The sequence below is a fragment of the Streptomyces sp. SA15 genome (assembly GCF_002291145.1).
GTDB lineage: Bacteria > Actinomycetota > Actinomycetes > Streptomycetales > Streptomycetaceae > Streptomyces.
Genome location: NZ_NTGE01000211.1, coordinates 1 through 56,877, shown reverse-complemented (window position 1 = coordinate 56,877; position 56,877 = coordinate 1). Strand labels below are relative to the sequence as shown.

The 56,877-nt window shown below is 70.4% G+C and carries 49 protein-coding genes, 3 tRNA genes and 2 pseudogenes (1 of these 54 only partly in view); 34 read left to right on the top strand and 20 right to left on the bottom strand.

Annotated elements, in window-relative coordinates; all coding sequences use genetic code 11:
* On the bottom strand, positions 1-268 hold the start of the coding sequence (locus CLM62_RS45045; RefSeq protein WP_095755695.1) for a M4 family metallopeptidase. It extends 1,382 nt beyond the left edge of the window; only the first 268 of its 1,650 coding nucleotides appear in the window; it begins with the start codon at positions 266-268; the stop codon falls past the left edge of the window.
* A 106-nt stretch (positions 269-374) separates the two neighbouring features.
* Between CLM62_RS45045 and CLM62_RS45040 the strand changes: the two genes are divergently transcribed.
* The gene (locus CLM62_RS45040) at positions 375-794 is read left to right on the top strand and encodes a gamma-glutamylcyclotransferase family protein (RefSeq protein ID WP_095755694.1); all 420 of its coding nucleotides are present in this window, start codon (positions 375-377) and stop codon (positions 792-794) included.
* Between the two features lie 80 nt (positions 795-874).
* Here CLM62_RS45040 and CLM62_RS45035 read toward each other — a convergent pair whose 3' ends face one another.
* Positions 875-3,046 (bottom strand): molybdopterin oxidoreductase family protein, encoded by a 2,172-nt coding sequence (locus tag CLM62_RS45035; RefSeq protein WP_095755693.1) that lies wholly within the window; start codon positions 3,044-3,046, stop codon positions 875-877.
* A gap of 372 nt (positions 3,047-3,418) precedes the next feature.
* On the opposite strand from CLM62_RS45035, the gene CLM62_RS45030 reads away from it, so the two are divergent.
* Genes CLM62_RS45030 through CLM62_RS45020 form a run of 3 tightly spaced genes read left to right on the top strand, consistent with a single transcriptional unit; the run spans position 3,419 to position 7,029 of the window.
* The gene (locus CLM62_RS45030; protein WP_095755692.1) at positions 3,419-4,948 is read left to right on the top strand and encodes an amino acid adenylation domain-containing protein; all 1,530 of its coding nucleotides are present in this window, start codon (positions 3,419-3,421) and stop codon (positions 4,946-4,948) included.
* The gene (locus CLM62_RS45025; protein WP_095755691.1) at positions 4,945-6,222 is read left to right on the top strand and encodes a hypothetical protein; all 1,278 of its coding nucleotides are present in this window, start codon (positions 4,945-4,947) and stop codon (positions 6,220-6,222) included. The genes CLM62_RS45030 and CLM62_RS45025 overlap by 4 nt, the downstream gene beginning before the upstream one ends.
* Positions 6,223-6,261: 39 nt before the next feature.
* Complete coding sequence (locus tag CLM62_RS45020; protein WP_095755690.1) at positions 6,262-7,029, top strand: enoyl-CoA hydratase-related protein; 768 nt, start codon at positions 6,262-6,264, stop codon at positions 7,027-7,029.
* A 107-nt stretch (positions 7,030-7,136) separates the two neighbouring features.
* On the opposite strand, the gene CLM62_RS45015 is transcribed toward CLM62_RS45020, so the two are convergent.
* Positions 7,137-7,427 carry a hypothetical protein gene (locus CLM62_RS45015; RefSeq protein ID WP_143659269.1) on the bottom strand — a complete coding sequence of 97 codons (291 nt, stop codon included), beginning with the start codon at positions 7,425-7,427 and terminating at the stop codon, positions 7,137-7,139.
* A gap of 160 nt (positions 7,428-7,587) precedes the next feature.
* Positions 7,588-8,289, bottom strand: a complete 702-nt coding sequence (locus tag CLM62_RS45010; protein WP_179382493.1) for a vancomycin high temperature exclusion protein — start codon at positions 8,287-8,289, stop codon at positions 7,588-7,590.
* 211 nt (positions 8,290-8,500) lie between these two features.
* Here CLM62_RS45010 and CLM62_RS45005 point away from each other — a divergent pair, with 211 nt between their 5' ends.
* The 5 genes and pseudogenes from CLM62_RS45005 to CLM62_RS44985 all read left to right on the top strand — a co-directional run bounded on the left by CLM62_RS45005 (position 8,501) and on the right by CLM62_RS44985 (position 15,578).
* A complete protein-coding gene (locus tag CLM62_RS45005) occupies positions 8,501-9,376 on the top strand; it encodes a sirohydrochlorin chelatase (protein WP_095755688.1) in 876 nt (291 codons plus the stop codon).
* Between the two features lie 164 nt (positions 9,377-9,540).
* Complete coding sequence (locus CLM62_RS45000) at positions 9,541-10,818, top strand: deoxyguanosinetriphosphate triphosphohydrolase (protein ID WP_095755687.1); 1,278 nt, start codon at positions 9,541-9,543, stop codon at positions 10,816-10,818.
* Positions 10,819-10,953: 135 nt separating this feature from the next.
* Positions 10,954-12,228, top strand: a complete 1,275-nt coding sequence (locus CLM62_RS44995; RefSeq protein WP_095755686.1) for an NAD(P)/FAD-dependent oxidoreductase — start codon at positions 10,954-10,956, stop codon at positions 12,226-12,228.
* Between the two features lie 38 nt (positions 12,229-12,266).
* Complete coding sequence (gene dnaG / locus CLM62_RS44990) at positions 12,267-14,168, top strand: DNA primase (protein WP_095755685.1); 1,902 nt, start codon at positions 12,267-12,269, stop codon at positions 14,166-14,168.
* A gap of 104 nt (positions 14,169-14,272) precedes the next feature.
* Positions 14,273-15,578, top strand: a pseudogene (locus CLM62_RS44985) (RNA polymerase sigma factor).
* Between the two features lie 222 nt (positions 15,579-15,800).
* On the opposite strand, the gene CLM62_RS44980 reads toward CLM62_RS44985, so the two are convergent.
* The 4 genes from CLM62_RS44980 to CLM62_RS44965 form a co-directional block, all read right to left on the bottom strand.
* Positions 15,801-17,729: an ABC transporter ATP-binding protein gene (locus CLM62_RS44980; protein WP_095755684.1), complete on the bottom strand. Its 1,929-nt coding sequence runs from the start codon at positions 17,727-17,729 to the stop codon at positions 15,801-15,803.
* Positions 17,729-19,462 (bottom strand): ABC transporter ATP-binding protein, encoded by a 1,734-nt coding sequence (locus tag CLM62_RS44975; protein ID WP_095755683.1) that lies wholly within the window; start codon positions 19,460-19,462, stop codon positions 17,729-17,731. Before CLM62_RS44975 ends, CLM62_RS44980 begins: the two co-directional genes overlap by 1 nt.
* Before the next feature lie 185 nt (positions 19,463-19,647).
* Entirely contained in the window at positions 19,648-21,102 is a 1,455-nt protein-coding gene (locus tag CLM62_RS44970; protein WP_095755682.1) for an FGGY-family carbohydrate kinase, read from the bottom strand.
* A 175-nt stretch (positions 21,103-21,277) separates the two neighbouring features.
* The gene (locus CLM62_RS44965) at positions 21,278-21,583 is read right to left on the bottom strand and encodes a hypothetical protein (RefSeq protein WP_095755681.1); all 306 of its coding nucleotides are present in this window, start codon (positions 21,581-21,583) and stop codon (positions 21,278-21,280) included.
* Positions 21,584-21,742: 159 nt separating this feature from the next.
* Here CLM62_RS44965 and CLM62_RS44960 point away from each other — a divergent pair.
* The 3 genes from CLM62_RS44960 to CLM62_RS44950 all read left to right on the top strand — a co-directional run bounded on the left by CLM62_RS44960 (position 21,743) and on the right by CLM62_RS44950 (position 22,148).
* Positions 21,743-21,815: transfer RNA gene (locus CLM62_RS44960), tRNA-Asn, on the top strand.
* Between the two features lie 5 nt (positions 21,816-21,820).
* Positions 21,821-21,893 (top strand) — tRNA-Asn (locus CLM62_RS44955).
* Between the two features lie 178 nt (positions 21,894-22,071).
* A tRNA-Ile gene (locus tag CLM62_RS44950) sits at positions 22,072-22,148 on the top strand.
* A gap of 193 nt (positions 22,149-22,341) precedes the next feature.
* On the opposite strand, the pseudogene CLM62_RS53355 reads toward CLM62_RS44950, so the two are convergent.
* From CLM62_RS53355 to CLM62_RS44925, 5 genes and pseudogenes are all read right to left on the bottom strand, one after another.
* Positions 22,342-22,619: pseudogene (locus CLM62_RS53355) on the bottom strand (hopanoid C-3 methylase HpnR); the annotation flags it as partial.
* 134 nt (positions 22,620-22,753) lie between these two features.
* The gene (locus CLM62_RS44940) at positions 22,754-23,950 is read right to left on the bottom strand and encodes an aromatic ring-hydroxylating dioxygenase subunit alpha (protein ID WP_095755680.1); all 1,197 of its coding nucleotides are present in this window, start codon (positions 23,948-23,950) and stop codon (positions 22,754-22,756) included.
* Positions 23,951-24,165: 215 nt separating this feature from the next.
* Positions 24,166-25,233 (bottom strand): CdaR family transcriptional regulator, encoded by a 1,068-nt coding sequence (locus tag CLM62_RS44935; protein ID WP_095755679.1) that lies wholly within the window; start codon positions 25,231-25,233, stop codon positions 24,166-24,168.
* A gap of 306 nt (positions 25,234-25,539) precedes the next feature.
* Positions 25,540-26,706, bottom strand: a complete 1,167-nt coding sequence (locus tag CLM62_RS44930; RefSeq protein ID WP_095755678.1) for an alkaline phosphatase PhoX — start codon at positions 26,704-26,706, stop codon at positions 25,540-25,542.
* A 232-nt stretch (positions 26,707-26,938) separates the two neighbouring features.
* The gene (locus tag CLM62_RS44925) at positions 26,939-28,288 is read right to left on the bottom strand and encodes an acyltransferase (protein WP_095755677.1); all 1,350 of its coding nucleotides are present in this window, start codon (positions 28,286-28,288) and stop codon (positions 26,939-26,941) included.
* A gap of 1,405 nt (positions 28,289-29,693) precedes the next feature.
* Here CLM62_RS44925 and CLM62_RS44910 point away from each other — a divergent pair.
* Entirely contained in the window at positions 29,694-30,845 is a 1,152-nt protein-coding gene (locus CLM62_RS44910; protein ID WP_095755675.1) for a PLP-dependent cysteine synthase family protein, read from the top strand.
* Entirely contained in the window at positions 30,842-32,143 is a 1,302-nt protein-coding gene (locus CLM62_RS44905) for an MFS transporter (protein ID WP_095755674.1), read from the top strand. The genes CLM62_RS44910 and CLM62_RS44905 overlap by 4 nt, the downstream gene beginning before the upstream one ends.
* 161 nt (positions 32,144-32,304) lie before the next feature.
* Here the strand turns inward: CLM62_RS44905 and CLM62_RS44900 are convergent, their stop codons facing one another.
* A complete protein-coding gene (locus tag CLM62_RS44900) occupies positions 32,305-32,952 on the bottom strand; it encodes a TetR/AcrR family transcriptional regulator (RefSeq protein WP_095755673.1) in 648 nt (215 codons plus the stop codon).
* Positions 32,953-33,145: 193 nt separating this feature from the next.
* On the opposite strand from CLM62_RS44900, the gene CLM62_RS44895 reads away from it, so the two are divergent.
* The 3 genes from CLM62_RS44895 (at position 33,146) to CLM62_RS44885 (ending at position 37,158) form a co-directional block, all read left to right on the top strand.
* A complete protein-coding gene (locus tag CLM62_RS44895) occupies positions 33,146-34,645 on the top strand; it encodes a DHA2 family efflux MFS transporter permease subunit (RefSeq protein WP_179382492.1) in 1,500 nt (499 codons plus the stop codon).
* Complete coding sequence (locus CLM62_RS44890) at positions 34,642-36,078, top strand: MFS transporter (RefSeq protein WP_095755671.1); 1,437 nt, start codon at positions 34,642-34,644, stop codon at positions 36,076-36,078. The genes CLM62_RS44895 and CLM62_RS44890 overlap by 4 nt, the downstream gene beginning before the upstream one ends.
* A 261-nt stretch (positions 36,079-36,339) precedes the next feature.
* Positions 36,340-37,158: an NADP-dependent oxidoreductase gene (locus tag CLM62_RS44885; protein ID WP_257004464.1), complete on the top strand. Its 819-nt coding sequence runs from the start codon at positions 36,340-36,342 to the stop codon at positions 37,156-37,158.
* A gap of 102 nt (positions 37,159-37,260) precedes the next feature.
* On the opposite strand, the gene CLM62_RS44880 is transcribed toward CLM62_RS44885, so the two are convergent.
* Positions 37,261-37,479, bottom strand: a complete 219-nt coding sequence (locus tag CLM62_RS44880) for a heavy-metal-associated domain-containing protein (RefSeq protein WP_095755669.1) — start codon at positions 37,477-37,479, stop codon at positions 37,261-37,263.
* A gap of 155 nt (positions 37,480-37,634) precedes the next feature.
* Here CLM62_RS44880 and CLM62_RS44875 point away from each other — a divergent pair, with 155 nt between their 5' ends.
* The 10 genes from CLM62_RS44875 (at position 37,635) to CLM62_RS44830 (ending at position 47,164) form a co-directional block, all read left to right on the top strand.
* Positions 37,635-37,985 carry an NADH-quinone oxidoreductase subunit A gene (locus CLM62_RS44875; RefSeq protein ID WP_095755790.1) on the top strand — a complete coding sequence of 117 codons (351 nt, stop codon included), beginning with the start codon at positions 37,635-37,637 and terminating at the stop codon, positions 37,983-37,985.
* Positions 37,976-39,208: a hypothetical protein gene (locus tag CLM62_RS44870; RefSeq protein WP_095755668.1), complete on the top strand. Its 1,233-nt coding sequence runs from the start codon at positions 37,976-37,978 to the stop codon at positions 39,206-39,208. Before CLM62_RS44875 ends, CLM62_RS44870 begins: the two co-directional genes overlap by 10 nt.
* Positions 39,201-40,145 (top strand): NADH-quinone oxidoreductase subunit H, encoded by a 945-nt coding sequence (locus tag CLM62_RS44865; RefSeq protein ID WP_095755667.1) that lies wholly within the window; start codon positions 39,201-39,203, stop codon positions 40,143-40,145. The genes CLM62_RS44870 and CLM62_RS44865 overlap by 8 nt, the downstream gene beginning before the upstream one ends.
* 77 nt (positions 40,146-40,222) lie before the next feature.
* Positions 40,223-40,729: an NADH-quinone oxidoreductase subunit J gene (locus tag CLM62_RS44860; RefSeq protein ID WP_373559249.1), complete on the top strand. Its 507-nt coding sequence runs from the start codon at positions 40,223-40,225 to the stop codon at positions 40,727-40,729.
* Positions 40,726-41,031, top strand: coding sequence for an NADH-quinone oxidoreductase subunit NuoK (nuoK, locus tag CLM62_RS44855; protein WP_095755665.1), 306 nt, complete (start codon positions 40,726-40,728; stop codon positions 41,029-41,031). Before CLM62_RS44860 ends, nuoK begins: the two co-directional genes overlap by 4 nt.
* A complete protein-coding gene (locus tag CLM62_RS44850) occupies positions 41,028-42,881 on the top strand; it encodes an NADH-quinone oxidoreductase subunit L (protein WP_095755664.1) in 1,854 nt (617 codons plus the stop codon). The genes nuoK and CLM62_RS44850 overlap by 4 nt, the downstream gene beginning before the upstream one ends.
* A 5-nt stretch (positions 42,882-42,886) precedes the next feature.
* Positions 42,887-44,395 (top strand): NADH-quinone oxidoreductase subunit M, encoded by a 1,509-nt coding sequence (locus tag CLM62_RS44845; protein WP_179382491.1) that lies wholly within the window; start codon positions 42,887-42,889, stop codon positions 44,393-44,395.
* 5 nt (positions 44,396-44,400) lie between these two features.
* Positions 44,401-45,822, top strand: a complete 1,422-nt coding sequence (locus tag CLM62_RS44840) for an NADH-quinone oxidoreductase subunit N (RefSeq protein WP_095755789.1) — start codon at positions 44,401-44,403, stop codon at positions 45,820-45,822.
* 111 nt (positions 45,823-45,933) lie between these two features.
* Positions 45,934-46,395: a hypothetical protein gene (locus CLM62_RS44835; RefSeq protein ID WP_095755662.1), complete on the top strand. Its 462-nt coding sequence runs from the start codon at positions 45,934-45,936 to the stop codon at positions 46,393-46,395.
* 91 nt (positions 46,396-46,486) lie between these two features.
* Complete coding sequence (locus CLM62_RS44830) at positions 46,487-47,164, top strand: DUF305 domain-containing protein (RefSeq protein ID WP_095755661.1); 678 nt, start codon at positions 46,487-46,489, stop codon at positions 47,162-47,164.
* Positions 47,165-47,564: 400 nt separating this feature from the next.
* Here the strand turns inward: CLM62_RS44830 and CLM62_RS44825 are convergent, their stop codons facing one another.
* On the bottom strand, positions 47,565-48,122 hold the full coding sequence (locus CLM62_RS44825; RefSeq protein ID WP_095755660.1) for a histidine phosphatase family protein: 558 nt from the start codon (positions 48,120-48,122) through the stop codon (positions 47,565-47,567).
* A 246-nt stretch (positions 48,123-48,368) separates the two neighbouring features.
* On the opposite strand from CLM62_RS44825, the gene CLM62_RS44820 reads away from it, so the two are divergent.
* The 7 genes from CLM62_RS44820 (at position 48,369) to CLM62_RS44790 (ending at position 54,216) form a co-directional block, all read left to right on the top strand.
* Positions 48,369-48,587 carry a CbtB-domain containing protein gene (locus CLM62_RS44820; protein WP_046916555.1) on the top strand — a complete coding sequence of 73 codons (219 nt, stop codon included), beginning with the start codon at positions 48,369-48,371 and terminating at the stop codon, positions 48,585-48,587.
* Between the two features lie 14 nt (positions 48,588-48,601).
* Complete coding sequence (locus CLM62_RS44815; RefSeq protein ID WP_095755659.1) at positions 48,602-49,348, top strand: CbtA family protein; 747 nt, start codon at positions 48,602-48,604, stop codon at positions 49,346-49,348.
* A 379-nt stretch (positions 49,349-49,727) separates the two neighbouring features.
* Positions 49,728-50,096: a BlaI/MecI/CopY family transcriptional regulator gene (locus tag CLM62_RS44810; RefSeq protein WP_095755658.1), complete on the top strand. Its 369-nt coding sequence runs from the start codon at positions 49,728-49,730 to the stop codon at positions 50,094-50,096.
* Positions 50,093-51,004 carry a M56 family metallopeptidase gene (locus CLM62_RS44805; RefSeq protein WP_095755657.1) on the top strand — a complete coding sequence of 304 codons (912 nt, stop codon included), beginning with the start codon at positions 50,093-50,095 and terminating at the stop codon, positions 51,002-51,004. The genes CLM62_RS44810 and CLM62_RS44805 overlap by 4 nt, the downstream gene beginning before the upstream one ends.
* A gap of 203 nt (positions 51,005-51,207) precedes the next feature.
* Positions 51,208-52,233, top strand: a complete 1,026-nt coding sequence (locus CLM62_RS44800) for a C40 family peptidase (protein WP_095755656.1) — start codon at positions 51,208-51,210, stop codon at positions 52,231-52,233.
* A gap of 29 nt (positions 52,234-52,262) precedes the next feature.
* The gene (locus CLM62_RS44795; protein WP_095755655.1) at positions 52,263-52,481 is read left to right on the top strand and encodes a hypothetical protein; all 219 of its coding nucleotides are present in this window, start codon (positions 52,263-52,265) and stop codon (positions 52,479-52,481) included.
* Between the two features lie 499 nt (positions 52,482-52,980).
* Complete coding sequence (locus CLM62_RS44790; RefSeq protein ID WP_095755654.1) at positions 52,981-54,216, top strand: acyl-CoA dehydrogenase family protein; 1,236 nt, start codon at positions 52,981-52,983, stop codon at positions 54,214-54,216.
* 93 nt (positions 54,217-54,309) lie between these two features.
* On the opposite strand, the gene CLM62_RS44785 is transcribed toward CLM62_RS44790, so the two are convergent.
* Genes CLM62_RS44785 through CLM62_RS44770 form a run of 4 tightly spaced genes read right to left on the bottom strand, consistent with a single transcriptional unit; the run spans position 54,310 to position 56,332 of the window.
* The gene (locus CLM62_RS44785; protein ID WP_095755653.1) at positions 54,310-54,912 is read right to left on the bottom strand and encodes a GAF domain-containing protein; all 603 of its coding nucleotides are present in this window, start codon (positions 54,910-54,912) and stop codon (positions 54,310-54,312) included.
* A 31-nt stretch (positions 54,913-54,943) separates the two neighbouring features.
* The gene (locus CLM62_RS44780; protein WP_095755652.1) at positions 54,944-55,546 is read right to left on the bottom strand and encodes an ATP/GTP-binding protein; all 603 of its coding nucleotides are present in this window, start codon (positions 55,544-55,546) and stop codon (positions 54,944-54,946) included.
* Positions 55,524-55,901: a DUF742 domain-containing protein gene (locus tag CLM62_RS44775; protein ID WP_095755651.1), complete on the bottom strand. Its 378-nt coding sequence runs from the start codon at positions 55,899-55,901 to the stop codon at positions 55,524-55,526. Before CLM62_RS44775 ends, CLM62_RS44780 begins: the two co-directional genes overlap by 23 nt.
* 2 nt (positions 55,902-55,903) lie before the next feature.
* Positions 55,904-56,332, bottom strand: coding sequence for a roadblock/LC7 domain-containing protein (locus tag CLM62_RS44770; RefSeq protein WP_095755788.1), 429 nt, complete (start codon positions 56,330-56,332; stop codon positions 55,904-55,906).
* Positions 56,333-56,877 lie beyond the last annotated feature (545 nt).

Below are 56,877 nucleotides of genomic sequence, written 5' to 3'. Positions count from 1 at the left end.
ATATGCGGTCGTAGCGGACGTGCTGGGTGCCGTCCGCGTCCACGACCACGTCCCGGACGCTCGTGTCCTGCCCGGCGGTGAGGCCCAGGGCCGAGGCCCGGTCCGCGAGTACCGACGCCGCGTTCTCGATCGCGGTGGCCCGGGTCGGCCGGTCGGCCGCGTCGGCGGCGGGGGAGAGTGCGACGGCCAGCAGGGTGGCGGTGGTGGCGGCCGCTCCGGCGGCGGCGGGACGGCGGGAACCTCGGGCATGCGGCCGTATCCGGCTCATCGGTCTCCTCGGGAAGGGCCTGATCTTGACCAAGAGTTAAGGGGCCCTTGACCTGCCATGTCCATGGCGGGATTGCGAAGGAGTGTGAGGGGTGAGAATCGCTTTTGTGAGAGCGACGCGACTCCCCTTCTTCGTCTACGGCACCCTCCGCACCGGCGAGGTCAACCACGACCTCTTCCTGCGCGGCCGCACGCAGGCCGAGGAACCGGCGCGACTCACCGACGCGGTGCTGTACGACGGGCCCGGCTATCCGTACGTCGTGGAGGAACGGGGCGGGACGGTGCGCGGGGAACTCGTCACCGCGCGACCGGAGGCGTACGAGGACCTCCTCGCCGGCCTCGACCGCCTGGAGGAGTACGCGCCGGGAAACCCGCGCAATCTGTACGAACGCGTCGAGCGCGAGGTGATCCGGGACGCCGACGGCACGGCCGTACGCGCCTGGGTGTACGTCGCCGCGCCCTCCGTCGCCGCCCGGCTGCGCGATCGGGGCAAGCTGATCGAGAGCGGGGACTGGTCGGCGGGGTGAGCCGCACCGGCACCCTCAACGCGCGCACACCCGCAGTGGTGAACCCTACGACTTCACCGTCTCCACCCGCGGCCGTAGACCTACGACTTCACCGTCTCCAGCCGCACCGCGCACGCCTTGAACTCCGGCATCCGTGACGTCGGGTCAAGTGCCGGGTTTGTCAGGGAGTTGGCACGGCCCTCGCCCGGCCAGTGGAAGGGCATGAAGACGGTGTCCGGACGGATCGCGGTGGTGATGCGGGCCGGTGCCACGGCCCGGCCGCGCCGGGAGACGACGGCCACCGGGTCGCCCTCGGCCGCGCCCAGCCGCTCCGCCAGCCGGGGGTGCAGTTCCACGAACGGGCCGGGCGCGGCGGCGTTCAGCTCGTCGACGCGCCGGGTCTGGGCGCCGGACTGGTACTGCGCCACCACCCGGCCGGTCGTCAGCAGCACCGGGTACTCGGCGTCGGGCTCCTCGGCGATCGCCCGGTGCGAGACGGGGACGAACCGGGCCCGGCCGTCCGCCGTGGCGAAACGGTCCAGGAAGAGGCGGGGGGTGCCGGGGTGGACGCCTTCGGCGGTGTCGTCCCGCGCCGGGTCGTCCGGCTGGAGATCGAGGGCCGCGTCCTCACCGTCTGCCGCGTCCTCACCGTCTGCCACGTCCGCGGTGGCGGTCGGGCACGGCCAGAACACCCCGTTCTCCTCCACCAGCCTGCGATAGGTGATCCCGGAGTAGTCCGCCGGCCCGCCCGCGCTCGCCCGGCGCAGCTCCTCGAAGACCTCCTCGGCGTCGGTCGGGAAGCCCTTTTCCACGCCCAGCCGGGCGGCCAGCTCGTGCATGACCTCCAGGTCGCTGCGCACGCCCTCCGGAGGGGTGATCGCCTGCCGCCGCAGCAGCACCCGGCCCTCCAGGTTGGTCGTGGTGCCCGTCTCCTCCGCCCATTGAGTGACGGGCAGGACGACGTCCGCGAGCGCCGCGGTCTCCGACAGCACGACGTCGCACACGGCCAGGAAGTCCAGCGACCGCAGCCGTTCCTCGATGTGCGCGGCGCGCGGCGCCGACACCACCGGGTTCGACGCCATCAGCAGCAGCGACTTGATGTCCCCGCCCAACGCGTCCAGCAGTTCGTACGCACTGCGACCCGGCCCCGGCAGCGAGTCGGGGTCCACGCCCCACACCTCGGCCACATGCCGCCGCGCAGCCGGATCGTCCAGCTTGCGGTAGCCGGGCAACTGGTCGGCCTTCTGGCCGTGTTCGCGCCCGCCCTGCCCGTTGCCCTGCCCGGTCAGACAGCCGTACCCGGACAGCGGGCGCCCCGCCCGGCCGGTCGCCAGGCACAGGTTGATCCACGCGCCCACCGTGTCGGTGCCCTTGGACTGCTGCTCGGGTCCGCGCGCGGTGAGCACCATCGCGGACTCCGGCTCGCAGAACATCCGTACCGTCTCGCGGAGTTGGGGGACGGAGACGCCCGTGATCCGCTCCACGTACTCGGGCCAGTGGGCCATCGCCGCGGCGCGCGCGTCCTCCCAGCCGACCGTGCGCTCACGGACGTACTCCTCGTCCACCCGGCCCTCGGCGACGACCAGGTGCAGCAGACCGAGCGCGAGCGCCAGGTCGGTGCCGGGCCGGGGTGCCAGGTGGAGGTCGGCCTGCTCGGCGGTCTTGGTGCGGCGCGGGTCGATGACGATCAGGGTGCCGCCGTTCTCCCGCAGTTCGTTGAAGAAGCGCAGCGATGGCGGCATGGTCTCCGCGAGATTGGAGCCGACCAGGATCACGCAGCCCGTCTTCGGGATGTCCTCCAGCGGGAAGGGCAGGCCGCGGTCGAGCCCGAAGGCCTTGATGCCGGCGGCCGCCGCGGACGACATGCAGAAGCGGCCGTTGTAGTCGATCTGCGAGGTGCCGAGCACGACCCGGGCGAACTTGCCGAGCGTGTACGCCTTCTCGTTGGTCAGGCCGCCCCCGCCGAAGACCCCGCACGCGTCCGGGCCATGTTCCGTGCGCGTGCGGGACAGCCCCTCGGCGATCCGGTCCAGTGCCTCGTCCCAGGATGCGGGCACGAGCGTGCCCTCGGAGCGCACCAACGGGGAGGTCAGCCGCACCCGGGACGAGAGCACCGCGGGCGCCGTGCGGCCCTTGCCGCACAGTGCCCCCCGGTTCACCGGGAAGTCCGCGCGCTCGCTCACTTCGACGGTCCCGTCCGGTACGGGCGTCAGATTCATCCCGCACTGCAGGGCGCAGTACGGGCAGTGCGTGGGCGTCGCGGAGTTCTGCATGCTTCTCAGCGTGCTTCGGCCGTGTTACGCGCCGGGCGGTTCCCTGTTACACGGGCGGGACGGCGACCTCCCCGCCGCCGCCCGTCCGCCGTGAGGGCCGTGAAGGCCCACCCCTGAGTCGCCGCTGGTGGGGCAAAAGTTGCCCATGTGGCGAATGCGAGCTCATGTGGCTCATTTCGTTCCATACTTGGCCGATCTCACCTAGTTGAGGCTTGAAGAACCGGCACTACAGTCGGGCCTCACCCAAGGATCCGAAGGCGCTGCACGACTCCGCACGGCATTCGACACACCGGGCATGCCCACCGCTCATTCCGGCGATTCCGGACAAGGCAAACCGTCACTCGAAACAGCCAGCCAGGAGGTCCCCCCAACATGCCCCTGCGCCACTTAGCAACCAACGACCAGCACCTTTTCCGGCAGTACGGCCACGGCCCGACCGTCCCCGTCCCGGACCCCCTCGTCCACCACGCCGTCGAACGGCAGGCCGCGACCGCCCCGCACACGGTCGCCGCCGAACATCTCGGCACGACGATCACCTACGGCGAGCTCGACCGCCGCGCCGACGCTCTCGCCGCCCGCCTGGCCCGGGAGGGCGTACGGCCCGGCGATCACGTCGGCCTCTTCGTCCGCCGCTCGATCCCGATGCTCGTCGGACTGCTCGGCATCCTGAAGGCGGGCGCCGCCTACGTTCCCCAGGACATCGGCCTCGCGCCCCCGGCCCAGCTCACCCACGTCGTCCGCACCGCCCGCACCCGCGTGGTCCTCACCGTCGCCGAACACGCCCACCGCGTGCCGCTGCCGGACGGCCACCGCCTGATCACACTCGACGAGCCGCTGCCGTACGAACCCGGTCCGCGCCCGGCGATCAGTGCGGACGACGGCTGCTACGTCCTGTTCACCTCCGGCACCACCGGTCGGCCCAACGGCGTGAAGGTCACCCACCGCAACGTCGCCAACATCCTCCTCACCGCCCCCGGTGACCTCGGCATCGGCCCCGGCGACCGCGTGGCCCAGCTCCTCAACATCGCGTTCGACATGGCCGCCTGGGAGATCCTCGGCTGTCTCGCCCACGGCGGCACCCTGATCATCCGCGGCAAGGACATCGCGGCGGCGGCCCGTACGGCCACCGTGCTGATCGCCACCCCGACCGTGCTGACCGGCATCAACCCCGCGGCCTGCCCGCGGGTACGCGCGGTCGCCGTCGCCGGAGAGCCCTGCCCACGCCCGCTCGCCGACCGCTGGGCCCGCCAGGCGGCCTTCTTCAACTGCTGCGGCCCGACCGAGACGACGATCGTCAACACGATGCGTCGCCACGACCCGTCCGACCCCCTGCTCACCATCGGCCGCCCCACCCCCAACAACACGGTCTACGTCCTCGACGCCGACCGTCGGCCCTTACCCATCGGCGAGGTCGGCGAGATGTGGGCGGGCGGCCACTGCGTCTCGGCCGGCTACCTCGGCAACGACGAGCTGAACGCCGAGCGCTACGCCCCCGACCCCTTCCTCGGTCCCGGCCACCGCATGTTCCGCACCCGCGACCTGGGCCGCTGGACCCCCGACGGCGAGCTCGAACACCTCGGCCGTACCGACGACCAGGTCAAGGTGCGCGGCTTCCGCGTCGAACTCGACTCCGTCTCCTCGGTACTGGAGTCGGTCGACGGCTGCCGGCGCGCGGTGACCGTGAAACGGGACGCCCGCCATCTCGTGTCGTTCGTCTGCCCGGCGGACGTCGACCCGGACACCGCCCGCCGCGCGGTGGCGGACGCCCTGCCGTACTACTGCGTGCCCTCCGAAGTCCTGCCGCTCGCGTTCCTCCCCGAGACCGACCGCGGCAAGATCGACAAACAGGCGCTGCTGCGGCTGGCCGAGGAGCGGACGGCCCTTCAGGGGGCGGCCCGATGACCACGTCACTCAACCGGGAGACAGGGGAGACACGGCAGACAGCCGAGCTGCCCCCGCTCACCAGCGGGTCCCGCCGCCTGCTCAAGCACCCGCGCCTGATGCACTACAACCGGCTGGCGGGACTGGTGATTCTCGCCAATCTGGCGTTTCTGTACGCGGGTTGGCCGCTTTCGACGCCGACACTGGGTCACGCCGCGATCGCCAACCTCGCCCTCGCGGTCGTCGTCCGCCAGCAGTACGTCATCAACTTCCTCTTCCGGCTGGCCACTTGGCCGTCGCCCAGTTGGCCGCTGCGGGTCCGCTGGACGCTGGGCAAGGTGTACCACTTCGGTGGGCTGCACGTGGGCGGGGCGCTGGCGGGGGCGGGCTGGTTCCTGGCACTGGCGGTCACGGTGACGGTGGAGGGCAGCAACTGGCCTCTGATCGCAGTGAGTTGGACCCTGATCGCCCTCCTGCTGGTCATCATCGCCACGGCCCTGCCTCCCTTCCGCTCCCGCCACCACGACCACTTCGAGAAGATCCACCGCTTCGGCGGCTGGAGTGGCCTCGCCCTCTTCTGGACGCACACCTTGCTCTCCGGGCAGGGGCCGGTACCCGTGTCGGTCCTCGCGGTCGTCACCTTCAGCGTCGCCCTGCCGTGGCTGCGGCTGCGCAAGGTCGACGTACGCGTCGAACGGCCCTCCCGGCACGTGGTGCTGGCCCGCTTCAACCACGGCGAGACCCCCTTCGCCGGTTCCTCCACGGCGATCAGCCGCAGCCCGCTGAAGGAGTGGCACTCCTTCGCCAACGTCCCGTCCCCCGGCGAGTCCGGCTTCCGGCTCACCATCTCCCGGGCCGGCGACTGGACCGGCTCCTTCATCGACGACATGCCGTCCCGGGTGTGGGTGAAGGGCATCACCACAGCCGGCGTCGCCAACATCGAGACACTGTTCAAGAAGGTGGTCTACGTGGCGACCGGCAGCGGCATCGGCCCCTGCCTGCCGCACCTGCTGGCCGCCGAGGTCCCCTCCCGCCTGGTCTGGGCGACCCGGGACCCCCGCGCGACCTACGGCGACGCCCTGGTCGACGAGATCCTCGCCGTCCAGCCGCACGCCCTCGTCTGGGACACCTCCCGGCACGGCAAGCCCGACATGGTCCGGCTGGCTTACGAGGCGTACCGCGACTTCGGGGCCGAAGCGGTGATCTGCATCTCCAACAAGAAGCTGACCTGGCAGGTGGTGCACGGGCTGGAGCGGCGCGGGATTCCGGCGTACGGCGCGATCTGGGACTCGTAGGCCTCGTAAGCCTCGTAAGCCGCATAAGGGAGACAACCGATGAACAACCTCAAGCTGGAACGCCACGACCGCGTGGTGACCGTACGCCTGCACCGCCCGCACGTGCTGAACGCGCTCAGCGGCGAACTGCTCGCCGAACTCCTCGACACCCTGCGCCCCTTGGACGCGGACCCCGAGGTCGGCTGCTTCGTCGTCACCGGCTCGGAGAAGGTCTTCGCGGCCGGCGCCGACATCAAGGAGATGTCCGCGAAGACGGCCGTGGAGATGGCCGCGGAGGACTACTTCGCCGCCTGGGAGGACTTCGCCGACCTGCGCACCCCGAAGATCGCCGCCGTCAACGGCCCTGCCCTGGGCGGCGGGTGCGAACTGGCGATGATGTGCGACCTCGTCGTCGCGGGGGAGTCGGCGGTCTTCGGGCAACCGGAGATCAAGCTGGGCGTGATCCCGGGCATCGGCGGCACCCAGCGCCTGACCCGCCTCGTCGGCCGGGCCAAGGCGATGGACCTGATCCTCACCGGCCGCACGATGGACGCCCGGGAGGCGGAGGCCGCCGGCCTGGTCTCCCGGGTCGTGCCCGACGAGCGGGTCCTGCCTCAGGCCCTGGAAGCGGCCGCGACCATCGCCTCGTACGGACGTACGGCGGTCAGGGCCGCCCGTGAGTGCGTCGACCGCGCCCTGGAGAGCGGCCTGCGCGACGGCATCCGCTTCGAACGCCGGGTGTTCCATGCCCTGTTCGCGACTCAGGACCAGAAGGAGGGGATGGCCGCGTTCCTGGAGAAGCGCCGGCCGCGCTTCACCGGACGCTGAGGCTCACACAGGCCGAGGGCGGGAGCGGGGGCACCGGCCCCGCTCCCGCCCCGGTCAGGGACCGTCCCTGGTCAGGGGACGGTCCCGGTCAGCACTCGTACGCGTAGTTACGGGACGTCACCCGATTCCAGAGTGATGTACTCGGTCGTGTAGGCCTCGACGTAGATGCAGGCCGGGTCCCAGCCGTCCACTTCGACGGAGGCGTAGATCCCGTGCCCGCACTGGTTGTAGATCGCCGCCCATCCGTCGCCGGAACCGACGAGTTCGGCGCAGCCCACCGCCGCCGGCCGCGGGTCGTCGCCGTCCGTGGGTGCCGCCGAGGCGGTACCCACAGCGGCCCCCACGGTGAACAGCGCCACCGCGGCGGTCGTGGCGAACACGGAGCGAAGACGAGTCATCGAGTGTCCCTTCCCCCAAGGTCGCGGCGGTCGGCCCGATCCGCCGCCGCACACCTGACGACACCATCTGTGATCGTTCGATCACAAAGAGTGCCGGAATGGTTTTCATTCCAGGGGGTGAAATGTTCTCGTCAAACGCGGTGCCGGAAAACGTCCGGATTCATCCGGCCATCCTCAACGCCCGTTCCACTCCCGGCTCTTGAGGCCCAAGGAACCGCGGATCGGGCCGGAAAACGGCGTCCAGAGCGGCCTTTCCCGCCGCGAAAATCTCGCGGGCCCCGCCGTAGTACCAGGTGACGTCATGCCTGGCGTCGACCCCCACGCCGTATGACGTGACACCCGCCGCCTGACACAGCGCGACCGCGCGCCGGATGTGGAAGCCCTGACTGATCAGGACCGCCCGGTCGACGCCGAAGATCTTCTTCGCGCGCACGCAGGAGTCCCAGGTGTCGAAGCCCGCGTAGTCGCTGACGATCCGCGCCTGAGGGACGCCGCGCCGGGTCAGGTAGGTACGCATCGCGTCGGGTTCGTCGTAGTCCTCCCGGCTGTTGTCGCCGGTGACGAGCACGACCTCGATCCGGTCCTCGCGGTACAGCTTCGCCGCCGCGTCCAGGCGGTGCGCGAGGTACGGCGACGGCTCGCCCTCCCACAGGCCCGCGCCGAAGACGACGGCGACCTCGGTGCGCGGCACGTCCGCCGTCGTCCGCAGCCGGTCCCCGGTCACGACGTACATCCATGTCGCCGGCAGCAGCGCCAGCACGCACCCGGCCATGACCGCCTGCACCAGCCGCCGCTGCCCGGTGCGGGTGCGCGGCAGACGGGGTCTGCGCAGGCGGGGTCTGCGCGGCATCGGCAGTCGCATCGGAGGGTTCCTCCCGGTCGTCTTTCGACAGTCAGAGACGTCCTGTAACGCCCTACGGTTCGCCGCCCACCACGTGACCAGCTTCACTTCGGACGGCGAAACCACAGGTCACGGCACCTCACACACCCCCCGCACCCCACCGTGAACCCCCGGAAAAGACCCGTCATTCCTGTGCAATGGGGCGGCAACCTCCCCCCGCCACCATCAGTCCATGACGGCGACGCGCAAGTCGGAAGCTCTTCGCGACGAGTCCACAACCCTCGACAGTACGGCGCACATCATGAACCGGATCACCAGCCAGCTCGCCAGCCAGCTCAACCTCGTCTCGCGCGACGGCAGGCGGCGCCCCGAACCGCCCGCGCTCGTCGTCGTAGCCCACGGCAGCCGCGACCCGCGCACGCTGAGCACCGTCCACACGCTGCTGGACCGCGTCCGCGAACTGCGCCCAGGCCTGCCCGTGCACCTCGGCCACATCGAGCTGAACGAGCCGCTGCTGCCCGACACGCTCGCCTCCCTCGGCACCGGCGAGGCCGTCCTCGTACCGCTGCTGCTCAGCCGTGGCTACCACGTCAAGCGCGACATCCCCGAGATGGCGGCCGCCTCTCCGGCCCGCACGCGCGTCGCCGCCCCGCTCGGCCCGCACCCGCTGCTCGTGGAGACCCTCTACGCCCGTCTGGTCGAGGCCGGCTGGCCCACCCGGATGAACGAGCCCACCCGCCGCTCCAGCGCGGTGGTCCTCGCCGCGGCCGGCTCCCGCGACCCGGAGGCAGCCGTGGACACCCGCCGCACGGCCCACCTGCTCGCGGAACGCCTCGGCGTCCCGGTGGTCCCCGCGTACGCGTCAGCCGCCACACCCACGGTCGAGACGGCCATCCGCGCCTTGACGGCACGGGGCCGCCACCGGGTGGCCGTGGCCTCCTACTTCACGGCCCCGGGCCTCTTCGCCACGCGGTCCGCAGAGGCGGCCCCCTGGATAGCCTCGGCCCCGCTGGGCACCCACCCCGCGATGGCCCGCCTGCTCCTCCACCGCTACGACCAGTCCCTGGCAACGGCGACGGCTACGGAACCGGCACTGGCCTCGGCTTAAAACGCCGGGTGGATTCGCTTACCTAGGGGCGCGGGGCTGTATCAATTTGCGGCTCCGCCGCGCGGGCGCGCCCAGCCCACGACGACCTGCACTCGCGCCACAACAGAACCCGGCAGACGCAAAGGCGCACCCCGATTGTCACTACCTGCGCTTACTGTCGAGACATGGCAGGCACCAACCCCCCCGGCTACGACCCGACGTCAGTCGCCCGCTGGGCCGGCGAACCAGACAAACGCCCCGGCCGCACCGCCTTCCAACGCGACCGCGCCCGCATCCTCCATTCCTCCGCCCTCAGAAGACTCGCCGGCAAAACCCAAGTGGTGACGCCCGGCACGATGGGCCAGGCCTGGGACGCCAGCCCCCGCACCCGCCTCACCCACTCCCTGGAGTGCGCCCAGGTAGGCCGAGAACTGGGCGAAGCCCTCGGCTGCGACCCCGACCTGGTCGAGGCGGCCTGCCTCTCCCACGACCTCGGCCACCCACCCTTCGGCCACAACGGCGAACAGGCACTCAACGAATTCGCCGAGGACTGCGGCGGCTTCGAGGGAAACGCCCAGTCCCTCAGGCTCCTCACCCGCATCGAACCCAAACGGTTCACCGCCGAAGGCACCCGCTCCGTCGGCCTCAACCTCACCCGCGCCGCCCTGGACGCCGCCACCAAGTACCCCTGGCCCCGAGGCGCCCACCCCACCGACCCCAAGTCCCCGAAGTTCGGCGTCTACGACGACGACCGCCCCGTCTTCGACTGGGTCCGCGAGGGCGCCCCCGGCACCCGCACCACCTTCGAGGCCCAGGTCATGGACTGGGCCGACGACGTGGCGTACTCCGTGCACGACGTCGAGGACGGCCTGCACGCCGGCCACATCGACCCGGGCTGCCTGCACGCCGAGCCCGAGAGACAGGCGGTCTTCGCGGTCGCCATCGGGCGATACGTGCCCGCCGACACCGACCCCGCCGAACTGGCCGAGGCCCTCGACCGGCTCCTCGCCCAGGAGTGGTGGCCGCACGGCTACGACGGTACGGCCGTCGCCCAGGCCCGCCTCAAGGACGCCACCAGCCAGCTCATCGGCCGCTTCTGCCTCGCCGCCGAGGGCGCCACGCGCGCGGCGTACGGCACCGGCCGGCTGACGAGGTACGGCGCCGAACTCGTCGTACCGCACGAAACGCGCCTGGAATGCGCGGTCCTCAAGGCGGTCGCCGACCGGTACGTCATGCAGCGCGCCGAGCAGGAACGGCTGCGCGCCGACCAGCGGATCGTCGTCGCCGAACTGGCTCAGGCGCTCACCGTCCGTGCTCCCGACGGCCTCGACCCGCAGTTCCGTGCCCTGTTCGACCGGGCGCCGGACGACCGCGCGCGCAAGCGGGTGATCGTCGACCAGATCGCCTCCCTCACCGACGCCTCGGCCCGTTCGCTTCACGCCCGTCTGACGGGGCACCAGTGATGCTGATGAGACATGAGTGAACCGAAACACGCCCGAATGTGACCCTGCGTGGCCTGAACGGGCCACTCCCTCTTCCCGCATCACCCTGCGTGCGGGACGCTCGCATGTGGCGACACCCTTACGAGGAGGCATCAAGTGGTCGACGCGGATCAGACATTCGTCATCGTCGGAGGCGGCCTCGCCGGCGCGAAGGCGGCCGAGACGCTCCGAGCGGAGGGCTTCACCGGCCGCGTGATACTGATTTGCGACGAACGCGACCACCCGTACGAGCGCCCTCCTCTCTCCAAGGGCTACCTGCTCGGCAAGGAGGAGCGCGACAGCGTCTTCGTGCACGAGCCCGCCTGGTACGCGCGCAACGACATCGAGCTGCACCTCGGCCAGACCGTCGACGCCATCGACCGCACCGCGAAGACGGTCCGCTTCGGCGAGGACGGCACGGTTGTGCGCTACGACAAGCTGCTGCTCGCGACCGGCGCCGAGCCCCGCCGCCTGGACATCCCCGGCACGGACCTCGCGGGCGTCCACCATCTGCGCCGCCTCGCCCACGCCGAACGCCTCAAGGGCGTCCTGGCCGCCCTCGGCCGGGACAACGGCCACATCGTGATCGCGGGCGCCGGCTGGATCGGCCTGGAGGTCGCGGCGGCGGCCCGCGAGTACGGCGCCGAGGTCACCGTCGTCGAGCCTCTGCCGACCCCGCTGTACGCGGTCCTCGGCCCCGAGCTCGGCAACCTCTTCGCCCAGCTGCACCGCGAGCACGGCGTCCGCTTCCACTTCGGCGCGAAGCTGACGGAGATCGTCGGCCAGGACGGCATGGTGCTGGCCGCCCGCACCGACGACGGCGAGGAGCACCCCGCGCACGACGTCCTGGCGGCGGTCGGCGCCGCCCCACGGGTCTCCCTCGCGGAGGCGGCCGGCCTGGAGATCGCCGACCGCGCGCACGGCGGCGGGGTCGTGGTCGACGAGCGCCTGCGCACCTCCGACCCCGACATCTACGCGGCCGGCGATGTCGCCGCCTTCCCGCACCCCCTCTTCGACACCCGGATGCGCGTCGAACACTGGGCCAACGCCCTCAACGGCGGTCCGGCGGCGGCCCGCGCGATGCTCGGGCAGGACATCACCTACGACCGCGTGCCCTATTTCTTCTCCGACCAGTACGACATGGGGATGGAGTACAGCGGGTGGGCGCCCCCGGGGACGTACGACGAAGTGGTGATCCGGGGGGACGCGGGCAAGCGTGAGTTCATCGCGTTCTGGGTGAAGGAGCACCGGGTGCTGGCCGGGATGAACGTGAACGTGTGGGACGTCACAGAGCCCATCCAGCAGCTGATTCGTTCCAGGGCTCAGGTGGACACCGAGGCGCTCGCGAACCCGCACGTTCCGTTGGAAAGCGTGAGCGGCCAGGCTTCCTGACCGTCACTGCTGTCAGTCCACCACCGTAGAATTCACGCGTGGCAGGACGGATCAACGACGAGGACGTGAAGGCGGTACGGGACGCGGTCCCGATCGACGCCGTGGTGTCCGAGTACCTCCAGCTACGGAACGCGGGCGGCGGGAACCTGAAGGGCCTGTGCCCGTTCCACGACGAGAAGTCGCCGTCCTTCCAGGTCAGCCCGAGCAAGGGGTTCTTCCACTGCTTCGGCTGCCAGGAGGGCGGCGACACCATCACGTTCGTGATGAAGATCGACCACCTCTCCTTCTCGGAGGCGGTCGAACGCCTCGCAGCCCAGGCCGGCATCACCCTGCGCTACGAGGAGGGCGGGTACAACCCCGCCCACCAGCGCGGCGAGCGGATCCGCCTGGTCGAGGCCCACAAGATCGCCGCCGAGTGGTACATGGAGCAGCTGGCCGGCAGCCCGGAGGCCGACACCGGCCGCACGTTCCTCGCCGAGCGCGGCTTCGACCAGGCCGCCGCGGAGCACTTCTCCGTCGGCTACAGCCCCCAGGGCTGGGACCACCTCACCCGCTACCTCCGCGGCAAGGGCTTCACCGACAAGGAGCTGATCCTCTCCGGCCTCTCCCAGGAGGGCCGCCGCGGGCCCATCGACCGCTTCCGCGGCCGCCTGATGTGGCCCATCCGCGACATCGGCGGCGAGGTAGTCGGCTTCGGCGCCCGCAAGCTGTACGAGGCGGACAACGGGCCCAAGTACCTCAACACGCCCGACACGGCGATCTACCGGAAGTCCCAGGTCCTCTACGGCATCGACCTGGCGAAGAAGGACATCGCCAAGTCCAGCCGCGCGGTCGTGGTCGAGGGCTACACGGACGTGATGGCCTGCCACCTCGCCGGCGTGACCACCGCCATCGCCACCTGCGGTACGGCCTTCGGCGGCGACCACATCAAGATCCTCCGCCGTCTGCTGATGGACAACGGCTCCGCCCGCGTCATCTTCACCTTCGACGGCGACGCGGCCGGCCAGAAGGCGGCCCTGCGCGCCTTCGAGGACGACCAGAAGTTCGCCGCCGAGACGTACATCGCGATCGCGCCGGACAACATGGACCCCTGCGAGCTGCGCCTGGCGAAGGGCGACGAGGCGGTCGCCGACCTGGTCGAACCCCGCACGCCGCTCTTCGAGTTCGCGCTCCGCCAGATCGTCGGCCGCTACGACCTGGACACCCCGGCAGGACGGGCGGCGGCGCTGGACGAGGCCGCGCCCATCGTCGCCCGCATCAAGAACACCGGCGCCCAGCACGAGGTCGCCGTCCAGCTCGCGGGCATGCTCGGCATCCTCGACACGCAGTTCGTCGTCAAGCGCGTCGCCCAGCTGGCCCGTTGGGCCCGCGACCGCGGCGGCAAGGGCCCGGCGCCGACGCGGGGCCCCCAGCAGCAGTACGACGACCGGCCGCGCCCGGCGATGTCCGGCCCGGCCCTCAACCTCCGCAACCCGGTCTACGCCACCGAACGCGAACTCCTGAAACTCGCCCTCCAGCGCCCCGAGTTGGTCTCCCCGGCCTTCGACGCGTACGGCGTCGACGAGTTCACCGCCGCGCCCTACGCGGCCGTACGCCAGGCCGTCATGGACGCCGGCGGCGCGGAGTACGGCACGCAGGACCCGCAGGAGTACCTGGTCCGGGTCCGCGAGGTGGCCCCCGACGACGCCGTCCGCGCGATGGTCACGGAACTCGCGGTCGAGGCGATCATGCGCAAGACGGTCGACGAGCACTACGCGGGCGACCAGCTCGTCACGGTCCGCCGGCGAGCGGTCGAGCGCCGCATCCGGGAGATCCAGGGCACCGTGAGGCGCCTGGAAGCGGGCGGTGATCCGGCCCAGCTGGCTGCCGCGAAGAACGAACTGTGGGTTCTCCAGCAGTACGACCGGGCCCTGAGGGACCACGGAGCCGCAGCTCTCTGAGCGTGTCGCGTCCGGCAGGGTAACCACGCGGTCACGGACCGGACTCAAAAAGTCCCCGCACGCCCCTCGTGGCGGCGATGTGTCGTACTCCACACTGGGTTCCGGTGCCTGAGTCCTCGGAGCGCGGCCGATCCGTCCCCAGCGGGTCCCACCCCCGCGGTTCCGCTCATCGCGTACGGGACGGACAGCGGCGAGGCCGCCGACTCCGCCCCCGAAGTACCGCTGCCGCACACCTCAGCAGCGATCATCCTGGAGGTCGCCCCCGTGCAGACCCAGACCCTCACCCAGACCGACATCAGTACGGACGGTACGGAACCTGATACGGAGACCGACGTTCTCGTCGCGGTCCCGCCGCAGAGCCGTGTCGTGCACCACCCCGAGGCGGAGCCGGAGGGCCCGCCCGCCGAGGCGCTGGAGAGCGCCGAGGCCCCCGAGCCCGTGGAGGTCGCCGAGGTCCCCGAGGTCCCCGAGCGGGCCCGCGCCAAGGCCGACACCAGCGGACCCTCCTCCGACCTGTTCCGCCAGTACCTGCGGGAGATCGGCCGCATCCCACTGCTCACCGCGGCCGAGGAGGTCGACCTCGCCCGCCGCGTCGAGGCCGGCCTGTTCGCCGAGGAGAGGCTGCGCCTCGCCCCCGACCTGGACAGCCAGCTCGCCCTCGACCTGGACAGACTGGTCGTGATGGGCCGCATGGCCAAGCGCCGCCTGATCGAGGCGAACCTGCGGCTGGTGGTGTCCGTGGCGAAGCGGTACGTCGGCCGCGGGCTGACCATGCTCGACCTCGTCCAGGAGGGAAACCTGGGCCTGATCAGGGCGGTCGAGAAGTTCGACTACGCCCGCGGCTACAAGTTCTCCACGTACGCCACCTGGTGGATCCGCCAGGCCATGTCCCGCGCCCTCGCCGACCAGGCCCGCACCATCCGCGTCCCGGTCCACGTCGTCGAACTCATCAACCGGGTCGTGCGGGTACAACGCCGCATGCTCCAGGAACGCGGCTACGAGCCGACCCCGGCGGAGGTCGCCGCCCACCTCGACCTGCCGCCCGAGCGCGTCAGCGAGGTCCTCCGCCTCGCCCAGGAACCCGTCTCCCTGCACGCCCCGGTCGGCGAGGAGGACGACGTCGCCCTGGGCGACCTCATCGAGGACGGCGACGCGGCAAGCCCGGTCGAGTCGGCGGCGTTCCTGCTGCTCAGGGAGCACCTGGAGGCGGTGCTGTCGACGCTGGGGGAGCGGGAGAGGAAGGTCGTCCAGCTCCGCTACGGCCTGGCGGACGGCCGCCCCCGCACGCTGGAGGAGATCGGCCGCATCTTCGGCGTGACGCGGGAACGGATACGGCAGATCGAGTCGAAGACCCTGAACAAGCTCAGGGACCACGCATTCGCGGATCAGCTAAGGGGCTATCTGGACTGATGCCGCCTGCGGGGCCGTGGGGGCTGGTCGCGCCCACGCGGCGGAGCCGCAAATCGATACAGCCCCGCGCCCCTTAGGTCGGTCCAGCTGCTGTCGGTCGCCTGCCGCCGTAGCTGCGGGCAGTCGTGCCGCTGGGGCGGCACCCGTCCCAAAAGAGAGCGCCACCCCGCGGGGCGGGCGAGTGCACCCACCCGGCCTCAGCCCCAACGCCGGGCACGGAACTCAGTCCACCTCAGCCACCGCTTGCGCAAACTGCGCCTTGTACAGCCGCGCATACGCACCATCCGCGGCAAGCAGCTCGTCATGCGCCCCCTGCTCCACGATCGCCCCGTTCTCCATCACCAGAATCGTGTCGGCGTCCCGAATCGTCGACAGCCGATGCGCGATCACGAACGACGTGCGCCCATGCGCCAGCTTGGCCATCGCCTTCTGGATCAACACTTCCGTCCGCGTGTCCACCGAACTCGTAGCCTCGTCCAGCACCAGAATCACCGGATCGGACAGAAACGCCCGCGCGATGGTGATGAGCTGCTTCTCACCCGCACTGACCCCGCTGCCCTCACCGTCGATCACGGTGTCGTAGCCGTCCGGCAGCGTCCGGATGAACCGGTCCGCGTGGGCCGCCCGAGCCGCCTCCTCGATCTCCCCCCGGGTGACCTCCCTGGACGCCCCATACGCGATGTTCTCGGCGATCGTCCCGCCGAACAGCCAGGTGTCCTGGAGCACCATGCCGATCCCGGCACGCAGTTCGTCCCGGGACATCTTCGCGATGTCCACGCCGTCGAGAGTGATGCGCCCGCCGGAGACGTCGTAGAACCGCATGAGCAGGTTGACCAGCGTGGTCTTGCCGGCGCCGGTCGGGCCGACGATGGCCACCGTCTGCCCGGGCTCGACCTTCAGCGAGAGGTCCTCGATCAGCGGCTTCTCGGGGTCGTACCGGAACGACACGTGCTCGAGCGCCACCCGCCCGCGCAGTTCCTCGGGCCGTACGCCCGGCACCGGATCCGCCTCCTGCTCCTCCGCGTCCAGGAGTTCGAAGATCCGCTCGGCCGAGGCGACACCCGACTGCACGAGGTTCGCCATCGACGCGACCTGCGTCAGCGGCATCGAGAACTGCCGCGAGTACTGGATGAAGGCCTGCACATCACCGATGGACAGCGCACCGGCCGCCACCCGCAGCCCGCCGATCACCGCGACCAGGACGTACGTCAGGTTGGACACGAACATCATCAGCGGCTGCATGATCCCGCTGTTGAACTGCGCCTTGAACCCGGCCTCGTACAGCGCCTCGTTCTGCTCGGCGAACTGCTGGGCCGACTCCTCCTGCCGCCCGAACACCTTCACCAGGGCGTGCCCGGTGTACATCTCCTCGACGTGCGCGTTGAGCTTGCCGGTGGTGCGCCACTGCTGCACGAAGTGCGGCTGCGACCGCTTGCCGACGCGCGTGGCGACGACGTACGACAGCGGCACGGTGACGAGGGCGACCAGCGCCAGCAGCCACGACACCCAGAACATCATCACGAGCACGCCGATGATGGTGAGCACCGAGTTGATGAGCTGGCCCATCGACTGCTGGAGGGTCTGCCCGATGTTGTCGATGTCGTTGGTGGCCCGGCTGAGCACCTCACCGCGCTGCCGCTTGTCGAAGTACGACAGCGGCAGCCGCGACAGCTTCGTCTGTACGTCCTCGCGCATCCGGTACATGGTCCGGTTCACGGCGCTGTTCACCAGCCGCGTGGCCACCAGCATCAGCAGACCGGCGACCATGAACACGACGAGCGCGAGCAGCAGCACGTTCCCGACGGCGCCGAAGTCGATGCCCTTGCCCGGGGTGAAGTCCGTACTCCGGAGCATGTCGGCGATCGAGCCGTCGCCGCGCTCGCGCATCGACGCGAGGACCTCGTCCTTGGTCTCCCCGGCCGGCATCTGCCGCCCGATGATCCCCGCGAAGACCAGGTCGGTGGCCTTGCCGAGGATCTTCGGCCCGATGACCGACAGGCCGACGCTCACGAGCACGCACAGCAGCAGCGCGTAGATGGTCAGCCGCTCGGGTTTGAACTGGGCGACGAGCCGTTTGCCCGACCCCTTGAAGTCGAGCGACTGCTGGTCGGGGCCGGTCCCGGCCATCATTCGCCCTGCTGGCCCCGCCATCAGGCAGCCTCCGCTTCCGTCAGCTGGGAGAGCACGATCTCCCGGTAGGTCTCGTTGTCCGCCATCAGTTCGTGGTGCCGTCCGGTGCCGACGACCCGCCCCTCGTCGAGGACGACGATCCGGTCGGCGTCCCGGATGGTCGCGACCCGCTGGGCGACGATGACGACGGTCGCCTCGGCGGTCTCGTCGGCGAGCGCCGCACGCAGGGCCGCGTCGGTGGCGTAGTCGAGCGCGGAGAAGGAGTCGTCGAAGAGGTAGATCTCCGGGCGCTGGACGAGGGTGCGGGCGATGGCGAGGCGCTGGCGCTGACCGCCCGACACGTTCGTGCCGCCCTGCGCGATCGGCGCGTCGAGCCCGCCCTCCAGCCGCTCCACGAACTCCTTGGCCTGCGCCACCTCCAGCGCGTGCCACAGTTCGTCGTCCGTCGCGTCCGGGTTGCCGTAGCGCAGGTTGGTCGCCACCGTGCCCGCGAACAGGTACGGCCGCTGCGGCACCATCCCGACCGTCTTCGCCAGCAGGACCGGGTCGATGGTCGCCACGTCCACGCCGTCGACGAGCACCTCTCCGTCGGTCGCGTCGAACAGCCGCGGCACCAGCCCGAGCAGCGTGGACTTGCCGCTGCCGGTCGAGCCGATCACGGCGGTGGTCTCACCCGGCCGGGCCACCAGGTCGACCGACCTCAGCACCGGCTCCTCGGCCCCCGGGTAGCGGAAGCCCGCCCCGCGGAGCTCGAGATGGCCGTGGCGGCGCAGCTCGCGCACCGGAGCCGTCGGCGGAACCACGCTCGACGAGGTGTCCAGGACCTCCTGGATGCGCTCGGCGCACACCTCCGCGCGCGGCACCATCATGAACATGAAGGTGGCCATCATCACGGACATCACGATCTGCATCAGATAGGCGAGGAACGCGGTCAGGCCGCCGATCTCCATCCCGCCGCTGTCGATGCGGTGCGCGCCGAACCACACCACGGCGATCGACGACAGGTTCACCACCGTCATGACCATCGGGAACATCAGCGCGAGCAGCCGCCCGGTGCCCAGCGCCATGTCGGTCAGGTCGGCGTTCGCCTTCCGGAAGCGGTGCTGTTCGTACTCGTCCCGTACGAACGCGCGGATCACCCGGTTGCCGGTGATCTGCTCACGCAGTACCCGGTTCACCGTGTCCAGGCGCTCCTGCATGGACCGGAACAGCGGGCGCAGCCGGCGCACGATCAGCGTCACGCAGATGCCCATCACCGGCACCACCGCGACCAGCACCCCGGACAGCGGCACGTCCAGACCGAGCGCCAGCACGATGCCGCCCACGCACATGATCGGCGCCGACACCATCAGCGTGAACGTCATCAGGACCAGCATCTGCACCTGCTGGACGTCGTTCGTCGTCCGGGTGATCAGCGACGGCGCGCCGAACTGGCCGACCTCACGCGCCGAGAAGGACTGCACCCGGTCGAAGACGGCGGCCCGGACGTCCCGGCCGAGCGCCGAGGCGGTCTGCGCGCCGTAGTACACGGCACCGATGTTGCACACGACTTGGACCAGCGAGATACCGATCATCAGCGCGCCGTAGGTGAGGATGTAGCCGGTGTTCCCCTTCACCACACCGTCGTCGATGATGTCCGCGTTCAGCGTGGGCAGGTAGAGGGTGGCGCAGGTCTGCAGTAACTGCAGCAGCACCAGCAGGGTGATGGGTCTTTTGTAGGGCCTGAGGTAGGCACGCAGAAGTCGTATGAGCACGCGTTGTCTCTCGGAGTCGACGGTGGGGCCGGTTGGTTGCCCCTGGCCCCTATCGTCGAACACTCCACCCGCGTTACCTCAACCGATTAAGCCGACAGCATGGCTTCGTACGGCCTTATGGGTGCGACATGCGTGCGATTCCTACCGGACCCTTACGTTCCACTACGCCCGAAACGCCCCCGCCGCTATGCCCGGAACGCCCCCGGATGCGTCTGCTCCCGCACCGACACGAACTGCTGCCGCACCGCCTGCCCGACCGCCAGCTCCTCACCCGGCTCCAGCACCTGCGCGGCCGCGCCGTGCCAGGCCGGCGGGGTGCGCGGGTCGAGCGTGCCCTGCGACACCCCGAGCGCCCAGGCCGCCTGCCGGGCGGCGCCGATCGCCGCGTAGTCCGCGGGCTGCGGTACGACGACCTGCGTACCGAACAGCGCGGGCGCCGCCGCCTGCACGGCCGGCAGCTCCGCCGCCGCCCCCAGCAGAAAGACCCGCCGCACGTCCACGCCCCGGCCGCGCAGCACGTCGAGCGCGTCCGCGAGCCCGCACAACATGCCCTCGAACGCGGCCCGCGCCAGATGCTCCGGCTTCATCGACTCACGCCTGAGTCCCGACAGGGTCCCGGCGGTGTGCGGCAGGTTCGGCGTCCGCTCACCCTCCAGGTAGGGCAGCAGCACCAGCCCGTGCGACCCCGGCGTCGACTTCATCGCCAGATCGGACAGGCTCTCCAGATCGGACAGCCCGAGCATCTCGGCGGCCCCGCGCAGGGTCCGTACGGCGTTCAGCGTGGTGACGACCGGCAGGTGCATGCCGGTCGCGTCCGCCAGGGAGGTGATCATTCCTGACTGGTCGACGAGTGCCTCGGGATGAATGGCCATCACGGACCCGGAGGCCCCGAGGGAGACCACCGCGTCCCCGATGCCGAGTCCGAGCCCGAAGGCGGCGGCCATCGTCTCGCCGGTCCCGGCGGAGATCAGCAGCCCCTCCGGTGTCGTACCGGCGGCGTCGGAGGGCCCGATCACCTCGGGCAGCATCGCCTGGTGACCGAGCGCCAGCTCGACGAGATCGGCCCGGTAGGCACCGGTGGCAGCCGACCAGTACCCGGTCCCGGAGGCCCCGCCCCGGTCGGTGGTCCTCCTGACCGGCCGCCCGAGCAACTGCCACACCAGCCAGTCGTGCGCCTGCATCAGGACGGAGGTGCGCAGGGCGGCGTCGGGCTCGCTCTTGGCGAGCCAGCGCAGCTTGGTCACGGGTTGAGCGGCCTGCGGTACGCACCCCACCGCCTGCGCCCATGCCTCGCGCCCGCCGAGCGCGTCGACGAGATCGGCCGCCGCGACCTGCGCCCGCTTGTCCCCGCCCACCATCGCCGGCCGTACGGTGCCCCCCTGCGCGTCCAGCGGCACCACGGCGTTCTGCTGCGCGGACACGCCGATGGCCTGCACGCCTTCGAGCAGCCCGCCCCCGGCCGCCTCGCCCAGGGACAGCAGCCACGCCTGTGGATCGACATCGGCAGGCCGACCGCCGCCCTCGGCGTTCTCCACCGGGTGCGGCGCGTATCCCTGCCTGAGTACGGAACCCGTGTCCGCATCGCAGACAACGATACGAGTGAAATCGGGCGAACTGTCCAGCCCGGCGACTATCCCCATGGCTAAAATTCTGCCGTACCGCGGCGCCGGCTTGGGCCATGGGCGCCGTAGGGGTGGCTGTGGTTCGGTGGGTGCGGGTGCTTCGTGGCTGGTCGCGACCACACGGCGGAGCCGCGAATGTCACAGCCCCGCGCCGCTTGGGTTCGTGGTTGTACTCGGCGTCGAAGAGATGCCGCTACGTGTTGCTTGTGCCCCAGTCGTCCTCGCCTGTGCCGTTCGTGCTGCGCTCGCGCAGGGAGCGGACCCGCTGGGCCACCGAGTCCGGAACCCGGTCTCCCACCTTGTCGCTGACCACGTGGTACGCCTTGCCGGCGAACTGGCGGCCCTGCTGCGCGGCCGACTCGGCGGTGTTGCGGACGGCGGGGTTCTGGGCGACCTGCCGGGCGGACTTCTTCAGCTGCTCGTAGCGCTCGCGTCCGGCCCTCGTGCCCAGCACGTAACCCAGAGCGAGTCCGACGACGAACGTGAGCCGGTAGCGCATGACGGCCACCCTTCCCTCGAGTAGGTCTCCGGTGCGACATCGGTGCCAGGGGGGAACCGATTGGCGGAGCACCCCCCTGCTTGCGCTAATGTATGTGTCGCAGCGAGCGCCCGCCTTCTGGCGAATACCCAGGTAGGTACGTTCGATGCAACGAGGCATTCCTCCGTAGCTCAATTGGCAGAGCAGCCGGCTGTTAACCGGCAGGTTACTGGTTCGAGTCCAGTCGGGGGAGCTCGGTCCTCCGTAGCTCAATTGGCAGAGCAGCCGGCTGTTAACCGGCAGGTTACTGGTTCGAGTCCAGTCGGGGGAGCATGCTGAACGAGGACCCCGTAGGGGTCCTTTTTCATGTCCGTGGGAACCGCTCGTGGTGCGGCGCAGTCCTTCAAGGTCGTGAACGCCGTGCGAAGCCGACCATCCGAAGCAGGAGATCGTATGAGCGGCTATGCTGCGGCAGACGGCGCGCACACATGTACGCGACACGCCGCTATGGGGCGGTAGCTCAGCCGGTTAGAGCAGCGGACTCATAATCCGTCGGCCGTGGGTTCGAGTCCCACCCGCCCCACCAGGCGCTACGCGGGCAGAACCGTTTCTACCTGCGGGGACGCGAGGACGGGGCCGCCGCGCCGAGGCGGCGACCCTCGTTCACCCGCTCAGACCAAGATCCAGGGGACGCACAGGGGACACGAGGCCGGATCAGGGGACAGAGGACCCTCACGCCGCCTTTTCAGCCCTGTGGGAGGTCCTTCGCGAGGGCTGTCCCGGCGTTCCAGTTCGGTGGCGATGGCGTGTCCGGGTGCGGGCCGGATGAACGCGCCGTCGTCGTCCATGAACACGTTCGGCTCCCGGATGCCCGCCGGCTCCGCGCCGGCCGTCTCGGGAGAGGCTTTGCGGTAGCTGCGGCCGTAGAAGGTCCAGGCGGAACGGAAGGAAAGGAGCAGTCCCACGGGCAGCGGCGGGTGAACTCGATCGACGCGCACGGATCCAGCTCTCCGATGAAGTACCTGCGCCGGTGCCGCATCAGATCGCGCGCCGGAGGAGCAGGCGCATGGTCACCTCGGTGGGCGGCGGACGGGGACAGCAGCCGGACGGCTGCTGTCACAGGGGTTCCACACGGGACAGGCCGGAACCACACGTCCGCCGAACGGCCCACGGCTACCCGCCGAACGGCGTTCACCCGCCCGGCGGCTCAGCGGAGGACTCCGGTTCTGCGGAATGGTGGCCGGGCGTCGACGCCGGGCCGTCGCCTGAGGCGGTGGTGCACGCGGCAGTCCGAGGGCGCAGTGGGACGCCGTTGGCGCGTAGCACCTCGCGGACGTCCAGGATCAGGGGGAAGATCTCGTGATTGCGGTCCTCGCCCTGTTCCTCCCAGGCCCGTTGCTCGGCCTCGACGGCCATGCGGTCCTCGGCGAACACACGCTCGGTGAAGCGCCTGATGAACGGCCAGGCCAGATGGAGGGCGCCGGGGATCCGGGGCTTTTCGATCATGAGCAAGCCGTAGGCGTGACATGTCCGCTGCTCGGCGTCCTCAGGCACGTACGCGGCCCAGAGACGGAAGGCTGGACGTTCGGCGTTCTCCGGGACCAGGTCGAGTGTCTGGTACGGGTATTCGGTGCGGATGGTCATGATGTCGCGGGAGTCGCCGCCGCGGATGCCCTCGGCGGCCAGCAAGCCGGCGCCGCGATTCCGCTTCCCCCCGGCGTGGGTGAACAGGTACCTGGCCTCCACCGACCGCGCACCCGTCCGGTATTCCAGCAATTCGGGGTGAAGCTTGCCGACGATGCCCCGGTGGAGGAACTGGTGGTTCATGTCGAGCAGGTTCTCGTGCATGAACGAGTAGTGGCAGCGCACGGTCCGGGAGAAGGTCATGGTCCTGTACTGCGGTGAGCCGAAGGTCGGCAGCGCGGGCAGAGCGGTGACCGCTGCTTTCTCCGGGTCGCCCGGGAAGGCGAAGACCAAGCCGTACGCCTCGCGGACGGGATAGCCGCGCACGCCGCGCGGCGGCCGGCCATCGCCCTTGGACAGGTACGGGATCTGCGAGATGCGTCCGTCGCCGCGATAGGCCCACGCGTGATAGCCGCAGCGGAGTGTCTCGCCCTCCACGGCGCCCATGCTCAGCGGCACCTGCCGGTGGGCGCATCGGTCCTCCAGCGCGTGGACGGTGCCGCTGTCCCCGCGGTAAAGGGCGATGCGGTCGCCGGCGAACGCGGTCGCGAGCACCCGTCCGGTGCGCACGCTGCCGGACGACGCGACCGGGTACCAGTAGTCCGGGTTCGCCCCGACACGCCGCAGGTCAGCCATGCCGAAACTCGGATCGCGGTGCCCCGGGTGCCAGGCGCTGTCGGCCTCATCGGAGTCAGTCCCGGTCATACGTCTCCCTTACACGAGCGACTCCGGCACGGACAGTCAGGCGTCACACCGGGCGCCACCGACTGCCGATGCGGCAGCGGGGCCCCAGCACCTTCCATCCTGGCGGCCACCCGCCACCCACGCCCTGCCCAGCGCGTCCGGAGGGATGAGCGGCCCGTACCTGCGGCACGCCCAGGTGCCCTGAGCCCGCCCACATTCCCAGCGTCACTCTGTCGTCACAGCGCCTGCTCGGGCCAGTCCAGCAGACGGGCGCCGATGACCGCGGTCTGGAGCATGTACCGGTGCGTCGGGTCGGCAGGGTTGGCGCCGGTCAGTTTGTGGATGCGTTCGAGACGGTAGGTCAGTGCGCGGACACTCAGGTTCAGGCGGCGGGCTGCCTCGGCGGCCACGCAGCCGGAGTCGAAGTAGGCGGTGAGGGTGTCCAACAGGACCTCGGCGCCGCCGCGGGCGGTGGTGAGCGGTCCGAGGGTGCCCCTGACGAGGTCGGCCATGGCCTGGCGGTCGCGGGTGAGGACGGGGTAGACGAGCAGGTCGGCAGCGCGCAGAACGGGCTCGTCGAGGTCGAGGCGCTCGGCGAGTTCCAGGGCGTTGAGGGCCTCTTCGTACGAGTGGACGACGCCGCCGGGGCCGGGCCGGGGGCGGCCGACGGCGACCCGGCCGCCGTCGGTGGCGACATGCGCCTGCTTGGCGAAGGAGGAGAGCACCTGGTCCTGGTCGCCGGGCGCGATGCACACCAGGCGGCCGTCCTTGGTGGTGAGCAGGATGTCGCGGTCGCCGAAGCGGGCGATGAGAGCCTGTTCCACCTGGCGGGTGACCGGATCGCCTTCGTCGTACGATGTCGGCCCCTGAGCGACGGCGACGGCGTGGGCGTGGGACAGCCGCAGGCCGAACCGTTCGGCGCGTTCGGCGAGGCGGCCGAGGTCGCTGCGGCCGTACAGGAGGTCGTCGATGAACTCCCGGCGGGCGGCCTCCTCCTGGCGTACGGCGAGGCGTTGCGCGCGTTCGTATCCCTCGGCGAACGCGTCGACCGCCTGCTGCACGGCGGCGAGCGTGCTGTCGGCGGAGCTTGGGCCGCTCGGCCAGGCGGTGCGGGTCGCTGCCAGGTGCGCGCCGACCAGGGCGCGCAGTCCGAAGCCGGCGTCGGCGGCCCGTTCGCCCAGGCGGCGGCGGGACTCGATCTCGTCGCGGGTCAGACGGCGGCCGGTGGCCGAGACGTCGGCCAGTATTTGTGCGTAGCCGTCGAGATAGTCGAGATAGTCGTCGGGTATCGCGGATTGCGCCATCTGCCCCCCGCTTTACTGATGCCCGTTGATGCCTTCTTAACGGCGTTCGGCATGCAAACCCTAGTGAACATTGCCGGGAACCGGCAATGCGCCGATGAACCGTGGCTCTGCACCATAGGCGGCGGGGAGCACGGCGGATGGCTCCGGTGCCGGACACCTGCCGGTGCCTGGCACCGGGGTGGCGGTCGCTCTCTCGCTGCTGACGGCGTTCGCCTGGGTACTCGGCACCGGCGCGGCGATCCTGCCGGCCGAGTGGCGGCTGGGGCGGTTACGTTCTGCGCCGCCCCAACCGTCACGGGACTGCGATCAGGCGGTGGTGCGGAACGGCCCGGTGACTTCGTAGGTGATGCCGCCGGAGGAGCTGCCGCTGGTGCCGCGCTGGCTGGAGAAGTAGAGCCGCCGGCCGTTGGGGGAGAAGGCGGGGCCGCAGATCTCGGAGCTGGACTGGCCGGTGATCCGCAGGAAGGGGGCGACGATGTCGTCGGGGGTGATGATGCAGATCTCCATGTTGCCGCCGTCCTCGGCGACGAACAGGTCGCCGGAGGAACTGCCGGTGACGTTGTCGACGCCGGTCAGCGGTGCGGTGCCGCCTGTGACCAGGCTGTCGTCGTAGGCGAGTTCGTAGGTGCTGTTGAGCAGGTTGAGCTGCCAGACGCGGTTGTCGCCCTTGGTGGTGAACCAGACGGTGTCACTGGCGTAGTGGCAGCCTTCGCCGCCGTTGAAGATCTTGGCGGCGGAGACCTGGTCGCGGGTGTAGGTGGGGGAGCCGTCCGGGTCGGGTACGTTCGTCCAGGTGAAGGAGCCGGAGGTGCCGGTGCCGGCGACGAGCACCTGCAGGGTGCCGGAGGACAGGTCGCCCCAGGTGGTGGGGATGAACCGGTAGAAGCAGCCGTCCGACTCGTCCTCGGTCAGGTAGATCACCTTGCGTACCGGGTCGGCGGCGGCCGCCTCGTGCTTGAAGCGGCCCATCGCGTCGCGGCGGATGGCGGTCGTGGCGCCCCACGGGTCGGTCTCGTAGACGTAGCCGCGGCTGACTTCCTCGCAGGACAGCCAGGTGTTCCACGGGGTGGCGCCGCCCGCGCAGTTGTTGCGGGTGTTGGACAGGATGCGGTAGGCGCCCGTGATGGAACCCGAGGAGTTGAACTTGACGGCGCCCGCGCCGCCACCGGTGGAGATCTCCGAGTTGGAGACGTAGATCCAGCCCGTGCCGTCGGCGAAGCAGGCGCCGCCGTCGGGGGCGCCGTGCCAGGTGTAGGAGGTGCCGGGGACCGTCTGGCTGGAGCGGGCTATGACTCTGCTGGTGAAGCCGGACGGCAGCATGATGCCGTTGGCGTCGGCGGCCAGCAGGCCACCGTAGGGGCTGGTGCCGTTCTGTGCCGGGGCCGCGTAGGCGGCGCCGTGCATGAGGGTGCCGCCGAAGACGGCGGCCGAGGTGCCGATCACAGCACCGCGCAGGAAGTTGCGACGTTCCACAGGTACTCCTTCGTCAAAGAAGAGCGAACGATGACTTGTTGAGCGCCGCCGACTGGTCACAGGGAACGTAAAGCCCGCTGACAGGCGATGTAAGGCTCCCTTGGCCCAACTCTTTCCGGCCAACCGGTGAGTAGATCTGGTGCAGAAACGATCAGTCCGCCACCAAATGAACGATCAGGGAATCCTTGTGTACGAAGTGATGGAGGTCCTTCACTGGAAGCAGGCAGGTACATCAACCGGCCCGGCGATCGCTTGCTGCGCGTGCCGCGCGAAGTAGGGCCGCGCCGGCCAGGAAGGTGGCCAGGGCTGCGGTCGGCAGCCCCAGCGGGCCGCGATCGGCCGGACCGGCGACGCCCACACCGAGCAGACCGAGCACGCAGGCGGCGTAGCCGACGGTGGTCGCGGTGGCGCGCACCCTGGGCCGGCCGAGTGCCTTCCACCAGCTGCGCGAGGTCACGGCGCCGCGCCGCAGGCCGCGCCTCTCGAACCGGCCGAAGACCGCCACCAACGCGCCCAGCACGGTGGAGAGCGCGAGCAGCCACGGCAGTTTCCACAGAAACCAGGCCTCTGTCTCCCCCGGGGGTTGGGGCAGCGGGAACAGGGCGGAGGTGTACACGGCCACGGCGACGAGCACGAACGCGCTCATGTGCCACAGCAGAACGGTCATGATCACCGAGTTCACGGCAATCACGGCCATCCACGGCCCGAGCCGTTGCAGCCACCGCTCCGCGGCGTCGCGCAGCAGCAGCACCAGCCCGAGCTGAGCCGTGGCCAACGCGAGCAGGGCGAGCGTCGGCGGCGAGAGGTTGCGGAACGAGGTGCCGGGAACGTCGACCATGCTGACCGGGTACGGGCCGAGCACGGTGAGCAGCACCGCCACCGCGGCACCGCCCACCAGCAGCGGCATTGCCACCCTGGGCCGGACCGGCAGTGTCCCGTCCTGCCAGGCGAAGCCGATCTGGTGCACCGCCAGCCAGACGAACAGGTAGTTGCCCAACTGCAGTGTCGACGCCTCGAACGCCAGCCGCGCGACGTCTCCCGCGGCGGCCAGCCCGACCAGTACCAGCGGCACGACCAGCCCCGCCCGTCGGTGCAGGCGGTGCATCAGCGGCGCCAGGAAGACCACCACGAGGTAGACCATCAGGAACCACAGCGGGATCGAAGCCAGCCACACCGCCCGGCCCACTTGAACGGGATCGACGCCCGCCAGCCGGGCGATCAGTGCGGCGGCCGCGAGCGTCACCAGCAGCACGGTCGTCGGCCGTACGAGCCGCGCGCTGCGGTCGAGCAGCCAGTCCCCGACGCTGCCGCCCCCACGGGTGTGTGAGGTCAGCGAGGCGGCGTTGGCGAACCCACCGACCATGAAGAACACCGGCATCACCTGGACCAGCCAGGTGATCGGGCGGCCCCACGGCAGCACTTCCAGGGCACTGAAGCCGTCCACGCCGCGGGCCCCACTGGTGACCACGATGACCATCCAGTGACCGAGCACCACGATGAGGATGGCGAGCGCCCTCAGCAGGTCGACATGGCGTTCCCGCCGTGGCGGTGTCCGCTCGGCGAGCTCACGCAGGCCGTGCATGTTGCCATCCTACGAACGGCACCCGATGAAGATCGGCAACCCACCATCGGGCGGGGCGCGCGCGAGGGCCGGTCATGACGTGCTGGTTGTGGGAGACGTGGTGCAGGGCCGGGGCCGAGGCGCCTGCACACTCGCCGAAGCAAACAAGCCATTCGCCTGACGAGTTAACCCGGTGTTTCCGGACTGGTGGTCGACCGCTGCCGACGAGCCGCTAGGATCACGGCATGGTTACGGCTTGGTCGCCCTGGCGCATGGTCAGGACCCGCTGCGGTGCGGGTCCGATGCTGCGCGTTCTGGCCCTGGCCGTGCTCCTGTTCGGTGTCCTCGTGACGCACGCCGTGCATGTGGAGAGTGCGGGCGGACACCTTTCCACCAGTGCAATGGCGCCTGCGGCACTATCATTCGACGACGTTCGCCATGCAGCCGTCGAGCTTGTGCCGCAGTTCGCCGCGGAACCCGGCGATCATCATGGCGGTCATGAGCCGACACAGCCTGGCGAGCGGTGCGTATCCGGGCAGCCTCAGCAGGGTTCTGTCCTGGTATCGCCCTGCTTTGCAGCGTCGGTTCGCGAATCAACCAGTGCCGACGACGCCTCCATCGTGCGAGTGCCTGCCGCTGGTAGGCCCTTGGACGGCGCCTCTCCTGCGGCTCTGAGAGCAGCCTCCGTGGTGCAGCAGGTCTAGGAGTACGGACTCCTTCAACCGACGAGCGTCGTATCCCGTGCTCATGATGGGTCGTCGCGTTCGTCGATGCCGTCCTGCCCCCACCCATGTCTGCGCCTTACTCCGTACTCGTCGGAGACGCGGCAGCAGCGCGGAGGACCTGTGCCGACACATTCCCGTATGCCTTCGCATGCCCCATGGGCCCCATGCGACCCACCTTTGCGGCGCCGACTCGTCTCGGCGATCCACGGCACCCTCGTGATGGTGTTCATGCTGTGCGCAGTCATGCATGGCGTGCCTGAGGAGACGCACAGGTCGGTGTCCGTCCCAGCCGCTTCTTCGGTGATGGCCGCGGGCGGGGAGACTCATGGGCCCCACGCTCCCCACGAGGCCGATGACTGCGCGTCGGACATGATCGTCCGTACAACGGCCCAGGCGGTGGAAGATCTCCCCCTCGCCGCTATGGCCATGGTCGTACTCGTCGCCGCGTCCATGCCGATGGGAAGACCCCTCGCACGGCATGAATCCCGCAGACGTCGCAGCGCACGCACCGGTCGCGTGGCGCTCGCCCGTACGTCTCGGTGGCGGATCTAGACCACTCGCCCGCAGCCGCCCGACCTCGTCGGCTGCCGCGTACCCATGGCCTGAACGCGGACCCACGGTCCGCCCTGTCGCCATGGGCCGCGAGATGAACCCGCACGTGCATTCATCTGCATTCATCGAGCGAGAGTGAAAACACAGACATGCAGTCATTGACCAAGGCCGCGGTCAACTCGGGCCAGTCCGCCCTGTCCGGGCTGGTGGGAAACACCCCGTTGCTCCGAGTGTCGGATCCGCTGGCCCCGGCCGGGCGTGGCTTCTGGGCCAAGCTCGAGGGATTCAACCCCGGCGGCATCAAGGACCGACCTGGGCTGCACATGGTGGAGCGGGCCCGGGCCCGCGGCGACCTGCGGCCCGGCGGACGGATCATCGAGTCCACGAGCGGCACCCTGGGCCTGGGACTGGCTCTGGCCGGGATGGTGTACGGCCACCCGGTCACCCTGGTCACCGATCCGGGGCTGGAGTTGTCCATGACCCGGCTGCTGACCGCGTACGGCGCCCAGGTCAACGTCGTCTCCGAGCCCCATCCCACGGGCGGTTGGCAGCAGGCCCGCCGCGAGCGCGTCCAGCGACTGTTGGAGCAGCACCCCGGCTCCTGGTGCCCGGACCAGTACAACAACCCCGACAACGTCGCCGCCTACACCCCACTGGCTCTTGAACTCGCCTCCGAGATGGGCCACATCGACGTGCTGGTGTGCAGCGTCGGCACCGGCGGCCACTCCGCGGGCATCTCCCGAGTCCTGCGCCAGCTCTACCCGGAGCTGACCGTCGTCGGTGTGGACACGACCGGCTCGACGATCTTCGGCCAGCCCGCGCGGCCCCGGCTGATGCGTGGACTCGGTTCCAGCATCCATCCCCGCAACGTCGCCTACGAGCAGTTCTCCGAGGTGCACTGGGTCGCCCCGCACGAGGCCGTGTGGACCTGCCGCCAACTGGCCGCGTCCCACTACGCCACCGGCGGGTGGAGCGTCGGCGCGGTCGCGCTGGTGGCCGGCTGGCTGGCCCGGACGATGCCCGCGGACGCGCGGATCGTCGTGATCTTCCCCGATGGCCCGCAGCGTTACCTGGGGACGGTCTACGACGACGACTACTGCGCCGCTCACGGCCTGCTGGACTCCCCACCGGCGCCCGAACCGGAGCTGATCGGCCGCCTGGACGAGAAGGAGGTCACCCGCTGGAGCCGGTGCACCACCGTGGCCGATCCCCTCACCCTGCAAGGCGCGGAAGGCGCAGAACAAGACGTCGCCGAGGACGCTCCGGGCGTCGAGTCCGACTCCTCGGAGGAGGGCCGGTGAAGGGGCTGCTCACCCAGGTTCGGTCGTACGAACGCAGCGTCCAGCTGTTGATGGTGAACCAGTTCACCATCAACCTCGGGTTCTACATGCTGATGCCCTATCTGGCCGCCCACCTCTCCGGAACGCTCGGGCTGGCCGGCTGGATCGTCGGTCTCGTCCTCGGCGTACGGAACTTCAGCCAGCAGGGGATGTTCCTGGTCGGCGGCACGCTCGCCGACCGGATCGGCTACAAGCCGATGATCGTCGCCGGGTGTGTGCTGCGCACCCTCGGCTTCGCGACGCTCGGACTGGTGGACTCCCTACCCGCGCTGCTCGCCGCCTCCGCGGCCACCGGACTGGCCGGGGCGCTGTTCAACCCGGCCGTTCGGGCGTACCTCGCGGCCGACGCGGGGGAGCGCAGGGTCGAGGCGTTCGCCCTGTTCAACGTGTTCTACCAGGCCGGCATCCTGCTGGGCCCGCTGGTGGGCATGGTGCTGACCGGAGTGGACTTCCGCATCACCTGCCTGGTGGCGGCCGGAATCTTCGCGCTGCTGAGCGTCGTACAGATCCGCGCGCTGCCCGCCCGGCGGGCCGAGGACGCCAAGCGGCAGGACAACGACGGCGGTCAGGGCGTGCTCGCCCAGTGGCGCGGCATCCTCGCCAACCGGCCGTTCCTGCTCTTCTCCATCGCCATGATCGGTTCGTACGTCCTGTCCTTCCAGGTCTATCTGGCGCTGCCGCTGGAGGTGCGTCGGCTCTGCGGCGACGGGGGGTTCGGCACGGCGGCGGTGGCGGTGCTCTTCGCCGTCTCCGGGCTGAGCACGATCCTCGGACAGACACGGGTGACGGCATGGTGCAAGGCGCGGTACGAGCCCGGGCAGGCGCTCGTGCGCGGGCTGGCGGCCATGGGTCTGGCCTTCGTCCCCCTGCTGCTCGCCACCGCCGTGCCCGTACCGGAGTCCCGGATCGGTCTGTGGCTGCTCGCGGCGGTTCCGCCGACGCTCGCCGCGCTGCTGCTGGCCGTCGGCACGATGATCGCCTACCCGTTCGAGATGGACACCATCGTCCGCCTCTCCGGTGACCGCCTCGTCGCCACCCACTACGGGCTGTACAACACGATCTGCGGCATCGGCATCACCGTCGGGAACCTCGGCACGGGCGCCGCGCTCGACGCCGCCCGGGCGGCCGGGATGCCCGCGCTGCCGTGGATCTCGCTGTTCGTGCTGGGCCTGGCGTGTGCGGCCGCCCTCTACGGCCTGTACCGCACCGGCCGACTGGCGGCGCCGCCCGCCTCCGAGCCGCTTCCCGCCACCGTCTGACCCACCGGCCCTCCGGCCCAGGGGCGGGGTACCGCACGGTGCCCCGCCTCTGCGGTGCCGTTTCTCAAGGTGAGGAGCCTTCCGTCGCGGCGTGCAGCGGGCCCGTCGAGTCGGCCAGGGTGTCGCTGCGGCGTGCGGCCAGGGTGACCATTCCCGCCACGCTATGCGTCCCGCGGGCCGTAGTGGTCCAGGAACATGGCGACGCCGCTGGTGATGAGACGGTCCGTCAGGTCCTCGTCGATGTGCGTGCCGTAGGAGCTGAAGACCATGTGGGGGAAGACCAGGAGCCCGTAGAACTGGATGATCGCCACCTGCAGGTCGGGGATCTCCAGTCGGCCTTGCTCGGTGAGGGCGCGCAGGGCGCCTGCGACCGCGGGATGGTGACTTTCCGTGCCGCGGTGCCTCCAGGCCTCGCCCAGTTCGGGGAAGCGGTGGAGTTCGGCGGCGACGAGGTTGCGCAGGGCGGTGACCTTGTGGTTGGTGCGGACGGCGTGGACCCAGGCGCGGGCCGCCTCGACGAGGGCGGCCCGCAGGTCCTCGGCCTCGGCCAGGCCCTCCAGCGCGGCGGACGACTCACCGGCGAGTGGCTCGTCGAGTGCGTCTGTGATGACTGCTGTGAACAGGGCTTCCTTGCTGCCGAAGTGGTTGTAGACGGTCACCTTGGACACGCCTGCCTCGGCGGCGATGGTGTCCATGCCTACGCCGAAGCCCTCTCGCAGGAACAGCTCGCGGGCGGCGCGCACGATGGCCTGCCGCTTGAGCTCCGCGCGAGGTCCGCTCGGGGGCCGCTTGACGTTCTCCACGCTCATGAGCCGACCCTAACACCCACCTGAACTGTACGGTCGAGTTCATATGAACTGAACGGTATGGTTCAGATTGGAGCGTCGGTCGAGCGAGGCCGTGCGCGAGAAAGGGGACCTGGTGCCTTCCGTGACTCATCCGGTGACCGCCCCACCGCAGACTGCCGACCCGCCGGCCCGACGATGGCTCACCCTCGCCGTCGTGAGCGTGAGCCTGCTGGTCGTCGGGCTCGACACCACCGTGCTGAACGTCGCCCTGCCCACACTCGTCGGAGAACTCGGAGCATCCACCAGCCAGTTGCAGTGGATCGTCGACAGTTATGCGCTGATGTCCGGCAGCCTGGTGCTGTTCTGCGGCAGCCTGGCGGACCGGCTCGGCCGTAAGTGGATCTTCATGTCCGGTCTGGCGCTGTTCACGGCGGCGTCCGTCGTCGCCGCGTACGCCGGTTCCGTCACCACTTTGGTTCTCGCGCGCGGAGCCATGGGCGTCGGCGAGGCGTTGATCATGCCGGCCACGCTCGCCGTCATCGGGAACGTCTTCCCGCGCGGGGCCGAACGCACCAAGGCGATAGGCATCTGGTCGGCGGCGGTCGGCGTCGGGACGGTGATCGGACCGATGGTCGGCGGCTGGCTGCTGAGCCACTACTGGTGGGGATCGGTGTTCCTGATCAACCTTCCCATAGGAATTGCGGGCCTGATCGCCGCCGCCCTGCTGGTGCCCGACTCCCGCGCTCCCGAGAGCGGGCGGCTGGACCCGGCCGGGGCCCTGCTGTCCGTCGTGGCCGTGGCGAGCGTGCTCTGGGCGGTCATCGAGGGGCCCGACCGCGGCTGGACGAGTTCCGCCGTGCTGGCGGCCTTCGCGGCGGGTGCCCTGCTGCTCGCCGCCTTCGTCGTCCGGCAGCGTCGGGCCGCGTCCCCGATGCTGCCGCCCAGGATCTTCCGGCACCGTGCGCTCGCGACCGGTGACCTGCTGGTCCTGCTGGGCGCGTTCGCGCTGATCGGCACGCTGTTCGTGGCTGTGCAGCACTTCCAGTTCGTCCTCGGGTACAGCGCCGGGCAGACCGGGGTGCGGCTCGGCCCCGCCGCGCTCGCGCTGCTGGTGGCCGGGCCACTGGCGGGCGTCCTCGCGCCGCGTCTCGGCATGCGTACGGTGTCGGCCGCCGGACTCGCCCTGCTGTCCGCGTCCGCCGCGGTGCTCGCCACCACCGGGGCGACGGACGGCTACGGCCGGGCTCTCGTGGCCATGCTGCTGCTGGGCGCGGGCGCCGGGTTCGTCATCACCGTGACCAGCGACGCCATCGTCGGCTCGCTGCCGGAAACGGACCTCGGCGTGGGCTCGGCCACCAACAGCGCCGCCATCCAACTCGGCGCGGCGAGCGGAGTCGCCGTCATGGGCAGCCTGCTGTCCGACCGCTACCGCGGCGGACTCGACGAGATCCCCGCTGCTGTTCCCGTTCCCGAGAGCCTCCTCGACTCCGCCAAGGAGTCCCTGGGTACCGCGCTCGCTCTCGCCGAGCGGCTGCCCGGCGACGCCGGAGCCGCCTTCGCCGAAGCCGCCCGCCACGCGTTCGTCGACGGCATGGGGCCGGCGATGTTCGCCGGGGCCGGTGTCACCGCGGCGGGCGTGCTCCTCGCTCTCCTGCTCGCGCCTTCGCGTGACGCCGACCCGACCGGAACCACTCGCCCGGAGGACCCGTCATGACCCACTCCGCAGCCGGTGCCCCGCACACGGCCGAACACGACCACCACCCGCCCGCCGACCCGCGCCGCTGGGCGGCACTCGCACTGATCTGCCTCGCGCAGTTCATGCTGATCCTCGACGTCACCGTCGTGAACGTCGCCTTGCCCGACATGGCGGCCGACCTCGATCTCGGCCGCGAGACTCTGACCTGGGTGGTCACCGTCTACACCCTCTGCTTCGGCGGGCTGATGCTGCTCGGCGGCCGACTCGCCGACGCACTCGGCGCCCGCCGCACTCTGCTGTCCGGACTCGCCCTCTTCACTGCCGCCTCACTGGTCACAGGTCTGGCCGAGAACGCCCCGACGCTGCTCGGCGGGCGCATCGGCCAGGGCGTCGGCGCCGCCCTGCTGTCTCCGGCCGCGCTCTCCCTCGTCACCATGAGCTTCCACGGCACCGAACGCAACAAGGCGCTCGGCGTCTGGGCGGCGATCGGCGGCACCGGCTCCGCGGCCGGCGTGCTGCTCGGCGGAGTCCTGACCGACGGGCCCGGCTGGGAGTGGGTGTTCTTCATCAATGTGCCGGTCGGGCTGCTCCTGCTGGTCGCCCTGCCCGCTTTCGTCCCGGCCCGTGCTCCGCAGCCCGCACGGCTCGACATCCCGGGCGCGCTGCTCGTGACCGCCGGCACCGCCGCCCTGATCTACGGCCTGGTCAAGGCGGGGGACACCGGCTGGGCGGACGCCTCGACCCTGCTGCCGCTGGCCGGTGCGGTGCTCGCGTACGCGGTCTTCGCGTGGGTCGAACGGGCCGGCCGGGCCCCGCTGATGGACCTGCGGATGTTCACCCGGCGGCCGGTACTCGCCGGGGCCTTCCTGATGCTGATCGCCACGGCCCTGCTGATCGCGTTCTTCTTCCTGGGCTCCGTCTATCTGCAGCACGCCCGGGACTTCAGCCCGCTGAGGACCGGGCTGGTGTTCCTGCCCGTCGCCGTGGCCACCGGCATCGGCGCCCACCTCGGGTCCCGGCTGGTCGGCCGGATCGGCAGCCGCCCGACCGCTGTCGCGGGCATGCTCGTCGCGGCCGTCGGAAGCATCCCGCTGACCCGGCTGTCGGAGACCGGCAGCGTGTACGCCGGGCTCCTGCCGGGCTTCGTGATCGCCTCCCTGGGCATCGGAGCCGTGTTCGTCACCGCCACGACGACCGCGCTGGCCATGGTGGAGCACCGGGAGGCGGGGCTCGCCTCCGGGGTCGTCAACACGTTCCACGAGGTGGGTGGTTCGATCGGCGTCGCCGTCGTCTCGACCGTCGCGGCCTCGGGCTTCGAGCGAGGCGCGGTGGGTGGCTTCGCCGACGCGTTCACGGTGTGTGCCGTGGCAGCCGGTGCCGGCGCCGTCGTCGCCCTGGGCCTCGTACCGCGCGGCAAGCCGCAGTCGACCGGCGGCCCGCACGTGCACTGACCAGGATGGGCCACCGACCAGGAGCAACCAGCCCTGAGCGGTTTCCGGGTGCCGGGAGCCGCAGATGCGTCCGAGCCATGACGCGGCCTGCTGGAACGGCGGTGGAGGGCGGGAATCCCGTGATCATCCAGGGCGTTGCACCGCTCGTGATCAGCAGCACTGCGAAAGGCTCCCATGCGCGCCATACGGATCGCTCGTTTCGGCGGACCCGAAGTCCTCGGGGTCGTAGATGCCCCCGAGCCTGAACAAGGCGCCGGTGATGTGCTGATCCGTACCGTCGCGACCAGCATCAACCCCGTCGACGACAAGACGCGGGAGGGCGCCATCGGTGAGGGGACGCCGCCGCTGCCGATGACGCTCGGGTGGGATCTCGCAGGCATCGTGGTCGACGGCGGCTCCAGTGGCCTGCGTCCCGGGGAGCGCGTCATCGCGATGTCGCACCAACTCAGCACCGGTCGGGGGACCTGGGCCGACCTGGTGGCGCTTCCGGCGCATTGCCTCGCACCAGCACCGCAGGCCGTCAGTCTGGTGGAGGCGGCCACCTTGCCACTGCCCGGACTGGCCGCCCTGCAGACCCTGGACTGGCTCGCGCTGTCCGCCGGTGAACGGCTGCTCATCGCCGGAGCCGCGGGCGCGGTCGGAGGACTGGCGTTGCAAATCGCCCACGCACGAGGCGTCCGGGTGGACGCTCTGGTGTCCCGCGACGCACACACCGGCTTCGCCCGCGCACACGGCGCCGAACTCGCCACCACCGACCGGAACGCTCTCCAAGACCGCGGCTACGACGCGGTCTTCGACACCTTCGGGGCCTTCGTGACCGAAGCGGTGTCCGACGGCGGCCGGTACGCGTCGGTCGCCACCCAGGCCGGTCCCGTCCCCGACCTGTCATCGCGAGACGTCCGCACCACGGTCAACCAGGTGCGCGAGGACGGCGTAGGGCTGGGCCGGCTGACCAAGCTCGTCGATCGCGGCTCGCTGCGACTGCGCATGCACTCCGCCTTCGGCCTTCACGAGATCCAAGCCGCTCATGAACGCTTCGTACAGGGCGACTTGGAGGGAAAGATCACGGTGACCTTCTGAGCCTGTCACCTGTCTTCCGGCCCTTGGACGGGGCGGGAAGACATGGCTGCCCTTCCAGCAGCACCGCCGTCCGCAGCCCGCGCAGCAGTTCCGCCCGCCGGTTCACCGGCTCTCGCCGCCGACGAGCTCGTAGCCGGCCTCGTCGACCGCGGCGGCGACGGCGGCGGGATCCAGCCGCTGCTCGCTGGTCACCGTGACCTTGCCCGACGGCAGATCCACCTGGACGTCCTCGACTCCGGGGAGGCCGTTGAGTTCGGTGCTGACGGCCTGGACGCAGTGATCGCACGTCATGCCCTTGACGTCGTACACGTTCCGAACCATGTGCTTGCTCCCTCCGAAGAGGGGCATCATGGTACCCCTAGGGGGTAACGTGTTTCTGGAGGTAGGAGTGTTCCGGCGGCTTTCCAACCACTAATGTCCTTAGTGGAAGGGTGCTTTGGTTGCCTCACCCCGTGCCAAGAGTGGAGGTCGGCGGGATGGACGCATGGCGGCCGATGCTGGTTCTTCTCGGCGTGGTCGGGGCCGGTCTGGCTGCCCTGTACGGCCTGGGGCTTTGGCTGGCGGCAGCACGGACTCCCCTCGAAACGGGTCCTTTCGCCGGGGGCCTCGAGCCGGGCCAGCACGCCGTGTCCCGGTTCCATGTGCGCTGGTACGCGGTCACCATGATCTTTCTGGCCTTCGACATGGAGATGCTGTTCATGTACCCGTGGGTGAAGGTCGTCTCGGAGGTGGGGACCACGGCCGTCGTGGAGATGTTCCTCTTCCTGGGGATCCTGTTCGCGGCGGTGGCCTACGCCTGGCGTGAGGGGGCCCTGAGGTGGACCTGAGGGGCATTCTGCGGCGTACGGCGATGCAGCGCCCGGCGGTGTTGGCGATCGCTCTGCCCGGAGCGACGGAAGTCCGGATGGCGGTGGAGGCGGGGGTGCGTCGGCAGGGTTGGCCGATGGCGGGCGCCCCGGCCGCCGCCGACCTGCTGGTCGTCTGCGGCTTTCCGGAGCCGGGGGACGCGGAGTGGCTGGACGGCATCGAGCGGTCGATGCCGGAGCCGGCCCTGCGGATCCTGGTGCAGGAGACCGAGCAGGTCGCGCACGCGCTCGACATCGCGCGGAGGGATCTGGCGGACAGGGCGGTGAGTCCGGGTGAGGCCGACGCGGGCGACCAGCAGGAGGTTGTCAGGGGCGAGACTGGCGGCCATCGCATCGATCACGAAGCCCATTCCGGCCATATGGATCACATGGGTCACGACATGCACGCCATGGGTGAGGTCGCAGGCCTGCCGATGGCCGAACGGGGGGACGACCGGGACGAGTTGAGGCTCGATCAACTGCACGTGCCGATCGGCCCCGGCCTGACCGACTGGCCAGCGGGGCTCATTCTCCGCCTCACCCTGCAAGGAGACGTCGTACAGGGCGTCGACGTGGACCATCTGCCCGTACCGTCCGGCCCTCGACTGCCCTTCTGGGACGAGCCGTGGCTGTGGGCCGCGCAGGGCGAGGAGATCACCCGGGGGAGTGCGGCGCGTCGGCGCTGTGCCTCGCATCTGGACAGTGCGGGACGGCTCCTCGCTGTCGTCGGCTGGGACGACGCCGCAGCGCGGTGCCGTCGGCTGCGGGACGAGCTGCTGTCGGGGGCGTCGCGGGAGAAGATCAGCGCGGATCTGCGCGGGGCACTGCGCAGGGTGGAGCGCTCGCGCACCCTACGCTGGTCGATCGCCGGGCTGGGGGAGTTGTCGTCGTCCAGAGCACGGGCGGCAGGAGTGACCGGACCGGCGCTCGCTGCGGACGGGGACGCCTATGACCGGCTGCGGATGTGGCTGGGCGAGATCGGGCGTGGCGTCGAGGGTCTCGATGACGAGCGGCCTTTGACGCCGGACGAGCTCACCGGCCCGCGCGGGCGGCTCGACGGAGCGCCGCCGCCGTCGCGGGCGCTGCTCGACATCCTTCCGGAGTTGCTGACCGGCGCCGAGTTCGCCTGCGCACGGATCATCGTCGCCAGCCTCGACCCCGACATCGAGGAACTCGCGCCCGTGTCCGGGGCGGCTCATGTCTGATGCCGCGCCTCTGTGGGCGACCGTCATCCTTCCTGTCGCGCTGGCGGTGGCCGCCGTGGTCACGGCCGGGTTCGACGCGGTGCTGTCCGGGTCGGCCGAGCGCGGTCCCGCCGGGAGCGTCCGGGAGGCCGGGCTACGTGCCGTGGCCCCGTTACGGGAAGCCCTGCGGCTGCTCGTCCAGCAGCCGCGCCGTACGACGGCCGCTGACCGGCTGCTCGGAAGGCTGGGCGTGGTGCTGGTCCCGGTGGCCGCGGTGCTCGCGGGTGCCGTACTGCCGTGGGGCTTCCGTTCCGTGAGCGATCCGTCGGTCGGCATCGTGTGGTTCAACGCCATGGAGGCGCTGGCCTGGGCGGCGGTGTGGCTGGCGGGCTGGGGGCCGAACTCGGCGCTGTCGCTGATCGGCGGGTACCGGTTCCTCGCGCAGGGACTGGCGTACGAGCTTCCGCACATGTTCGCCATCACCACCGCCGCGCTCGGTGCCGAGTCCCTGCGGGTCGGTGACGTGGTCACGGCTCAGGACGGCCTGTGGTTCGCGGTGTGGATGCCTGTGGCGTTCTTGGTCTATCTGCTGAGCGCGCTCGCGATGGCGTTCTGGGGGCCGTTCGAGCATCCGCTGTCGCGGGACGCGGCCGGTGGCGCCGCCGCCGAACTGGCGGGCGTGGACCGGCTGGTGTTCCTGGGCGGGCGGTGGCTGCTGCTCGTGGTGACCGCCGGCTTCAGCGTCCCGCTGTTCCTCGGCGGAGGGCACGGACCGCTGCTGCCGGGCTGGGCGTGGACGTTGCTCAAGACCGCGGCGGTGCTGGCGCTGCTGGTGGCCGGGCGCCGGCTGCTGCCCACGTTGCGGATGGAGCGGTACATGGAGCTGGCGTGGATGGTGCTGGTACCGCTGACGCTGCTTCAGGCGCTGGTCGTGGCCGTCGTCGTCCTGAACCGATGAGCGAGGTGATGGCCGTGCTTGACGTTGACGACGTGATCTTCTGGGTGCTCGCCCTGCTGGCGGTGGCCAGTGGCGTCATGGTGTTCCGGTACGACTCCATGGCCCGGGCGACGTACGCGCTGCTGACTTCACTGCTGTGCGTGGGCGGTGAGGTGCTGCTGCTCGGGCTGGACTATCTCGGGGTCGTGATCGTGCTGATGATGACCATCGAGATGGCCATCATGGCCGTGTTCATGGTGATGTACATGATGAACCCGGCCGGGCTCATGCCGATGACCATGGTCCACAACAAGAAGGGCGCGGCCGTGATCTGCGCGGCGGTCTTCGCCGTACTCGCCGCGGGCATCCTGCTCGCCCCGTGGCCGTCCCGGCGCGGCAGGCCGTCGGCCGATCCGACCATGGACCTGGGCATGTCGCTGATGGGGCCGCAGATGCTCACCATGATGACCCTGGGACTCGCCCTGTTCGCCACCATCGTCGCCACCGTCGTCCTGGCCACCCGCCGGGGCCGCTACGACCGGTTCGGCGACGACCTGAAGGCACGTACTGCCGAGGACCCCGTGCGGGGAGGGCTGGGCCGGTGAGCCTTGAACTCTTTTTGCTGCTCGCCGCGGCTCTGTTCAGTATCGGGCTGTTCGGCGCCCTCACCCAGCAGTCGATCGTGATGCTGATGATGGGTCTGGAGCTGATGCTGGGCGGCGTCATCGTCGGTGCGGCGGCCGTCTGGCACTACGTCGCCCCTGCCACCGCCGACGGACAGGTGCTGGTGGTCCTCGCCGTCACGGTGATGGCGGTGGAGATGGCCGTCGGGTTCGCCGTGGTCACCGCGCTCTTCCGGGCTCGTGAGGTCGACATGACCGACATGGCGGCGGAGTTGAAGGAGTGAGCGCGCTGCTGTGGGCGCTCGTCGCGCTGCCGCTGACGGTGGGGACGCTGCTGGCGGTCGCCGGCCGTCCCGTGGACCGGTACGCCCCCGGTGTCGCGGTCGGCACGGCCGTCGCCGCGTTCGGCCTCGCCGTCACCGTGGCGTTCGAGCACCCGCGGGCCGAGGCGCCGCTGCTCGAAGGGCTCCCCGCCGGGCTCGCGGTCGACGGGTTGTCGGGCCTCATGGTCGTGACCGTCACGGCGGTCACCGCGGCCGTCCTCCTGTTCAGCGTCGAGGACATCGGACCGGGCGAGGCCCGTGCCCGCTTCTTCGGGCTGATGCTGGTGTTCAGCGGTGCGATGCTGACCACGGTCACCGCGACCACGCTGCCGGTCCTGCTGATGGCGTGGGAGGCCATGGGGGCCGCCTCCTGGGCGCTGATCGGCTACTGGTGGCGTGACCCGGAGCGCGGCGATGCCGCCAATACGGCCTTCCTCACCACTCGCGCCGCCGACCTCGGCCTCTATCTGGCCGCCGGGGCGGCGCTGGCCGGCGGACAGGCCGGCTCCCTCGCCCTCGACGAACTCCCGGACACGACCGGCGCGTGGTCCGCCCTCGTCACCGCCGGCGTCATCGCGGCCGCGTTCGGCAAGTCGGCCCAACTGCCCTTCAGCTTCTGGCTGTCCAGGGCCATGCAGGGCCCGAGCCCGGTCTCGGCCCTGCTGCACTCGGCGACCATGGTCGTGGCCGGGGCGTATCTGCTGCTTCGGCTGGAGCCGCTGCTCGCACAGTCGGGTTGGGGTGGGCATGTGGTGGCGTGGACGGGTGCGCTGACGGCGGTCGTGCTCGGCCTGGTCGCCGTGGCGCAGACCGACCTCAAGCAGCTGCTCGCCGCCTCGACCTGCGCCCAGATCGGCTTCATGGTGCTCGCCGCCGGGACCGGCGCGGTCACCGGCGGAACCCTCCAGCTCATCGCGCACGCCGCCGCGAAGAGCCTGGCCTTCCTCGTCGCGGGCGCCTGGCTGACAACCCTCGGCACCAAGGCGCTTCCCGCCCTGCGCGGCGCGGCCCGGCGGCATCGCACGGCCGGGATCACCTTCAGTGTGGCGGCGCTGGCCCTCGCCGGAGTTCCGCCGCTGGCGCTGTGGGCGGCCAAGGACGTACTGCTTGCCGGCGCTCTGGAAGACAACGCGGCCCTGTACGTCACCGGTTCGGCCGCCGCCGTCATCTCCGCTGTCTACAGCGCCAAGGCGCTGTGGTTCGTCTGGCAGCCCGCTTCCGCGACTAACGACCGTACCCAGGAGCCGCTGCCGTACGCGACGCGACTGCCGCTGGTGACCCTGGCCGTCGCCTGTGCCGCCCTGACCGTCACGTCCTTCCCGCCCGTACGGGACGCCGTCGAGCGGGTGCTCGGCGGCGGGACACAACCTGCCCCACAGGCATGGGAGTTCGCCCTGTCAGGCGCGCTCGCGGTCGCCGTCTCCGCCGTGGTCTGGATCCGCGGCCCCCAACTCCTCACCGTGCCCGGCCGGATCACCGCCTGGGCGTCGGACTGGCTCCGCCTGGAGAACGCGGCACGCACGTTCCTGGTGCGCCCGGTCGTGCGCCTCACCGACGCGCTCGCCGCCTTCGACGACCGGGTGCTGGACCGCGCCGTCGAAGGCACCGCCCGCGGCTCGGTCCGGCTGGCCCAATGGACCAACGGCCAGGTGGAGCGGATCGTTGACGGCTCCGTTGAGGGCGTGGCGGGCGGTGCCCGGGCGCTCGGACGCTGGGCACGCAGGCCGCAGACGGGGCAGCTGCACCAGTACCTCGCCCAGGCGGTCGCCGCCTTCACCGTCCTCGCCGTCGTCCTCGTCCTCGTGAGGTGACCGCCGTGCTCACGGCCATCGTCCTGCTCCCGACCGCCATGGCGGCCCTCCTGCTGTGCGTGCCCCGCAGCGCGCCCCGCGTCCTGGTCTTGTCGGCGTGGGCGGCGACCACGGCCGCCGAGCTGGTGCTGACCGTGATCGTCTGGTCGGGCTACCGGGCCGACGGCGGGATGCAGTACGAGACCCGGGCGCGCTGGATCCCCAGTGCGGGCATCAGCTACCACGTCGGCGTCGACGGACTGTCCCTGCCGCTGGTGGCCGTCACCTGCGTACTGTTCCTCGCCTGCGCGCTGTACGCGTGGCGCGAGACGCGGCGGGTCAGGGAGTTCGCGGCGCTGTTCCTCTTTCTGCAGACGACGTGCCTCGGCCTGTTTGTCGCCCTGGACCTGATCCTGTTCTTCGTCTTCTTCGACCTGTCCATCGTGGCGATGTACTTCATCATCGCCGGGTGGGGGCACAAGGGCGCCGCCCGCGCCGCGCTGAAGTTCTTCCTCTACACCTTCATCGGCTCCCTCGCCCTGCTGCTCGGCTTCATCGGCCTCTACCTGGCCGCCGACCCGCACACCTTCGACATCGTCGACCTGACCCGCGCCAATCCCCTGGCCGGACGCTCCACTTACGGCGCCCTCGTCCTCCTCGCCATCGCCGTCGGGCTGGCGGTGAAGACTCCGACCGTGCCCTTCCACACCTGGCTGCCGCCCGCCCACACCGACGCCCCGGCCGCCGGGTCGGCGATCCTCGCCGGCGTGCTGCTGAAGATGGGCACGTACGGCTTCCTGCGCATCGCCATGCCCGTGCTGCCCGACGCCTGGCGCGACTACGCCATCGTCTTCGTCGTCGTGGGCGTGATCTCGGTGCTGTACGGAGCACTGGTCGCCCTTGCCCAGAACGACTTCAAGCGGATGGTCGCCTACACATCCGTGAATCACATGGGCTACATCGTCCTGGCGATCGGCGCGGCAGGGGCCGTCGGCGCCGGCCAGGAGGAGGCCCGCCGCCTTGCCGTCACCGGCTCGGTCTTCCAGATGGTGAGCCACGCCCTGCTGACCGGCGCGCTGTTCCTGCTGTCCGGCGTGCTGTACGAGCGCGGGCGTACGTACGAGATGTCCGCGTACTCGGGTGTCGCCGAGCGGGCACCCGTCTTCGCCGCGCTGACCGGCGTCGCCGCCTTCGCCTCGCTCGGGCTGCCAGGGTTCTCCGGCTTCATCGCCGAGTTCCAGATCCTCACTGGGAGCCTGGGACCGGAGCCGGTCGCCACCGGCCTGGCCGTCCTCGGGATCCTGCTCACAGCGGGCCTGTTCCTGCGCGCCCTGCAACAGGTCTTCCTCGGGCCACTGCGGCTGCCCGCCGCCGCGCCCGGTGCCGACCGGCCGTTCCCCGACATCCGCCTCCATGAAGGACTCGCGATCGTCCCCCTGCTGGCGCTGGGGGTTGTCCTCGGCCTCGCACCCCGCTTCGTCCTCGACGTCATCGAACCGGCCTCCCGCGCCGTGCTGGAGCTGCTGGCGCGATGAACGAGATGACCGGGATGAACGAGAACCCCCTCGACCTCCTGCCCGAGGTCCTGCTCGCCGCCTCGGCCGTGCTCGGGCTGCTGCTCGGAGCGTGGCTGCCGCGTCGCCGTCAGTGGCTGATCGGGGCCATGGCGGGCGCGGCCTGCATTGGGGGGATCGTGGCTGCCGCCATCGCCGCGGCCGGGCCGGTGGAGACGGCCTTCGGTGAGTCCTTCGCCATCGATCCGCTCACGGCCACCAGCAGGATCGTCATCCTGGGCGGCACCCTGCTCGTCCTCGCGCTCGCCATGCCACGCTTGTACGCCGACCCGCGCGAGACCGAGTTCTACGTCCTGCTCCAGCTCGCTTCCGCGGGTGCCCTCGTACTGGCCGGAGCTCAGGACCTGCTGCTCCTCGCCGCCGGCTACCTGCTGGCGAGCGTGCCCGCCTACGCGCTCGCCGGATTCCGCAAGGACGGCCCCGGCACCGAGGCGGCCCTGAAGTTCTACGTCGTCGGCGCGCTGCTCGGCGTCCTGATGCTCGCCGGCATCACCGTCCTGCTCGCCGCCGGCCGGGCGACCGCGTACCCCATGCTGCGCTCCGAGCTCGCCGAGGCACCGGCCGGACTGGTGGCGGTCGGCACGCTCGCCCTGCTCGCCGGTGTCCTGTTCAAGGCCGGAGGCGTGCCCGGCCACTTCTGGGTACCGGACGCCGTCCAGGGCAGCTCGGCCCCGGTCGCCGCCTTCCTCACCACCATCCCGAAGGTCGGCGCCCTCGCGGCCCTCTACCGACTCGCCGCCGTGCCGCTGGCGGACGCAGACCTGCCCTGGGCCGACCTGGTGGCGGTGCTCTCGGTCGCGTCCATGACCCTGGGCAACCTGGCGGCCTTCTTCCAGCAGGACGTCAAACGGCTGCTCGCGTACTCCACCATCAGCCAGGTCGGCTACCTCCTGCTCCCGGTGGCCGTCGCCGGGCGCACCGACCTCGACCAGGAGGCGCTGCTGTACTACCTGGCCGGGTACGCGCTGACCAACCTCGGGGCCTTCGCCGTCGTCTGCGCACTCCCCGCGGCCCACGCCATCGACGACTACCGGGGCCTGGCACGGGCGCGCCCGGCGCTGCTGGCCTCGCTCGTCGTCTGCCTGCTGGGCCTGGTGGGCACGCCCCCGACCGCGGTCTTCCTCGGCAAACTGGAGGCCTTCAGCGCGGCCTTCGACGGCGGCTACGCCTGGCTGGCCGTCGTCGCAGCCGTCAACACCGTGGCCTCCCTCTTCTACTACCTGCGCTGGATCGCCCCGGCGTTCCTCGCACGCGGACCCGCGGGTGACGCCAGTACGACATCACGGACGGCCGCCGTGATCGCCTACGGGGCGGCTACCGGATCCGTCGTACTGGGGCTGCTCGGCGGAACCGTCCTCGACGTACTGGGCGGTTCGCTCGCGCCCTGACCGCTCAGGCTCGCAGACGCCGCCCGAGACGTTTCCCGGCTGTGTCGGTCGGCCCAGTGCCAACTCACTTAGTAGTATCCCAGTAGGTCGAGTACGGAGGGCAGGCTGAGCATGGGCGGGCGGCTGCGCGCGGGTGGGGCCTTCGGGTACCTCCTGCTGGTCGTCATGCTCACGCTGGGCGTGTTCGCCATGCACACGATGGGCCACCCGGAAGGGTCGTCGGGGCACGGCATGAGCGGCGCCGTCCCTGCTGTCGCAGATGGGCACCAGGACGGTATGGCCCCGAAGGCCGCAGCCGCCGAGGCCCCTGCCGAGCCGGAGCTGATGGCCGAACACGGGACCGCGGCGTCGGCTGCCACGTCGCCGGTGCACGAGCTCCCGAGCGGCATGGACCCGATGTCCGTGTGCGTGGCGGTGCTCACCGTATGGCTGCTCGGGCTGGTCCTGCGTGCGGCGGTGGCCCGTCGGCATGAGCCGTTGACCGCCCTTCTCGCTCGATCGATGGCCCTGGCGCGCCCCAGCACTCCACCGCCAAGACCGCTCCTGTCTCAGTTGTCAGTTCTGCGGATATAGGCCGAACCGTCGCGGCGGCCCACTCGGTGCTGCCTGCGCAGACGCGCACGCCACCACACAGACAGAACTGACAACAAGAGGTATTTCGCACATGACTGCCTACAAGCACGCCTTGAACCGTCGTCTCCGCCGCCGTCTGGCGATGGCGGCCGCCATCACGGCGGGCGGGCTGCTGCTCGCCGCCTGCGGCGGGAACGACATGGAGGGCATGGACCACGGCAGCGGCAACTCCGCCTCCGCCACGTCCACCCAGACGGCGGGTGACAACCCGGCTCCCGGCGCGTTCAACGACGCGGACGTCACGTTCGCGCAGATGATGATCCCGCACCATGAGCAGGCCCTGGAGATGGCCGAGCCGGCGGACGGCCGGGCCTCCGACGCGGAGATCAAGACCCTGGCCGCGGACATCGAGAAGGCCCAGGATCCCGAGATCCAGACCATGAAGTCCTGGCTGAAGGCCTGGGGCAAGCCGGAGTCCGCCGAAGAGAGCATGCCGGGCATGGACCACGGGTCCGGCGGCATGGACCACTCCCAGATGTCCGGAATGATGTCGGACGAGGACATGAAGAAGCTCGAGGCCGCCAAGGGCACCGAGTTCGACCGGATGTTCGCGGAGATGATGATCGAGCACCACAAGGGCGCGATCACCATGGCGGAGGACGAGCAGAAGAACGGCCGTAACGCCACGGCCAAGAAGCTCGCCGCCGACGTCGTGAAGACCCAGTCCGCCGAGGTCGAGAAGTTCGAGAAGATCCTCGACCGGCTCTGATCCGCATCACCCACCGACCGCCCAGGGATCCGAGGCGCGCACCCGAGGAGCCCGGGCGGTCATCGACACGGCGGCCGATGAGGACGACGGCATGTCCTCCGGCGTCCTGGTCGGTGTGATCGTCGTCGCCCTGCTCGTGCTCGGCGGCGGGGCCTGGTGGCTGGTCAAGCGCCGCGCCGCCTCGTCCCAGAGCTGACGTTCACCGCCGTCGCCCGGGGAGAAACCGCCCCGGGCGACGGCCGGCAGGCTGTCGTGAAGTTCTCCAGCCGATGACGGAGCGTCAGGTCGAGCGGTGCCGAATTCAAGCCAATAGGCGCATGCAGGCTCTGCCCACCTGCTGAGCCGACTGCACGCAGATTGATGTTCTCCTGGCGCCCCGTTGCCGCGGGGCGCCGCCTCTTCAGACGGTACCCATCCGCAGATTCCAGCGGCCCTCCCGGCCGGTGAGCTGGAAGGCGGACAGCGGTGGAACGTCGATGCGCCAGAACGACCGCTGCGGCGCTGCCAGCGCATGCACCACCGCAGCGCGCGCGATGGCCTGTTCGACCACGGCCACCGCCCGCCCCGTATCGGCCGGCAGCGCGTCCAGCCAGGCGGCGATCCGGCGACACACCTGACCCACGGACTCGCCGCCGTGCGGGACCGCTTCGGGATCCGACATCCAGGCAGCGAGCCCGGCACCGTCACTGGTTGCCACCTCACTCAGGGTTCGGCCGTGCCATCTGCCCATGTCGACGTCCCGCAGGGCCGGTTCGACGTCGGCGCCATCCCAACCCAGGGCCTGCGCCGTCTGCCTGCACCGCTGTGAAGGCCCCGTGTACCAGGCGGCCGTGGGCAGGGCGGCGGCGACCGCCCGCACCTCCCGTAGCGCCCGCTCGTCCAGGGGCGAGTCCGCGCCGAAGCGCACATCGCGCTCCACGGTGGCGGCGGCGCACAACAGCGTGAGCCGAACGGTCATGAATGGCCCTTTCCCCCGGGGGTCGGTTCATCGTAGGTGGCGTACGCCATGTTGGCCGAAGGCCCTATTGCCCCTACGCTCTGGGACGACAAGGACGACGGCGCCACGGAAGTCCGGTGCAAGCCCGGCACGGTCGCGCCACTGTGTGCCACCCCTCCAGCCAGGCGAGGGTGGTGAGTCAGACCCAACGCCGTCGTCGCGTGCTCCACACGATGCGGGACGCGTTGTTCCCGAGGAGGTCTCGCCATGGCGCAGTCCACTGCCGCCCCCACCCCCACCACCCAGACCCTCACGCCGCTGCCGCTGCGGGCCATCGCCCCCTGGGCGGTCTTCTTCGGCGTCCTGATGCTGGTCCTGCTGTACTTCGTCGGCGCCGAACAGGGCGCCACCGCCGTGGTCTCCGGTGAGGGCGTGCACGAGTGGGTGCACGACGCCCGCCACCTCCTCGGCTTCCCCTGTCACTGACGGAGCACTCATCCATGAACTCCGTCACCGTACGCACCCTGTTGGTGCGCGGCATGCTCGCCGGCATCGGCGCCGGCGTGCTCGCCTTCGTCTTCGCCTACCTGGTCGGAGAAGGCCCCGTCGACGCGGCCATCGCGTTCGAAGAGGCCAACTCCCATGAACACGGCGGTGAGGAACTCGTCAGCCGTTCCGTGCAGTCGACGGCCGGCCTGGCCACGGGCGTGCTCGTCTTCGGCGTCGCCATCGGCGGCATCGCGGCGCTCGCGTTCTGCTTCGCCCTCGGGCGGATCGGCCGGTTCGGCGCGCGGGCGACCGCCGGACTGACCGCGCTCGCCGGGTTCCTCCTGGTCTACCTGGTACCGATCCTGAAGTACCCGGCGAACCCGCCCGCCGTCGGCGACCCCGACACGCTCGACAAGCGCACCGTCCTGTTCGTCCTGATGATCGCGCTGAGCGTTTTGCTGGGGATCGCCGCGGTCCTGCTGGGCCGGCAGGTGGCCCCGGCCTGGGGCAACTGGAACGCCTCCATCGCCGCCGGCGGGGCCTTCGTCGCGGCAGTGGCCGTCGCCATGGTCGTCCTGCCGTCCGGCGAGAACACCCCGAAGGGTTTCCCCGCCACCGACCTGTGGGAGTTCCGCCTGGCCTCCATCGGCGTCCAGGCCGTGCTCTGGGCGGCGTTCGGGCTCCTGTTCGGCTACCTGGCCGAACGCGTCCTCGAACCGGAACCGGCCGGCGGCCGGGTCTCCACACTGGCCGCCTGAACCGTCGGACACACGCGGCGGGATCCACCGGGGGCGCGCCCGGAGGATTCCGCGGGTGTCCGTACGTACGGTCGGTCAGACAGGTGACGGCCTGATGCCCGTCACGCCTTCCACATGCTCATGCCCTACCTCCGCAGCCCACCTGTCCGGCGGGCTCGGGCTCGCGGTCTGGGCGGTCGGACGTCCCCTCGGTCCGCGTCACCGGAATGTCCGCCGCGCCGCTCGACGACGCCCACACGTGAGGTGATCGACGAGGCCGGCCACGAGCTCACCGGGCGGGTGTGATGCCCTCCGCTGCCCCGGAAGACTGACAGGTCGGCCGTCTACTATGGCCGTGCGTATTCGCTTGCGCATCCGGTGAGGAAAGGGAGTCAGGGCCATGCGGCGGCTGGGGGATCTCGAGGCGGAGATCATGGATCGTCTCTGGACGTGGAACCGTCCGGCGACGGTGCGCGAGGTCGTCGACGACATCAACAAGACCCGTCCCGTCGCCTATACGACCGTGATGACTGTCACCAACATCCTGTACACCAAGGGCTGGTTGCTGCGTGGCAAGCAGGGCCGCGCCTGGCAGTACACCCCGGTGCGGAGCCGCGAGGCGTACGCCGCCGCGCTCATGGAGGACGGTCTGGGGGAAAGCAAGGACCGCCCGGCCGCCCTGGTCCACTTCGTCGAGAACATGTCCGACGACGAGCTGGCCGCCCTGCGCAGGGCCCTGCGGACCGTGGGACAACAGGCGAACTCGTGAACGCGGCCCCCGTCCTGGTCGGTTACACGGCGCTGGTGGGCTTCGTCGCTCCGCACCTCCTCCTGCGCGCCCAATGGCCGTACCGGGCGCCCGCCCTGGCCGCCGCCGTCTGGCACACCTTGACGGTCTCCTTCTCGATCGGGGCCGCGCTCACCGCGTACAACCTCGCCATGCCGACCGAGCACCTGCATGCGGGTCTGCTGGGTCTGCTGCACTCCTGCGGACTGGACGTCGACGCGGGCGCTCCGGATCCCGCGACCGCGCATGGGCTCGCCCTCGCCCTGCCCGCCGCGATCGGGATCGCCCTGTTTGCGAGCTTTTCCTTCCAGGTCCTGCGAGCCCGTCGCGCGCGGGCCCGGCACCGGAAAGCGGTGGATCTGGTGGGCCGCCACTCGGCCCGGCTGAGCGCCACCGTCCTGCCGTACGACGTTCCCGCCGCCTACTGCCTGCCCGGCCGCCATCCCAGGGTCGTGGTCAGCGACGCGGCCGTGCGCGAGCTGACGTCCGAGCAGCTCGCCGCCGTACTGGAACACGAGCAGGCCCACATCGCCGGCCGCCACCATCTGGCCCTGGCCGCCGTGGAGGCGTTCCACCGGGTCTTCCGCCGACTGCCGTTGGCCTGCCATGCCCGTGAGCAGACGGAGCTGCTGTTGGAGATGGTCGCGGACGACCGTGCCCTGCGCGGCCATCCCGACGAGGCGTTGGCGACCGCGATGTACGAGATGGCGGCGGCCCGCGCTCCGAAGGGGGCGTTCGCGGCAGGTGGCCACACGGTGCTGATCCGCCTGCAGCGGGTCCTCGGCCCACGCCGGGCCTTTCACCCCGTCATCTGGGGGGCCGTGGCCGCTGCTGCCGTGGCCGTTCCGCTGCTGCCGCTGCTCGTCGCCTGCCCGCCCGGCCTCAGCTGACCGCTGCCCTGTCGCAGCCGACCTGTTTCAAGTGAGACCTTTGTGACTCGTACTTACTTGCGAGGCATACTACGAAGCTACTAAGTTCTAATAAGTTCTAACGCGTTTACTCCGGCCGGCCTGCCACGAGTCGCCGGTTCCAGACGGCCGGGTCCCGGCACCGTCGCCTTTGCCCGCAGAACGCGCTAAGGAGTCGCCCGCGCATGGGAACCCACCGTCGGCCGAAGCCGCCCAGCCGCGCCCGGATCGCCACGCTCGGCATGGCGGCCGGCGCCGTCAGCCTCCTGCCGACGCAGAGTCAGGCGGCCCCCAAGCCCACGGTGGACGAGGTCCGCAAGCAGGTGGAGAAGCTCTACGAGGAGGCCACGGGCCCCACCGAGGAGTACAACGCCATCCGGGAGAAGCAGCAGAAGCTGCAGGGCGAGGTCGACAGCGCGCGGGACCGGCTGGCCCGCAAGCAGCAGGAGGTCAACGAGCTGCGGGAGGCGATAGGCCCGCTGGCGGCGGCGCAGTACCGCCGCGGCGGCATCGACCCGAGCGTGGAGCTGTTCCTGTCCGGCGACCCGGACGACTATCTCGAGCAGGCCGAGATGCTCGATCGTACGAGCAACCGGCAGGCCGAAGCCCTGCGGGCGATGCAGGCCAAGCAGCGTGAACTCACGCAGGAGCGCGAGGCCGCCCAGAAGCGTCTGGAGGCCCTGGAGGAGACGCGCACCAAGGCCGCGAAGAAGAAGGACGAGGTCCAGGACAAGCTCACGAAGGCGCGCAGACTCCTGAACAGCCTGACCGCCGCGCAGCGCGCCAGGATGGAGGCCGCCCAGGAGCGGGACGACGCCGCCGCGGGCGTCAGCGACTCCGCCGCCACCTACAACGGTCCGGCCAGCGGCCGCGCCAAGGCCGCCCTCGACTTCGCTTACGCGCAGCTCGGCAAGCCCTATGAGTGGGGCTCCACCGGGCCGAACTCCTACGACTGCTCGGGGCTGGTGGGCGCCTCCTGGCGCGCGGCGGGCGTCTCGCTGCCGCGTACCGTCAAGCAGATGTACGACGCCGGCCGCAAGGTGGCCAGGTCCGACCTGCAGCCCGGCGACATCATCTACTGGTACAACGACAACCAGCACAACGGCATGTACGTCGGCAACGGCAAGGCCATCCACGCGCCGCGCACCGGCAAGAACATCGAGATCGTCCCGCTGGACTCCATGCCGTACTTCGCCGCGTCCCGGCCCTGAGACCAACACCCCTGCCGCCCAGGAACTTCGTGACCGCACGTCCGACCACCGCACGCTCCGGTCACGCCCCGTGGGCGGGTCGGCGGACGAGCCGCGCGCCCCGGTCCGCCTTCTCTGATGCCGCCGACGGCGGCCAGATCGTCGGCCACAGCGGCCGGGTCCACGCCTGCCGGCGGCGTGGCCGCCTCGGCGATGTCACCGAGGCTCCGCAGTCCCTGCGGCGCGGGACTGAGACCAGCCACGCCTGAAGCTCGGCAAGCAAAGCCGTACCGTCCCATCGCCGTTCCACGCAGCCCGACGAGTGCGGCGGTGGTCTCCTCCCTGGCGGCTTCTGCCGGTTGGTCCTCCGTGACCATGGCTGAACTTTGCCGGTGAGGTCGTTGTGGCAGTTCCGTGAAGGGTCCTTTATCGGCCAGACACAACGTGACTGGTTGTCGATGTGTGCCACTGACTGCATGCCGAGAAAACGCCTGATGGGCAGGCCTATGTCCGAATTGGGTGGACCTTGTTCGCGGCTGAGCGGTTTCTCTCCGTAACGTGTCCGAATGAGGGCAAGTACCGTTCCCTATCGCACACTTGAGTCTGCATGCAAGTGGTCGTGTTTCAGTCAACCTTGTAAGGTGATCTTGGCCGAGATGGATCGATAAGTAGACAATATTCCGGATGGTCGGCCTGGGGGCAAGGAACCACTGCCTGACGAATGACCTCGGGATCCGGACGGACACGGGGGCAGTTGTAGGAGGGTTTGTGGAACGCTATTTCACCAGCGAGTGGCACGAGGACATACGACACAGGGTGCGAGAGTTCGCAGAGCGAGAGGTGCGTCCGCGGATAGCGGAGATGGAGACTTCCCGCGCGGTGGCCCATGACCTGTCCAGGCTCATTGCCCGGCAGGGCTGGATCGGCGTGACCATCCCCAAGGTGTACGGCGGGATGGAGGCCGGGCACCTGGCCAAAACGATCATCATTGAGGAGCTTTCCCGCGTCAGCGGGGCCATGGGGGCCATGGTGCAGGCCTCCCAGCTCGGCGTCGCCAAGATCCTTCACTTCGGCAGCGCGCAGCAGAAAGGGACCTGGCTGCCGCGTATCGCCGCGGGCGACTGTCTGCCGACGATCGCGGTCACCGAACCGGAGTCGGGCGGCCACGTCCTGGGGATGGGCAGCACCGCCGTCCGCGACGGCGACGACTACCTCCTCAACGGCCGCAAGGTCTTCGTCGGCAACAGTCACGTCGGAGACCTGCACGGCGTGGTCGTGCGTACGGGTGAGGGATCGAAGGGACTGTCCGCCTTCCTCGTCGAGGCCGACCGCCCCGGCTTCTCGCTCGGCGAGCTGCAGCCCGCCATGGGCCTGCACGGCTTCAGTTTCGGTGAGCTGATCTTCGACAACTGCCGGGTGCCGGCGGCGAATCTGCTCGGCACCGAGGGCCAGGGCCTGGCCGTCGCCTACTCGTCGAGCATTCTCTACGGCCGGCCCAACCTGACCGCGGTCTCCCTGGGTATCCACCAGGCCGTCTTCGAGGAGACGACCGCCCTGTGCATCGAGCGTGAGCGGTACGGTGCACCGCTGGGTGAACTCACCAACATCAAGCTGAAGCTGGGCAGGATGAAGTCCCGGCTGATGACGGCCCGGTTGGCCGCCTACCACGCCGTCCACCTGCTCGACCAGGGGCTGCCGTGCGACGCGGAGCTGATGAACGCCAAACTGCTCAACGTCGAGGCGGCCGTCGACTCGACCCGCGACGGGATGGAGATCCACGCCGCGAGCGGCCTGTTCACCGACCGCCCTGTGGAGCGTTATCTGCGCGACGCCCATCACATCTACGCACCCGCCGGCACCTCCGACATCCAGCTGCTGCGACTCGGCGAGGTCGCGCTCGGCATGGCCAAGGGCCAGTGGTCCGAGCACCTGGCCGATCTCGTACGAACCGTGGAACCGCCGCGTAGGGACGAACAGCTCGAGCCGGCCGGTCACGCGGGCTGAAGCACAGGGAGCCACGGACACAGCGTCGTGCCCGCGGCTCCCACATCTGGTTCAGGGGGCTTGCGCGGGAAACGGAGGCCCGCCCGTGTGCGCTCAGAGCTCGCCCCGTTCCTCCATGGTGTGGATCCGCTCGACCAGTTGCTGCGCCATCGACTTGATGGTCGCCAGGCCCTCCCGCCCCCAGGGGTGGGTGTCCGTGTCCACCACGCAGATCGTCCCCAGGGCCATGCCCGTCTTCCAGTCGATCAGCGGCGCGCCCATGTACGAGCGGATACCGATCTCGTCCACGACACGATTCCCGGCGAACCGCGGATAGTCGCAGACGTCCTCGAGCACCAGCGCCTTCTTGCGCACGACGACGTGCGGGCAGTAACCCTGATCACGCGTCATCGTCCGCCCGACCTCTGCCTGCTGCTGTGCGGGCTCCAGCTGCACCCCCGGCCGACCGGCGGCGTAGAGGCCGGCGAAGTACTGGCGGTTCTCGTCGATGAAGTTGACCATCGAGAAGGGCGCGCCGGTGACCTGTGCCAGGTTGCGTGCGAACTCGTCGAATTCCGGGATGGGGACGTCCCCGATGCCGAGCTCGCGCAGCCTGGCCACCCGGGCAGGTGCGTCCCGGTCCTCCGGGGTCAGCAGCAGATGGCTGGTCGGGTCGTACTGGAACTGGGACTGGCTGTAGGGAACCGGGGCTGACATGCAGGCTCCAATCGGTTGCGCTGAGCGGGCCTCAGCGCAACGGGTTAAGCTCCGCGGGCGGTGCGCCGGGAGTCGAGGCGAGCAGGTGCTGTACGAGGGCGATCAACACGCGGGTTCCGGAGTTGCACTGCCGCGCGTCGCACATCACGACGGGTACGTCGGGCTTGAGGCCGAGGGCCGCGCGAACCTCTTCGGAGGTGTAGCGATAGCCACCGTCGAACTCGTTGACGGCCACGATGAAGCCGATGCCGCGCCGTTCGAAGAAGTCGACGGCGGCGAAGCAGTGGTCCAGCCGGCGGGTGTCCGCGAGAACCACGGCGCCCAGCGCCCCGCTGGACAGCTCGTCCCACATGAACCAGAACCGCTCCTGCCCGGGCGTGCCGAACAGATACAGGACGTAGTTCTGGTCCAGGGAGATGCGGCCGAAGTCCATCGCCACGGTGGTGGTCGACTTGTCCTCGATGCCCACCAGGCTGTCCGTCCGGGCGCTGACCTGAGTCAGCAGTTCCTCAGTGCTGAGCGGTTCGATCTCGCTCACCGCTCCGACGAACGTGGTCTTGCCGACCCCGAAGCCTCCGGCAATGAGGATCTTCAGGGCGGTGGGGAAGGGGTCAGAGCCGCTTGCGAAGACCATGCAGCACCGCCTCCAGGAGGTTTCGGTCGGTAGGGGAGGTCGCCTCGAGGGCATTGGGCGCTCGCGCGGAGAGCGCCTCGTACGTCACGAGGTCGGACAGCAGAACTTTGGTGATGACGGCCGGCAACCGCAGGTGAGCGGCCACCTCGGCGACCGTGACGGGCGCGTCGCACAGAGCGAGGACCCGGTCGTAGTCGGGGCCGAGGTAGGTCTGGGGCCGGATGCCCGTGGCCATCACGAGGGTGAGGAGGTCGAAGTGCGCCGAGGGACGGGTGCGCCCATTACTGACGGCATACGGACGCACCAACCGCCCGGCCTCGTCGTCGAGCCACGACCCGTCCTCCGCGTCCGACATCCTCAGCGCCCCGGATCCATCGACGCGCCGGCGGTCTGCTGTCGGGCGGGCGTAGCGAGATACGGCCGGACACTCTTGACCAGCATGGCCATCTCGTAGCCGAGCACGGCGGCGTCGGCCTGCCGATCGGCCAGGACGGCCAGGCAGGCGCCGGAGCCCGCCGCACACACGAACATCAGGGCGGTGTCCAACTCCACCACCACCTGCCGTACGTCGGCTCCCTCGGCGAACTGCACGCCCGCGCTGCGGGCGAGCGAGTGGAGACCGGACGCCAGGGCGGCCAGGTGGTCTGCTTCGGTGGCGGTCTCGAACCCGTCAAAGGCTTTCGCGAGTCCGTCGGAGGACAGCAGCAGGGCGCTGCGGGTGTAGGGGACCCTCTGGACGAGTCCGGCCAGAAGCCAGTCGAGATTCTTCGGCTGGCCGGCATGCATGTCGCTCACGGTGGCGTCTTCTCCTTGCTGCAAGTACGGGGCCTGCGGTCAGCGAGAGCCGTCGGTGGGGGGCTCGTCGGGTTCGTTGTCGGCGAGGCTGACTCCGCGCCGGAACGTGGCCATCAGCCCCGGATCGTGCTCCACCTCTTCATCCTGGGACCTGCGGGAGACAGGACCGTTCCGGAGCTCCGGCACCAGGTGTTCCTGTGCGTGGCGCTGCGGCAGCGGTGGCCGCTCGTCCCGGGGGGCCCTGCGGTACGCGGACTCGCCGTCACGCGGTGCCGTCGCTCCCGCGCCCCGGGCATGCGGCGGGGGGGAGCGGGGGGGGGGGGGGGGGGGGGGGGGGGGGGGGTTGGGGGGGGGGGGGGGGGGGGGGGGGGGGTGGGGGGGGGGGGGGGGGGGGGGGGGGGGGGTGGTTGCCGGGGCGTTGGCCGTGGGGGCTTGGACGCAGGTGGGAACTGTGGGGTACGTGGTGGAACGGGGGCTGTTGCCGGAGGCGGTGGCGGCCAAGTACCGGGAGCCTTGGGTGGGGTACCACTGGATCA

Bases quoted from the DNA above. Each gene is read 5' to 3' on its own strand.
- CLM62_RS45035 (WP_095755693.1), bottom strand. From the start codon at position 3,046: ATGCAGAACTCCGCGACGCCCACGCACTGCCCGTACTGCGCCCTGCAG.
- CLM62_RS45030 (WP_095755692.1), top strand. From the start codon at position 3,419: ATGCCCCTGCGCCACTTAGCAACCAACGACCAGCACCTTTTCCGGCAG.
- CLM62_RS45025 (WP_095755691.1), top strand. From the start codon at position 4,945: ATGACCACGTCACTCAACCGGGAGACAGGGGAGACACGGCAGACAGCC.
- CLM62_RS45020 (WP_095755690.1), top strand. From the start codon at position 6,262: ATGAACAACCTCAAGCTGGAACGCCACGACCGCGTGGTGACCGTACGC.
- CLM62_RS45015 (WP_143659269.1), bottom strand. From the start codon at position 7,427: ATGACTCGTCTTCGCTCCGTGTTCGCCACGACCGCCGCGGTGGCGCTG.
- CLM62_RS45010 (WP_179382493.1), bottom strand. From the start codon at position 8,289: ATGCGACTGCCGATGCCGCGCAGACCCCGCCTGCGCAGACCCCGTCTG.
- CLM62_RS45005 (WP_095755688.1), top strand. From the start codon at position 8,501: ATGACGGCGACGCGCAAGTCGGAAGCTCTTCGCGACGAGTCCACAACC.
- CLM62_RS45000 (WP_095755687.1), top strand. From the start codon at position 9,541: ATGGCAGGCACCAACCCCCCCGGCTACGACCCGACGTCAGTCGCCCGC.
- CLM62_RS44980 (WP_095755684.1), bottom strand. From the start codon at position 17,729: ATGGCGGGGCCAGCAGGGCGAATGATGGCCGGGACCGGCCCCGACCAG.
- CLM62_RS44970 (WP_095755682.1), bottom strand. From the start codon at position 21,102: ATGGGGATAGTCGCCGGGCTGGACAGTTCGCCCGATTTCACTCGTATC.
- CLM62_RS44965 (WP_095755681.1), bottom strand. From the start codon at position 21,583: ATGCGCTACCGGCTCACGTTCGTCGTCGGACTCGCTCTGGGTTACGTG.
- CLM62_RS44940 (WP_095755680.1), bottom strand. From the start codon at position 23,950: ATGACCGGGACTGACTCCGATGAGGCCGACAGCGCCTGGCACCCGGGG.
- CLM62_RS44935 (WP_095755679.1), bottom strand. From the start codon at position 25,233: ATGGCGCAATCCGCGATACCCGACGACTATCTCGACTATCTCGACGGC.
- CLM62_RS44925 (WP_095755677.1), bottom strand. From the start codon at position 28,288: ATGCACGGCCTGCGTGAGCTCGCCGAGCGGACACCGCCACGGCGGGAA.
- CLM62_RS44910 (WP_095755675.1), top strand. From the start codon at position 29,694: ATGCAGTCATTGACCAAGGCCGCGGTCAACTCGGGCCAGTCCGCCCTG.
- CLM62_RS44900 (WP_095755673.1), bottom strand. From the start codon at position 32,952: ATGAGCGTGGAGAACGTCAAGCGGCCCCCGAGCGGACCTCGCGCGGAG.
- CLM62_RS44890 (WP_095755671.1), top strand. From the start codon at position 34,642: ATGACCCACTCCGCAGCCGGTGCCCCGCACACGGCCGAACACGACCAC.
- CLM62_RS44880 (WP_095755669.1), bottom strand. From the start codon at position 37,479: ATGGTTCGGAACGTGTACGACGTCAAGGGCATGACGTGCGATCACTGC.
- CLM62_RS44875 (WP_095755790.1), top strand. From the start codon at position 37,635: ATGGACGCATGGCGGCCGATGCTGGTTCTTCTCGGCGTGGTCGGGGCC.
- CLM62_RS44865 (WP_095755667.1), top strand. From the start codon at position 39,201: ATGTCTGATGCCGCGCCTCTGTGGGCGACCGTCATCCTTCCTGTCGCG.
- CLM62_RS44860 (WP_373559249.1), top strand. From the start codon at position 40,223: ATGGTGTTCCGGTACGACTCCATGGCCCGGGCGACGTACGCGCTGCTG.
- CLM62_RS44840 (WP_095755789.1), top strand. From the start codon at position 44,401: ATGACCGGGATGAACGAGAACCCCCTCGACCTCCTGCCCGAGGTCCTG.
- CLM62_RS44835 (WP_095755662.1), top strand. From the start codon at position 45,934: ATGGGCGGGCGGCTGCGCGCGGGTGGGGCCTTCGGGTACCTCCTGCTG.
- CLM62_RS44830 (WP_095755661.1), top strand. From the start codon at position 46,487: ATGACTGCCTACAAGCACGCCTTGAACCGTCGTCTCCGCCGCCGTCTG.
- CLM62_RS44825 (WP_095755660.1), bottom strand. From the start codon at position 48,122: ATGACCGTTCGGCTCACGCTGTTGTGCGCCGCCGCCACCGTGGAGCGC.
- CLM62_RS44820 (WP_046916555.1), top strand. From the start codon at position 48,369: ATGGCGCAGTCCACTGCCGCCCCCACCCCCACCACCCAGACCCTCACG.
- CLM62_RS44815 (WP_095755659.1), top strand. From the start codon at position 48,602: ATGAACTCCGTCACCGTACGCACCCTGTTGGTGCGCGGCATGCTCGCC.
- CLM62_RS44810 (WP_095755658.1), top strand. From the start codon at position 49,728: ATGCGGCGGCTGGGGGATCTCGAGGCGGAGATCATGGATCGTCTCTGG.
- CLM62_RS44800 (WP_095755656.1), top strand. From the start codon at position 51,208: ATGGGAACCCACCGTCGGCCGAAGCCGCCCAGCCGCGCCCGGATCGCC.
- CLM62_RS44785 (WP_095755653.1), bottom strand. From the start codon at position 54,912: ATGTCAGCCCCGGTTCCCTACAGCCAGTCCCAGTTCCAGTACGACCCG.
- CLM62_RS44780 (WP_095755652.1), bottom strand. From the start codon at position 55,546: ATGGTCTTCGCAAGCGGCTCTGACCCCTTCCCCACCGCCCTGAAGATC.
- CLM62_RS44775 (WP_095755651.1), bottom strand. From the start codon at position 55,901: ATGTCGGACGCGGAGGACGGGTCGTGGCTCGACGACGAGGCCGGGCGG.
- CLM62_RS44770 (WP_095755788.1), bottom strand. From the start codon at position 56,332: ATGCATGCCGGCCAGCCGAAGAATCTCGACTGGCTTCTGGCCGGACTC.